General features: G+C 60.6%; 39 protein-coding genes, 1 tRNA gene and 1 pseudogene (1 of these 41 running past the window's edge). 24 read left to right on the forward strand and 17 right to left on the reverse strand.

The features are described from left to right. Positions 1–205: 205 nt before the first annotated feature. The gene (locus tag Q8K09_RS06940) at positions 206–1,399 is read left to right on the forward strand and encodes an acyl-CoA dehydrogenase family protein (RefSeq protein ID WP_305254238.1); all 1,194 of its coding nucleotides are present in this window, start codon (positions 206–208) and stop codon (positions 1,397–1,399) included. A 38-nt stretch (positions 1,400–1,437) separates the two neighbouring features. Continuing rightward, positions 1,438–2,568, forward strand: a complete 1,131-nt coding sequence (locus tag Q8K09_RS06945) for an acyl-CoA dehydrogenase family protein (RefSeq protein ID WP_305254239.1) — start codon at positions 1,438–1,440, stop codon at positions 2,566–2,568. A gap of 65 nt (positions 2,569–2,633) precedes the next feature. Here the strand turns inward: Q8K09_RS06945 and Q8K09_RS06950 are convergent, their stop codons facing one another. Beyond that, complete coding sequence (locus tag Q8K09_RS06950; protein WP_305254240.1) at positions 2,634–4,139, reverse strand: HAMP domain-containing sensor histidine kinase; 1,506 nt, start codon at positions 4,137–4,139, stop codon at positions 2,634–2,636. A 236-nt stretch (positions 4,140–4,375) separates the two neighbouring features. Between Q8K09_RS06950 and Q8K09_RS06955 the strand changes: the two genes are divergently transcribed. The 3 genes from Q8K09_RS06955 (at position 4,376) to Q8K09_RS06965 (ending at position 6,843) form a co-directional block, all read left to right on the forward strand. Beyond that, positions 4,376–5,176, forward strand: a complete 801-nt coding sequence (locus Q8K09_RS06955) for a crotonase/enoyl-CoA hydratase family protein (RefSeq protein WP_305254241.1) — start codon at positions 4,376–4,378, stop codon at positions 5,174–5,176. A 138-nt stretch (positions 5,177–5,314) separates the two neighbouring features. Further along, positions 5,315–5,611, forward strand: coding sequence for a putative quinol monooxygenase (locus Q8K09_RS06960; RefSeq protein WP_305254242.1), 297 nt, complete (start codon positions 5,315–5,317; stop codon positions 5,609–5,611). 23 nt (positions 5,612–5,634) lie between these two features. Then, the gene (locus tag Q8K09_RS06965) at positions 5,635–6,843 is read left to right on the forward strand and encodes an acyl-CoA dehydrogenase family protein (protein ID WP_305254243.1); all 1,209 of its coding nucleotides are present in this window, start codon (positions 5,635–5,637) and stop codon (positions 6,841–6,843) included. Between the two features lie 68 nt (positions 6,844–6,911). On the opposite strand, the gene Q8K09_RS06970 is transcribed toward Q8K09_RS06965, so the two are convergent. The 3 genes and pseudogenes from Q8K09_RS06970 to Q8K09_RS06980 form a co-directional block, all read right to left on the reverse strand. Beyond that, the gene (locus tag Q8K09_RS06970; RefSeq protein ID WP_305254397.1) at positions 6,912–7,721 is read right to left on the reverse strand and encodes a proline/glycine betaine ABC transporter permease; all 810 of its coding nucleotides are present in this window, start codon (positions 7,719–7,721) and stop codon (positions 6,912–6,914) included. 144 nt (positions 7,722–7,865) lie between these two features. After that, positions 7,866–8,813, reverse strand: a pseudogene (locus Q8K09_RS06975) (ABC transporter substrate-binding protein); the annotation flags it as partial. Positions 8,814–8,889: 76 nt separating this feature from the next. Beyond that, positions 8,890–9,795 (reverse strand): SDR family oxidoreductase, encoded by a 906-nt coding sequence (locus Q8K09_RS06980; RefSeq protein ID WP_305254244.1) that lies wholly within the window; start codon positions 9,793–9,795, stop codon positions 8,890–8,892. Between the two features lie 221 nt (positions 9,796–10,016). On the opposite strand from Q8K09_RS06980, the gene Q8K09_RS06985 reads away from it, so the two are divergent. From Q8K09_RS06985 to Q8K09_RS07010, 6 genes are all read left to right on the forward strand, one after another. Further along, entirely contained in the window at positions 10,017–11,285 is a 1,269-nt protein-coding gene (locus Q8K09_RS06985) for a NupC/NupG family nucleoside CNT transporter (RefSeq protein ID WP_305254245.1), read from the forward strand. 25 nt (positions 11,286–11,310) lie between these two features. Further along, positions 11,311–11,922 carry a glutathione S-transferase family protein gene (locus Q8K09_RS06990; protein WP_305254246.1) on the forward strand — a complete coding sequence of 204 codons (612 nt, stop codon included), beginning with the start codon at positions 11,311–11,313 and terminating at the stop codon, positions 11,920–11,922. Between the two features lie 246 nt (positions 11,923–12,168). Then, complete coding sequence (locus Q8K09_RS06995; protein WP_305254247.1) at positions 12,169–13,584, forward strand: MFS transporter; 1,416 nt, start codon at positions 12,169–12,171, stop codon at positions 13,582–13,584. A 23-nt stretch (positions 13,585–13,607) separates the two neighbouring features. Then, a complete protein-coding gene (locus tag Q8K09_RS07000; protein ID WP_305254248.1) occupies positions 13,608–14,033 on the forward strand; it encodes a helix-turn-helix transcriptional regulator in 426 nt (141 codons plus the stop codon). Between the two features lie 32 nt (positions 14,034–14,065). Then, positions 14,066–14,425 carry a DUF1428 domain-containing protein gene (locus Q8K09_RS07005; RefSeq protein WP_305254249.1) on the forward strand — a complete coding sequence of 120 codons (360 nt, stop codon included), beginning with the start codon at positions 14,066–14,068 and terminating at the stop codon, positions 14,423–14,425. A gap of 69 nt (positions 14,426–14,494) precedes the next feature. Further along, positions 14,495–15,247 (forward strand): thioredoxin family protein, encoded by a 753-nt coding sequence (locus Q8K09_RS07010; protein WP_305254250.1) that lies wholly within the window; start codon positions 14,495–14,497, stop codon positions 15,245–15,247. Between the two features lie 9 nt (positions 15,248–15,256). Here the strand turns inward: Q8K09_RS07010 and Q8K09_RS07015 are convergent, their stop codons facing one another. Continuing rightward, entirely contained in the window at positions 15,257–16,294 is a 1,038-nt protein-coding gene (locus tag Q8K09_RS07015; protein ID WP_305254251.1) for an LLM class flavin-dependent oxidoreductase, read from the reverse strand. 52 nt (positions 16,295–16,346) lie between these two features. Further along, on the reverse strand, positions 16,347–16,790 hold the full coding sequence (locus Q8K09_RS07020) for a PaaI family thioesterase (protein ID WP_305254252.1): 444 nt from the start codon (positions 16,788–16,790) through the stop codon (positions 16,347–16,349). Between the two features lie 161 nt (positions 16,791–16,951). On the opposite strand from Q8K09_RS07020, the gene Q8K09_RS07025 reads away from it, so the two are divergent. The 7 genes from Q8K09_RS07025 to Q8K09_RS07055 all read left to right on the forward strand — a co-directional run bounded on the left by Q8K09_RS07025 (position 16,952) and on the right by Q8K09_RS07055 (position 23,920). Next, positions 16,952–17,464: a PAS domain-containing protein gene (locus Q8K09_RS07025; RefSeq protein ID WP_305254253.1), complete on the forward strand. Its 513-nt coding sequence runs from the start codon at positions 16,952–16,954 to the stop codon at positions 17,462–17,464. 228 nt (positions 17,465–17,692) lie between these two features. Next, positions 17,693–18,232: a PAS domain-containing protein gene (locus Q8K09_RS07030; protein ID WP_305254254.1), complete on the forward strand. Its 540-nt coding sequence runs from the start codon at positions 17,693–17,695 to the stop codon at positions 18,230–18,232. A gap of 82 nt (positions 18,233–18,314) precedes the next feature. After that, entirely contained in the window at positions 18,315–19,466 is a 1,152-nt protein-coding gene (locus Q8K09_RS07035) for an acyl-CoA dehydrogenase family protein (protein WP_305254255.1), read from the forward strand. 49 nt (positions 19,467–19,515) lie between these two features. Further along, complete coding sequence (locus tag Q8K09_RS07040) at positions 19,516–20,115, forward strand: uracil-DNA glycosylase family protein (RefSeq protein WP_305254256.1); 600 nt, start codon at positions 19,516–19,518, stop codon at positions 20,113–20,115. An 88-nt stretch (positions 20,116–20,203) separates the two neighbouring features. Then, positions 20,204–20,650 (forward strand): hypothetical protein, encoded by a 447-nt coding sequence (locus Q8K09_RS07045; RefSeq protein WP_305254257.1) that lies wholly within the window; start codon positions 20,204–20,206, stop codon positions 20,648–20,650. Positions 20,651–20,688: 38 nt separating this feature from the next. Continuing rightward, positions 20,689–22,812: a TonB-dependent receptor domain-containing protein gene (locus Q8K09_RS07050; RefSeq protein ID WP_305254258.1), complete on the forward strand. Its 2,124-nt coding sequence runs from the start codon at positions 20,689–20,691 to the stop codon at positions 22,810–22,812. Between the two features lie 73 nt (positions 22,813–22,885). Further along, a complete protein-coding gene (locus Q8K09_RS07055) occupies positions 22,886–23,920 on the forward strand; it encodes an alpha/beta hydrolase (protein WP_305254259.1) in 1,035 nt (344 codons plus the stop codon). Here the strand turns inward: Q8K09_RS07055 and Q8K09_RS07060 are convergent. Beyond that, entirely contained in the window at positions 23,906–26,389 is a 2,484-nt protein-coding gene (locus Q8K09_RS07060) for a patatin-like protein (RefSeq protein ID WP_305254260.1), read from the reverse strand. The genes Q8K09_RS07055 and Q8K09_RS07060 overlap by 15 nt on opposite strands. 547 nt (positions 26,390–26,936) lie before the next feature. Here Q8K09_RS07060 and Q8K09_RS07065 point away from each other — a divergent pair. The 3 genes from Q8K09_RS07065 (at position 26,937) to Q8K09_RS07075 (ending at position 34,614) form a co-directional block, all read left to right on the forward strand. After that, positions 26,937–30,701, forward strand: coding sequence for an ATP-dependent RecD-like DNA helicase (locus tag Q8K09_RS07065; RefSeq protein ID WP_305254261.1), 3,765 nt, complete (start codon positions 26,937–26,939; stop codon positions 30,699–30,701). Between the two features lie 387 nt (positions 30,702–31,088). Beyond that, a complete protein-coding gene (locus Q8K09_RS07070) occupies positions 31,089–34,217 on the forward strand; it encodes a hypothetical protein (protein WP_305254262.1) in 3,129 nt (1,042 codons plus the stop codon). 7 nt (positions 34,218–34,224) lie between these two features. Then, complete coding sequence (locus tag Q8K09_RS07075; RefSeq protein WP_305254263.1) at positions 34,225–34,614, forward strand: hypothetical protein; 390 nt, start codon at positions 34,225–34,227, stop codon at positions 34,612–34,614. A gap of 739 nt (positions 34,615–35,353) precedes the next feature. Here the strand turns inward: Q8K09_RS07075 and Q8K09_RS07080 are convergent. The 8 genes from Q8K09_RS07080 to Q8K09_RS07115 all read right to left on the reverse strand — a co-directional run bounded on the left by Q8K09_RS07080 (position 35,354) and on the right by Q8K09_RS07115 (position 53,327). Next, a complete protein-coding gene (locus Q8K09_RS07080; protein WP_305254264.1) occupies positions 35,354–36,115 on the reverse strand; it encodes an HNH endonuclease in 762 nt (253 codons plus the stop codon). After that, positions 36,115–38,076 carry a hypothetical protein gene (locus Q8K09_RS07085; protein WP_305254265.1) on the reverse strand — a complete coding sequence of 654 codons (1,962 nt, stop codon included), beginning with the start codon at positions 38,074–38,076 and terminating at the stop codon, positions 36,115–36,117. Before Q8K09_RS07085 ends, Q8K09_RS07080 begins: the two co-directional genes overlap by 1 nt. After that, positions 38,066–42,580, reverse strand: coding sequence for an N-6 DNA methylase (locus Q8K09_RS07090; RefSeq protein WP_305254266.1), 4,515 nt, complete (start codon positions 42,578–42,580; stop codon positions 38,066–38,068). The genes Q8K09_RS07085 and Q8K09_RS07090 overlap by 11 nt, the downstream gene beginning before the upstream one ends. A 2-nt stretch (positions 42,581–42,582) precedes the next feature. Continuing rightward, entirely contained in the window at positions 42,583–45,351 is a 2,769-nt protein-coding gene (locus Q8K09_RS07095) for a DEAD/DEAH box helicase (protein ID WP_305254267.1), read from the reverse strand. A gap of 4 nt (positions 45,352–45,355) precedes the next feature. Continuing rightward, positions 45,356–50,527 carry a DEAD/DEAH box helicase gene (locus Q8K09_RS07100; protein ID WP_305254268.1) on the reverse strand — a complete coding sequence of 1,724 codons (5,172 nt, stop codon included), beginning with the start codon at positions 50,525–50,527 and terminating at the stop codon, positions 45,356–45,358. 532 nt (positions 50,528–51,059) lie between these two features. Continuing rightward, complete coding sequence (locus Q8K09_RS07105; protein ID WP_305254269.1) at positions 51,060–51,761, reverse strand: hypothetical protein; 702 nt, start codon at positions 51,759–51,761, stop codon at positions 51,060–51,062. Positions 51,762–52,090: 329 nt separating this feature from the next. Continuing rightward, complete coding sequence (locus Q8K09_RS07110) at positions 52,091–53,149, reverse strand: site-specific integrase (protein ID WP_305254270.1); 1,059 nt, start codon at positions 53,147–53,149, stop codon at positions 52,091–52,093. 102 nt (positions 53,150–53,251) lie between these two features. Continuing rightward, positions 53,252–53,327: transfer RNA gene (locus Q8K09_RS07115), tRNA-Val, on the reverse strand. Positions 53,328–53,472: 145 nt separating this feature from the next. On the opposite strand from Q8K09_RS07115, the gene Q8K09_RS07120 reads away from it, so the two are divergent. Beyond that, entirely contained in the window at positions 53,473–54,645 is a 1,173-nt protein-coding gene (locus tag Q8K09_RS07120) for a DUF3047 domain-containing protein (RefSeq protein ID WP_305254271.1), read from the forward strand. Here Q8K09_RS07120 and Q8K09_RS07125 read toward each other — a convergent pair. Then, the gene (locus tag Q8K09_RS07125; protein ID WP_305254272.1) at positions 54,642–55,334 is read right to left on the reverse strand and encodes an HAD family hydrolase; all 693 of its coding nucleotides are present in this window, start codon (positions 55,332–55,334) and stop codon (positions 54,642–54,644) included. The two genes, Q8K09_RS07120 and Q8K09_RS07125, sit on opposite strands and share 4 nt — an antisense overlap. Before the next feature lie 116 nt (positions 55,335–55,450). Here Q8K09_RS07125 and Q8K09_RS07130 point away from each other — a divergent pair, with 116 nt between their 5' ends. Further along, entirely contained in the window at positions 55,451–55,942 is a 492-nt protein-coding gene (locus tag Q8K09_RS07130) for a GNAT family N-acetyltransferase (protein WP_305254273.1), read from the forward strand. Positions 55,943–55,957: 15 nt separating this feature from the next. On the opposite strand, the gene Q8K09_RS07135 is transcribed toward Q8K09_RS07130, so the two are convergent. Further along, a complete protein-coding gene (locus Q8K09_RS07135; protein ID WP_305254274.1) occupies positions 55,958–57,100 on the reverse strand; it encodes a M14 family metallopeptidase in 1,143 nt (380 codons plus the stop codon). A 152-nt stretch (positions 57,101–57,252) separates the two neighbouring features. Here Q8K09_RS07135 and Q8K09_RS07140 point away from each other — a divergent pair, with 152 nt between their 5' ends. Beyond that, positions 57,253–57,671: the 5' portion of an NAD-dependent succinate-semialdehyde dehydrogenase gene (locus tag Q8K09_RS07140; RefSeq protein ID WP_305254275.1), read on the forward strand. Its footprint extends 1,042 nt past the window's final position; 419 of the gene's 1,461 nt are visible here — the first part of the coding sequence; its start codon is at positions 57,253–57,255; its stop codon lies off the right edge, out of view.

Consider the following 57,671-nt stretch of genomic DNA (forward strand, 5'->3'; position numbering starts at 1 on the left):
GCCCCGTTCGCGGCATAGGAGGCCGTGCCCTTGCAACAGGGGCCTTTGAGACTATTATCACCGCCAAAATAGCGTCTCGGCACGCGGGATCGACGGGGGGCCGAACCCTCCGGACGGGCGGCACCGGACCATGAAAACGAATAAGCCGGCGTGAAGCGCGGGAGGCGAAGGCCGCCCGTGCGCCGCCACTATGGAGGTCGACCCTATGGATATGAGCTTCTCCCCCGAAGAGCTTGCCTTTCGCGACGAGGTTCGCACGTTTATCGCCGACAACTACCCGCAGGAGCTGAAGGGCGGCCGCCGCACACGCGGCGAGATGTCGAAGGAAGACATCCTGAAATGGCACCGCATCCTCTACAAGAAGGGTTGGGTCGTGCCGCATTGGCCGGTCGAATATGGCGGCACGGGCTGGACGATCACCCAGCGCTATATCTGGAACGAAGAAAACGCGCGCGCCGAAACCTCGCCGCTGCTGCCCTTCGGTCTGTCGATGGTCGGCCCGGTGATCTACACCTTCGGCAATGAGGAGCAGAAGAAGCGTTTCATTCCGGGCATCCTGTCGGCCGATGACTGGTGGTGTCAGGGCTATTCCGAGCCGGGTTCGGGTTCCGATCTTGCCAGCCTGCGCACCAAGGCGGTGCGTGAGGGCGACCACTACATCGTCAATGGTGGCAAGACATGGACAACACTGGCGCAATTCGCCGACTGGATGTTCTGTCTCGTCCGCACCGACGCCAATGTGAAGGCGCAGGAAGGCATTTCCTTTCTGCTGATCGACATGAAGACGCCGGGCATCACCGTGCGTCCGATCATCACCATGGACGGCGCGCATGAAGTCAACGAGGTCTTCCTCGAAGACGTCAAGGTGCCGGTCGAAAACCTGATCGGCGAAGAAAACAAGGGCTGGACCTACGCCAAGTTCCTGCTCGGCAACGAGCGCTCCGGCATCGCCGGCGTCGCCCGCTCCAAGAAGGCCATCGAACGGCTGAAGAAGATTGCCGCTGCCGAACTCGTCGACGGCGAGCCGCTGATGAAGACGGACGAGTTCGCCCGCAAGGTCGCCGAACTCGAGATCGACCTCTCCGCCCTCGAAGTGACCGAGCTTCGCACGCTGGCCGCCGAGAGCAGGGGGCGCGGTCCCGGCCCCGAAGCCTCGATCCTCAAGATCAAGGGCACGGAAATCCAGCAGCGCATCACCGAGCTGACCATGGAAGCCGTGGGCAACTACGCCTTCGTGCAGGCGCCGCGCATGGAAGTCACCGGCAACGAATTCACGCCGGGTCCCGACTACGCGCCGGGCGTCTCGCAGGATTACTTCAACATGCGCAAGACCTCGATCTATGGCGGGTCGAACGAGATCCAGCACAACATCATCGCAAAAATGGTGCTCGGCCTCTAAGCCGCGGCGCCGCAGAAACATCAAGGGGAAGGTCAGAGATGGATTTTTCGTTCACCGAGGAGCAGACGCTGCTCCGCAATACCGTACAGAGCCTGCTCGCCGACAAATATGATTTCGACACGCGCCGCAAGGTCGTGAAGACGGCCGATGGCTGGCGTCCCGAGATGTGGGCGCAGTTCGCCGAACTCGGCCTCCTCGCCGCGCCGTTCTCCGAAGAGCTCGGCGGCCTCGGCGGCGGTGCCATCGAAAACATGATCGTCATGGAAGAGTTCGGCCGTCATCTGGTGGTCGAGCCCTACATCGAAACGGTCGTGATCGCCGGCGGGTTCCTGCGCGAGGGCGGCTCGAAAGAGCAGCAGGAAGCGCATATCCCCGGCATCGTCGGCGGCGAAACGGTCTGGGCCTTCGCCTATGCCGAGCCGCAGGGCCGCTACAACCTCGCCGACCTCAAGACGACGGCGAAGAAGGACGGCGCGGGCTACACGATCAACGGCTACAAGGCCGTGGTTCTCGGCGCACCCTGGGCGCAGAAGCTTATCGTGACGGCGCGCAGTGCCGGCGGTCAGCGTGACCGCGACGGCGTTTCCGTGTTCATCGTCGACAAGTCGGCGGCGGGTGTCTCGACCCGCGACTATCCGACGGTCGACGGCCGCCGCGCTTCGGAGATCACCTTTGAAAACGTCAAGGTTGGCGCGGATGCGCTGATCGGCGTGGAAGGCAAGGGCCTGCCCCTCGTCGAGAAGATCACGGACGAGGCGATTGCCGCCCTCTCCGCCGAAGCCATCGGCTGCATGAAGGAACTCAACGCCGCCACCGTCGAATACTGCAAGACGCGCAAGCAGTTCGGCGTGCCGATCGGCAAGTTCCAGGTCCTGCAGCACCGCATGGTCGACATGTTCATGGCGTATGAGCAGTCCGTCTCCATGACCTACATGGTGAACCTCAAGCTCGGCGAGAGCGATGTGGAGCGCACCAAGGCCGCCGCCGGCGCCAAGGTGCAGATCGGCAAGGCCGGGCGCTTCGTGGGCCAGCAGGCCGTGCAGCTTCACGGCGGCATGGGCATGACCGACGAACTCAATGTCGGCCACTACTTCAAGCGTCTCACCATGATCGACACGCAGTTCGGCAATGTCGACCACCAGTTGAAGCGCTACTCCGAAGCCGCCTGAGTGGCACCGGACCGGATAGACGAAGGGGCCGCGCGAGCGGCCCCTTTTTTATACGACGGTATGGATCAGGCGCGGCGCGGGATCGGGGCCGGTGCCCGCAGGCGCTGGGGCGGCAGCGTGCATTCGGCCTGCGTTCCGACACCGAGCTTGCTCTTCAGTTCGAAGCGTCCGCCGTGAACCGCGAGCAGGCCCTTGACGATGGAAAGGCCGAGGCCGGAGCCCTTGCCCGGCTGCGCAAGCCCCGTTGCGCCTTGCGTGAAGGCGTGCAGCACCTTGTCGATTTCCGATTCCGCAATGCCGGGTCCGTTGTCGTGGACGCCGAAGCGCATCTCGCCCGAAGCCTCCATGCGCGCGAACATCTTGACCTCGGAGTCGGGCGGCGAAAACTTGATCGCATTGGTCAGCAGGTTGATCCAGGTCTGCCGCAGGGCACGGGCATCGCCATAGACGATCGGCAGGCCGGCCGCGAAGTCCTCGGTGATCGAAACGCGTTGCGCCTGCGCGCGGATTTCGAGGATGCGACGGCAATCGGCTGCCAGTTGAACGATGTCGACCTCTTCTTCGGTGATCTGGAAGCGGCCGGCCTCGATGCGGGAGAGGTCGAGCACGTCGTTGATGAGGCCGAGCAGATGTTGCCCCGACCGGTTGATGTCGTTCGCATACTCCTTGTAGGTCGGCACGGAATGCTTGCCGAAAATCTCCGACGCCATGACCTCCGAGAAGCCGATGATCGCGTTGAGCGGCGTACGAAGTTCGTGGCTCATATTCGCGAGAAAGTGCGATTTGGCGCGATTGGCCTCTTCGGCGCGGGCCCGGGCGGCGTCGGAATCGCGTTTCGCCTTGAAGAGCTGCTCGATGAGGCCGTTTTTATCCTCGCGCAGCGTAATGGCGCGCAGCATGACCCCGTTCACCTGCGCGGCGAGGCGGATGAGGAGCGCGGTAAAGACGATCAGCACCGCCACCATGGCGAAATGCTGGACTCCGCCGAACAGGATCAGCCGCAGCGCCAACGCGAGGGTGGTCGGCAGCACCGTCCAGTAGAACACCGGAAAGTAGAAGATCGTCACCAGCGTCATCGGCACCAGCGCGATGGTGACGGAGGAAATCAGGTAGGTCTGATGAATAAGGTCGTCCGGCACCCAGAACAGGAAGAGCAGCGAGGAAAAGCTGATCGAGAAGAGGGCCGTAAGGCCCTCGAAGCGCCACCGCCAGCGATCGACATCCTCCGGCTCGACGTCCGTCGCGAGAAATCTCTTGGCGTTGACATAGGTGAGCAGGTGCAGTGCCAGCATTGCACCGAGCCACACCGCGATATTCTGCCAAGCTACGATTCCGTGATGGCTGAAGGCATAAACAGTCATCAGCAGGGGGAAGGCGAGGGGAACGCTCGTCTGCGATTCCGCGAGCGTGCGCATTTGTTCGATCCGCGCGGCAGGCGTAAGCGGAGGCCCCCCCGCTTTCAGGGCATCGATATAGACGTGCAGCGCCCTGCGCCAGCGCGCCGGAGCACCAAAAAGGCTCTCGCGTGCGCCAACCCTGGCGGCGCCATGAGGCGCATCTTCCCACGTCATGCCGGTGCCCTTTTGCCCACTGTCGAAACGAAGTCGCCCGCGCCACTTTCCGATCGCAGGCGATTCCTGATTTTCGAGCTCCAGCCTCCGCTAAAAGTCTTAATAAGGTTTTCCGAGGCATGGTTAAGACGGCATAATCCGGCCGAGCGCCGCGCCCTTTTTGATTGGAAGAATGGGCTCGTCAGCAGAATCTGTCTCACAGGCAGACACAATGAACAGGAAAGAGGCAGTCCGCGATGAGCGATCCCCTGATTTTCGAAAAAGCCGGCCCCGTCGTCACCTTGACCATCAATCGGCCCGAGAGCCGTAACCCGCTCGGCGCCCCTGAGGATGCAGAGAACTTCTCCAGCGCCGCCGCGCGGATCAACGCCGACCGGGAAGTTCGTTGCGTGATCCTGACGGGAGCCGGCAAGGCTTTCTCCGCGGGCGGCAACGTGAAGGCGATGCGCGAGGGCGGCGACGGCTTCGGCGGTCCCGGCGTTCATATCCGCGAGCGCTACCGGAACGGCATCCACCGCATCGTGAAATCCGTCTGGGGCATCGAGGTGCCGGTCATCGCCGCCGTGAACGGTCCCGCCATCGGCCTCGGCAACGACGTCGCCTGCCTGGCGGATACGCGCATCGCGGCCGACAGCGCAATCTTCGGCGCGACCTTCCTCAAGATCGGCCTCATCCCGGGCGACGGCGGTGCCTGGCTGCTCCCGCGCATTATCGGCATGGCCCGCGCCTCCGAGCTTCTCTACACCGGCGACACCATCGACGCGGCGACGGCGATGGACTGGGGCCTCGTCTCCGAAGTGGTTCCCGCCGACAAGCTGATGGACCGGGCCCGGGAGGTCGCCGGAAAGATCTGCAACCAGGCGCCGGACGTCCTTCGCATGACCAAGCAGCTCCTGCGCCAGGGCATGCTCACCTCCTTCGACAATGTGATGGAGCTTTCGGCCTCCATGCAGGCGTTGGCCCACCACACCAGCGACCACAAGGAAGCGCTGGACGCCTTCTTCGAAAAGCGCGCGCCGAACTACAAGGGCGCCTGAGAACCGTTCGAAACTGAACAGGGCCGCCGCAGCGGGCGAACAGCCCGCGGCGGCCCGCGCATTGAAGCGGGGGAGCTTTGCCCCTAAAGTCCCCGGCAACAGAACACGGGCGTCAGGCCCAGCAAACGGGAGCGAAACATGAGTGTCATCGGTGTAGTGGCGACCCTTAAGGTCCAGCCGGGCAAGGAAGCGGAATTCGAGAAGGTCTTCGGCGAACTGCGCTCGAAGGTGAAGGCGAACGAGAAGGGCTGCCTCCAGTACGATTTCTTCAAGTCGAAGTCGGAACCCTCCACCTTCGTCGTCATGGAGCAATATGCCTCGCAGGCCGACCTCGACGCGCATGGCAAGACGGAATATTTCCGTGCGGCCGGCCCCGCCCTCGGCGCGGTCCTCGGCGGAGCGCCGACACTTCTTTTCCTCGACAAGGTCGAATGAACGGCTAACCGGGAAAGCGCATCATGGATCTCGCATTCAGCAAGGAAGACGAAGCCTTCCGTCAGGAAGTTCGTCAGTTTATCGAAGAGAGCTACACGCCGGAGATGCGCGCGAAGCACGCGCGCTCGAAGCACGGCTACATGGACAAGGAAAACCATGTGAAGTGGCAGAAGGCACTGGCGAAGAAGGGCTGGCTTGCGCCCAACTGGCCGACGGAATATGGCGGGCCGGGTTTCACCGCCTCGCAGAAATATATCTTCGACGTGGAGATGGGCCGCGCCGGCGTGCCGCACACCATTCCCTTCGGCCCGACCATGGTGGCCCCCGTCATCATGAAGTTTGGCACACCCGAACAGAAGAAGCGCTTCCTGCCGGACATTCTCGAAACCAACGTCCTCTGGTGTCAGGGCTATTCGGAGCCGGGCGCCGGTTCCGACCTCGCCTCGCTGCAGACCAAGGCCGAGAACAAGGGCGACCACTACCTCGTCAACGGTTCCAAGATCTGGACCTCGGTGGCGCAGTGGGCTGACTGGATTTTCTGCCTCGTCCGCACTTCGAAAGAAGGGAAGCCCCAGGAAGGCATTTCCTTCCTTCTGATCGACATGAAGACGCCGGGCGTGAAGGTGGAGCCGCTGGTGCTGCTCGACGGCACGCCGGGCCCCCACCAGGAAGTGAACCAGGTCTTCTTCACCGACGTGAAGGTGCCGATGGAAAATCGTATCGGCGAGGAGAACAAGGGCTGGACCTACGCCAAGTACCTGCTCGAATTCGAACGCGGCAATCCCTACTCGGCCGGCCTCTACCGCGCCGTCGCCAAGACGAAAAAGATGGCGAAGGAAACCATGGTCGATGGCGGCACGCTCGCCGACGACCCGGAATTCAAGGCCCGCGTCGCCGATCTCGAGTCGCAGATACTGGCGATGGAGTTCACGGAATTGCGCATCTTCTCTGCGCTCTCGACCGGCGGAAATGTCGGCCCGGAATCCTCGCTGCTGAAGTGCCGCGGCACGGAAATCCAGCAGGCGGTTTCGCAGCTCGCGGTCGAAGTGCTCGGTCACTACACCATCCCCTTCGTCGAGGATGGCATGATCGAGACCAACGAGCCCGACATCGGCCCCAAGAATGCCTTCACCGTTGCGCCTTATTACTTCTCGCTGCGCAAGGCGTCGATCTATGCCGGCTCCAATGAGGTCCAGCGCAACATCATGGCGAAGGCCGTGCTCGGGCTTTGAGCATCGCCAGATGATTATCTGACAGTCCGGGGGCGGAAGAAATTCCGCCCCCGTTTTCTTCTCGTGAGCTAGCGCGGCAGTGGCGCATCTTTGCGCTTCACGCGTCCATAGGCCTGCGTGATCCGGTCGAACACGATGGCGAGCGCGACGATCGCGATGCCCGCCGCCAGCCCGCGCCCGATATCGAGGCGCTGGATGCCGAGCAGCACTTCCTCGCCGAGCCCGCGCGCCCCGATCATCGAGGCAATGACGACCATGGAGAGCGCCATCATCGTCGTCTGGTTGACCCCCGCCATGATGCTCGGCAGCGACAGCGGCAGTTTGATGTCGATGAGTTGCCGCCACTTGTCGGCGCCGAGATCGGCGGCCATCTCCACCAGCTGCCGGTCCACTGTTCTCAAGCCGAGATCGACCAGCCGGATCAGCGGTGGCGTTGCATAGATGAGCGTCGCAAAGAGCGCAGGCACCTTGCCGAGCCCGAACAGCATCAGCGCCGGAATGAGATAGACGAAGCTCGGCAGCGTCTGCATCGCATCGAGCACGGGCAACACGATCCGCCGTGCGAGGTCGCTGGCCGCGATCGCGATCCCCGAAGGCAGACCTATCAGCACCGCGAAGAAGACCGACACGAGCATCAGCGCCAGCGTCTGTATCGCAAGATCCCAGAGCCCCAGCGCGCCGATCAGGAACAACAGCGCCGCCAGTGCGACGGGCAGCACGATCCGCCGCGAGGCGTGCCAGGCCGCCCCGGCAACCGCGAGGATGATAAGCCACCAGGGCAGGGCGCCGAGGCCCGCCTCGAGCGCCACGATGAGCGCGAGCAACCAGCCACTCGCCGCATGGAAAGCGTTGCCATAGTCCGCGACAAAATTCTTCATCGCGCGATTGACCCATGCCTCGACGGGAAATTCGAGCGCCAACGGAAAGCTTCGCGCTTCCGCCTCCCGTTCGCCGGTCACCCGCGCCGCGATCTCGGGCGTCACCCATTGCCGCCAGATGTCCGGCCGCGTCTCGATGAAGTGCAGCGCCGCATCCCGCGCCGACGCGTCCCTGTTCGCTTGCATATAGGCGAGCGCTTCGCTCACCATCTGCCCCGTCGTCTCGTAGGCGCGCAGAAAGGCCGCGACCTCCGGCGCCCTCTCCGCGAACCTTGCATTCGCGCCGATGATGACCTCGACGGTCGGAAAGGCGACGGGCGGGTTCCGCTTCGGGTCGGCGTTGAAGGCGTTCCACGCCTCTTCCGACCAGGCCGGCTCTTCGAGCTTCACGAGGTCGAATGCGCCGAGAACCCATGTCGGTCCCCAGTAATAGGCGACGACGGGTTCGCCGCGCTCATAGGCGGAAGCGATGGCGGCGGCGAGTGCCGCTCCGGTTCCGGGCCGGAAGTTCGTATAGAAGCGGTCGAGCCCATACCCTTCGAGCTTGCGTGTGCTCTGCTCCTCGCAGCTCCAGCCGAGAATGCAATTGTAGAAGCGTCCCTTGCCCGGCTGCTCAGGATCGCGAAACAGGGCAGCGTACTGTTTGAGATCGGAGACGGACCGGAGATCTGGCGCCATCGGCTCGATGCCGCGCGCCGCGTCGCCCTCCACCACATAGCGCGGCACATACCAGCCCTGCACCGCATCCGGAAAATTTGTGCCGAGCGAAACCACGGTCCCGGCTTCCAGCGCTTCGTTCCACGGCTCCGTGACATTGTCGCGCCAGATTTCCATCAGCACGTCGATATCGCCCTGTCCGAGCCCCGTCACGAGCGGCAGCGTCGAGCCCGGCAGCACATCCGTCTCGCAGCCATAGCCGCGTTCGAGAATGACGCGCGCGAGTTCGGTGTGGAAGGCGTTGGAATCCCAGTCGAGCCCGCCGAACATCACCGGCCGGTCGACCTCGAATGACGGCGTGGCTGCGGCGCCGGAAGGGAAGCCGCAGATCGAAAGGAAAAGCGCCGCAAGAGCGAAGAGAGCCCGGTTCAGCATCGCAGCACTATAGGCGCCGCCAAAGAAAAAGGGGAACCCGGAAGGTTCCCCTTTGTCGTCCGTCCGGCGGAGAGGCTTACTTGCCGCCCGTCGCCAGCTTGAAGAACTTGCCGGTCTGCTCGCCGCCCATGAAGAAGGGGGTGGCGTTCGAGAAGTCGGAAATCTTGCCCCAGTTCTCGGCGACCTTTTCGGCCGTGAGGCCTTCGCGGCCGAGGAAAATGCCTTCGGCTTCTTCCATGCGCGCGGCGGCGAACACGCCGGCACCCGCGCAGAGGATCATGCCGGTCGGCGCGTCTTCCGAGACGAGGAACATGACACCCGGCGACACGGCGTCTGGCGTCAGCATCTCTTCGGCTTCCGGCGGCATCAGGTCGGAGGTCATCCGCGTATAGGCGACGGGCGCCAGCGCGTTGCAGTGAATGTTGTTCTTCTGGCCTTCCAGCTTCAGCGTGTTGATGAAGCCCACAACCGCGAGCTTTGCCGCGCCGTAGTTTGTCTGGCCGAAATTGCCGTAGAGGCCGGTCGAGGAGGCGGTCACGACGATGCGGCCGTAATTCTGCTCCTTCATGATTTCCCACACCGCCTTGGTCGGCTTTACGGTGCCCATGAGGTGCACATCGACGACGAGCTGGAAGTCTGCGATTTCCATCTTCGAAAACGACTTGTCGCGCAGGATGCCGGCATTGTTGATGAGGATGTCGATGCGGCCGAACTTGTCCATGGTCTGCTTGACCATGTTCTGGACGCCCTCGTCGTCCGTCACCGACGAACCGTTGGCGATCGCCTCGCCGCCCAGCGCCTTGATTTCCTCGACCACCTTGTTGGCCGCGTCGGAAGAGCCGCCGGCGCCGGTCCGGTCGCCGCCGAGGTCGTTCACGACAACCTTGGCGCCGCGCCGCGCGAGTTCCAGCGCGTGGGAACGGCCGAGGCCGCCGCCTGCGCCCGTCACGATGGCGACCTTGCCGTCAAAACGAATGCTCATGGGTCTTTTCTCCAGTTGAACAGGTGGGGCGGGGCCGCCGGAATGCCCGCTTTCGGGGCTTGGGGCGTGGCCCATGGGAAACTTGCGGGGACTTTGTGCATGAGAGCCGTGCGAGGGTCAAGGGAAGCCCTGCCGGGCGGTTCCATTGCGCTCTGCGACCGGCCCCCTATGATGTCGGCACCCGCCAAAAGCCGCGAATCCCTGCCGGAAAGCTCCCTTTTATGACCCTTTTGTCTCTCCAGAGCGCCCTCGGGCTCGCGGCCATTATCGGCCTTGCCTGGGTGCTGAGCGAGAACCGCCGCGCCTCCCGCCGCTACCTGGCGGTCGATGTCGCCATCGCTCTCGCTCTCCAGATCGGCGTGGCGCTGATCCTGCTGAAGCTGCCGCTGGCGCGCGACGCGCTGGTCGGCCTCAACGGCGTCGTGGAAGCGCTGATGGCGGCGACCTCCGCCGGCACCGGCTTCGTCTTCGGCTATGTCGGCGGCGGTGCCGCGCCCTTCGAGGTTGCGCACCCGCAAAACAGCTTCGTCCTCGCCTTCCAGGCCTTGCCTCTCGTCCTCTTCATGTCGGCGCTCTCCGCGCTCCTCTGGTACTGGCGGGTCCTGCCGGTCGTCACGCGGGGCTTCGCGGTTCTGCTGCGCAAGACCATGGGCATCGGCGGCGCGGTCGGCCTTGCCTCTGCCGCCAATGTCTTTGTCGGCATGGTGGAAGCGCCGCTCCTCATCAAGCCCTATCTGGAGCGTCTCTCCCGTTCCGAACTCTTTGCCGTCATGACGGTCGGCCTTGCCACCGTCGCGGGCACCGTTCTCTTCCTCTATGCCAGCATCATCGCGCCCGTCGTGCCGGGATCGCTCGGCCAGATCGTCACGGCCTCGCTCATCTCGCTCCCCGCCGCCCTGCTGATCGCACGCCTGATGGTGCCGGAGGAGGCGGGACGCACGCCCACCGGCGTCGGCGACGATGTGCCCGTGGTCGACTATGAAAACAGCATGGACGCCCTCACGCGCGGCACCTTCGAGGGGCTTCATCTGCTGCTCAACATTATCGCCATGCTGCTGGTGATGGTCGCCTTCGTCGCGCTCCTCAATGTTCTGCTGGCACTGCTGCCCGATGTCGGCGAGGCGCCGCTCACGCTCCAGCGCCTCTTCGGCTGGGCCTTCGCACCGCTCGTCTGGCTGATGGGCGTACCGTGGACGGAGGCGCCCGCAGCCGGGCAGATCATGGGCGTCAAGACGATCCTGAACGAACTTCTCGCCTATATCGCGCTGGCGGGAGAAGCCGGCGCGGGCCTGAGCGAACGCTCGCGCCTCATCATAGTCTACGCGCTGTGCGGCTTCGCCAATCCGGCAAGCGTCGGCATCATGATCGGCGGCCTCACTGCCATCGCGCCCTCGCGCCGCTCCGAGATCGTGGCGCTTGCGCCGCGTGCCCTCATCTCCGGCACCCTCGCGACCTCGATGACCGGCGCGGTGATCGGCCTCATCGTTTAACAGAAAAACAAGGGGAGGAACTGTCGTGAAGCTTTACAACTCGGCCATGCCCGCGCCCAATCCGCGCCGCGTCCGCATATTCGCCGCCGAAAAAGGCATCGACCTGCCGCTTGAGGAGGTCGCGCTGGCAAAGCGTGAGCACAAGTCGGACGCCTTTCGCGAGAAAAATTCGCTCGGCCAGACGCCGGTCCTTGAACTCGATGACGGCACGACCATTTCCGAAAGCGTCTCGATCTGCCGCTACCTGGAGGAGACGTACCCGGAGAAACCTCTCTTCGGCCGTACTGCCCTCGAACGCGCGCAGGTCGACATGTGGCTCCGCCGCGTCGAATTCGCGCTGATGGGGCCGATAGGGAATTTCTGGCGCCACGCGCACCCTTACACGGCGAAGGTTGTGAAGCAGTTCAACGACTTCGGCGAGTCGAACCGCGAAGCCGCCACTGCGGCCTTCCGCTGGCTCGACCGCGAGCTTGCGGGGCGCGAATTTCTCGCCGGAGACTATTTCTCCGCCGCTGACATCACTGCGCTCTGTACGGTCGACTTTGCGGATTTTGCAGGGCTGAAAATGCCGGAAGACGCGCCGAACCTGCGGGCCTGGCACGCGCGGGTCTCGCAAAGGCCCAGCGCTGCGGCGTAAAAATAAAGGCGGCGTCCACGGGGTACGGAATGGACGCCGCCAATACGTTCCCATCCGCACCCGATTAAAGTCCCGGCTGGAAACATCACCGATGAACTCTCGACCCATCGGTTGATGCGATAATCGCGTTTTGAAGCTGAACGCAGCCTGAACCGAAATAGGTCGCAATATGGCGGACGGACATTGCGTCCTGCGGCAGAGATAGTAAGCTATCTTTATTAGTTGCGCTTTGGGAGGAGTGGCACGATGACGGAGGAGAAGGGCCAAGCGCGCCTGACGACATGGCAGCTCATCGCCTATGGCCAGCTCGTCGTACCGCTCGCGGTCATCGGCTTGCCCGTTGCGGTCTATCTCCCGCCTTTCTATTCGAGCACGCTCGGTCTCGACCTCGCCGCCGTGGGCATCATCCTGATGCTGGCGCGTATTTCCGACGTGGTGACGGATCCGCTGATCGGCCGTCTTTCCGATCGCACCCGCTCGCGCTTTGGGCGCAGGCGCCCTTGGATTATCGCGGGCGTGCCCGTCATGGTCGTCTCCGCCCTGATGCTCTTCGTACCGCAGGGCGAAGTATCGAACCTCTATCTGCTCATCTGGATATCGGCGATCTATCTCGGCTACACGCTGATCACAATTCCCTATGGCGCGTGGGGCGCCGAACTTTCGGGCGACTACAGCGAGCGCAACCGCATCACCGGCAGCCGCGAGATGTTTCTGCTGGCCGGCCTTCTGATCGCCATCACCGCGCCCATCGTCGGCGCTTATTGGAGCGGTACCTCGGCGGAGGAGGGCGCGGCCAGCCGTTCGGCAGTCGGTGTGCTCGGCTGGCTGACGGCCTTCATGCTGCCGATCTGTGCCCTGATCGTCTTCGCGTCGGTGCCTGAGCCGCGCATCCACGAGACGAAAACAATTCCCTTCCGCCGCGGCCTTCGCGTCGCGATGAAGAACGGCCCGTTCCGTATCATCCTGCTTAGCTCGATCTTCGGCGCGCTTGCCGGCTCCATCAATATCGGTGTCGTGATCTTCTTCTACGATCACGTCGCTGAAATAGGACAGGCGGGCACCGTTCTGATCTTCGTGCTTTTCGTTGCCGGCGTCATCGGCTCGCCCTTCTGGGTCTGGCTCGGCAGCCGCATGGGCAAGCACAAGGCGATTGCTTCCGCGGGCATCGCCTCCATGTTCGTCTTCGCCCTCGTTCCGGCCGTCATCTATCTGGTGAAGCCGGTGGCGCCTGAAGCCGTCATATGGTGCCTCCTCTTCATCACGGTGATCCAGGGGCTTGCGCTCGGCGCGGCCCCTATCCTCGGCCCCTCCATCATGGCGGACGTCGTCGATCTCGACACGATCAAGAGCGGAGAGCCGCGCGCGGCTTTCATGTTTGCGTTCCTCGGTATGGTCCGCAAGATTTTCGAGGCGGTCGGCGTCGGTCTCGCCCTGCCGATCCTTGCCTGGGCGGGTTTCAGCGCCCAGTCCCGCGAGAATTCGCCCGAGGCGCTTTTCGCGCTCCTCGCCATGTATTGCATGGTGCCGCTGGTCCTCTGGCTCATTTCCATCGCAATCATCCTCCGCTACCCGATCACGCGGGAGCGTCAGACAAGGCTGCGCGCGGCGCTGGAACGCCGGATCGCACGCCACACGGCGCTCCGCCGCATGATGGCGGACTGACGGCCGGTCCATGACGGCAAGCCTTGACAGGGCCGCCGCTTGCCTTCAAACTTTACCACATGGTTAAGTATCAAGACCGGCATCTCGACCGGACCTTCGCCGCCCTTGCCGATCCGACGCGGCGCGCCTTGCTGGCGCGGCTCGAAGCGGGCGAAGACCTTTCCGTCAGCGAACTGGCGCGGCCTTTCGCCATGTCGCTGCCTGCGGTGATGAAGCATCTCGATGTGCTGAGCGACGCCGGCCTCATCGAAAAGCGAAAGACCGGCCGCACCGTTTCCTGCTCGCTCAACGCCGAACCCATGAGGGAAGCGATGGAGTGGCTGAACCGCTATCGCCGTTTCTGGGCCGCCAATCTGGACCGGCTCGCGGCCTTTCTGGAAACGGATGACAAAAGAAAAGCCGCGCGCCGGAAAGATACAGCCAAGCCGAAGCCGGACAGGAAGAAATAGCGTCGACAAAGATCAATCGGAGGAGAGTTCAAATGGCATATGTAGACGGATTTGTGTTGCCGGTTCCGAAGAAGAATATCGACGCCTACAAGCGCATGGCGCGCAAGGCCGGGAAAATCTGGATGGAATATGGCGCGCTCGATTTCAAGGAATGCGTCGGCGACGATCTCAACATCAAGGGCATGTTGAGCTTCACGAAAGGCATCAAGGTGAAGCCGGGCGAAACCGTCATGTTCTCCTGGATCACCTACAAGTCGCGCGCTCACCGCGACAAGGTGAACGCAAAAGTGATGGCCGACCCGCGCCTCGGCAAGATGCCTTCCTCCATGCCCTTCGATCCGAAGCGCATGATGTATGGCGGCTTCAAGACGCTGGTCGATCTCGGAAAATAACCGGAGAGGCGAGGGCGGAACCTGTTGTGCGGCTCGCTCTCGAACCCTGTCGAACGGAAGGAGGCTGCCATGAGCAATCTCGCTGAAAAGAAGCAATTCGCGCAGAAGCGCGTCGTTTCGCGCGATGAATGGTTGAAGGCGCGCAAGGCGCTGCTGGCGGAAGAAAAAGCGCTGACCCGCGCGCGCGACCGGCTCTCCGCCGCGCGCCGCGAGTTGCCTTGGGTGAAACTCGAAAAGGACTATGTCTTTGAAGGCTCTGGGGGCAGCGTGACGCTCGCCGATCTTTTCGACGGCCGCAGCCAGCTCATCGTCCAGCATTTCATGCTGACGCCCGGCTCCGATCACATTTGCCCCGGGTGTGCCTTCGGTGCAGATCATGTCGATGCCGCGCGAATGCATTTCGAAAACGCGGACCTCTCCTTCGCGGCGATTTCACGCGCACCGCTCTCGCAGATCGAGCCGGTCAGGAAGCGCATGGGCTGGAAGTTCAACTGGGTCTCGTCGCGCGGCAACAGCTTCAATTACGATTTCGGCGTCTCTTTCACGCCGGAACAGGTGGCGAGCGGCGATGTCGGCTACAATTTTGGAACCACACCCTATGCCGCGGAAGAGCTGCACGGCATGAGCGTCTTCGCGAAAGATGAGGCAGGCGACATCTTCCACACCTATTCGACTTACGCGCGCGGCACGGAGATGACCGTCGCCGCCTTCGCATTTCTCGACATGGCGCCGAAAGGCCGCAACGAGAACGGCATCATGAACTGGGTAAGGCTGCACGACGAATACGAGCGGAAAGGGCAGGAAGGATCCTGCTGCCACTGACGCAGGGCGTCAGGCGCCCTTCAGCCCCATCGCCTCGGCCAGAAGTTCGTAGGACCGAACGCGGTCCTTCTGGTCGTAGGTGATGGTAAGAATGACGAAGTCGTCCACGCCATGAGCCTCACCCAGGGCAAGGAGCCGTCCGCGTACCTGCTCCGGCGAACCCGTGATGCCGCGCTTTTCGATGGTACGCAGCATTATGCGGTCTTCATCCGTATAGGGATAGTCGAGCGCCTCCTCGATTGAGGGAAAGGCGCCCGCGCGGTTTTGCAGGAGATGCATCACCCAGAGATTGCGCGATGCGGAAATGCGCTTCGCTTCTTCTTCCGTCTCCGCGACAGTCACGGAGACGGCAAGCGATCCTCGCGGGCTGGGAAGCCCACGCGACGGACGGAAATTCCGCCGGTAAAGCTCCAGCGGCTGCGTACCCGCATCCTGGTTGATGAAATGGGCGAAGCAATAGGCCATGCCGAATTGCGCCGCGATGACCGCGCCGTCGCCACCCGAACCCAGCATCCACAAATCCGGCATGCCCGGTCCGCGCGGCGTCGCATGGAGGCCCTGATAGGGATGACCGGCTGGAAAGCCGCCTGCCTCGCCGGCAAGGCCCTGCGCGTCCTCGAGAAATTGAGTGAGCAGTTCGACCTGCTGCGGAAAGACGCCCACATCGTAAGCCTGTGGCCCCGGTTGCAGCGCGCGCGACGTTCTCATGTCGCCGCCGGGCGCGCGGCCGAGCCCGAGGTCGATCCGTCCCGGATAGAGCGTTTCGAGCACGCGGAAACACTCCGCCACCTTGAGTGGACTGTAATGCGGCAACATCACGCCGCCCGAGCCGACGCGAATGTGCGATGTCGCCGCCGCCACCGCGCCGATCAGAACTTCCGGCGCCGAACCCGCGAAGGACGAGGTGTTGTGATGTTCCGCAAGCCAGTAGCGGCTGTAACCGAAACCTTCGGCCCGCCGCGCGAGGTCGATCGTGTTGGCGATGGCTTCCGCCGAGGTGCCGCCCTTGTGGATCGGTGACTGGTCGAGAACGCTCAATGTGACCATGGGGCTCCGGCTTTCCTGGGCTGCGGTTCCGTCCGATATGTGGCCTCGTCCCTTACTTTTCGAGAGGCCTCTTCTTCACGCGCTTCACGATGCCCGAAAAGTTGAGCAGGATGCGCTCCGCCTCGCCCTGGCCGGTAAAAACCTGGCCGCGCAGGAACACCATGCTGCCGGTATTCCGCACGATTTCACCCCGCGATTCGATGAACTCGCCGGCGCCCGCCGCCGCCGTGAACTCGCCCGTCAGCGACACCGTCACGGATGGGCCTTGCAGCACGTCCCGGCCGATGGCGAAGAGCGAATAATCCGCGAAGCTCATCAGCATGCCGCCGTGGAGGAACCCGCCGCCGTTGCAGTGAAAGGCCTTCGCCTCGAAGGCGCAGGTAACGTGCCCGTCCTCATGCTGGCGGAAAAAGAAAGGCCCGGCATGATCCTCGAAGGGGTCGTGACCGGTCCAGCTCTGGTAGCCGGCAAGCCGGCCGCTCAAACTCGTATTCATGTGCGGAACCTGTTGTGTCGATGGCGGTTGCCGAGCTTTTAGCAGGAAGCCGCCATGTCCCAAAGCCCCTCCCGGCCGGCGTGGAGCTTAAGCTATTGGTTATCTTGACGAGGCAGACTGCCCCGGTCGCCAGTTCCGCCGATAGACGGGTAATAGCGGATATGAACGCCGCCAAAAACAAAAATGGACGTGTCGAGGAGAGTGCGCGCCTGATCGCGATCGAGGAGCTGTCCGAGGCCCCGCTCGTGGAAATGGCGCAATACTGGGAAACGAAGCGGGCGGGGCGGAAGACGCCCCTGCGCAGCGACATGAACCCGGCAGATTTCGTGCGCCTGATGCCCCGGATTTTCATGCTTCGTGTCGGCCCCGACCCTCTGACCTTCACCTACAGCCTCATCGGCGACGACAATGTCCAGGCGCATGGCCGCAACTTCACCGGCTGGAACGTCCGCGACCTCGACAATATCTGGCCGGGCTACGGCACTTCCATGCACGATTTTTATGCACTGATCCTTCGGCGTGCAAAGCCGCAAGCGGCATGTGGAGAGATGAGCTTTGTCGATCGCGGTTTCTGCAGGTTCGAGGCGGTCTATCTGCCGCTCGCTGTAGCCGACGGAACCATCGGCCACATCATGGGCGCCGCCGTTTACAAGTTCGAGAAGAATACGGTCTGACGGCAATGGGCGGCGACATCGTCACAGGCCTCTTCGTTGTATGATTGCCGGGTGCCATTTGGGACGCGAACCATGACGGGCGGACCTCGGGTTATCGGGCGTTTCCGCAACGACAAAATTGAAAAACGCTTCAATTCCTAGTGATCCGATTCACACTACGTTAGGAAAATCGGCTCACTGTTGCTGCGGGTGGCGGCTGGCAGGCCGAGTGCGTACAGGGCGTGGGTGATGACGCAACTAGCGGAAAAATACCGGACGGATGAGTATGCCGACGTGATCGCCGAAGCCGATGCGCATGGCATCGACTTTCGGCGTCTGAAGGAACTTCAGGACCCGCTTTGCCGCGACATGCTGGCCTACTGGAACGAAGTGCGCGGCGACCGCGCGATGCCTCGTCCCGATGAGATCGACCCCGTGAAGTTCGCCCGTCACATGCCGAACCTCCTCATGGTTCAGGTGAACTGGGAGCCCTTCGATCTCACCTACCGGCTTCTCGGCGGCGATGTGGTGAACGCGCATGGCGCCAATTTTCGCGGCCGCCGCGTCATCGAAAGCACCTCCCACACCGGCCACTTCAACCAGGTCCTCTTCAATTTCTACAAATTCGTCGCCGAGGCCCGGCGCCCCTACGGCATTGCCGGCACAATGGAATATGTCGCCCGTGGCTTCGTGACGGTGGAGGGGGTCTACCTCCCGCTTTCGCTCGACGGTAACCGTACCGACCGTATCCTCGGCGCTGCTGTGTCCGAACCGCTGCCGCAGCGCTGAAGGCCGCGATTCGGCCTGTTTTGACCCCCGTCGGCCCTTGCCCTAAATTCCCGCTGCCTTTGAACTCAATGCGGGAAAACCCATGGCCCTCGACGCCGAAACACGCGACCAGCTCATCTCCTCCGTCCGCCGCTTTGTCGACGAGCGCCTGCGTCCCATTGAGGACAAGGTCTCCGAAACCGACAAGGTACCGGACGAAATCGTCGAGGAGATGAAGGAACTCGGCCTCTTCGGCATTTCGGTTCCCGTCGAATATGGCGGTCTCGGCCTGACCATGGAGGAGGAATGCCTCCTCATGTTCGAATTGGGCCGCACTTCGCCCGCCTTCCGCTCCGTCATCGGCACCAATGTCGGCATCGGCAGCCAGGGCATCGTCATGCATGGCCGCCAGGACCAGAAGGAATACTGGCTACCCAAAATCGCCAGCGGTGAGGTTATCGTCAGCTTCGCGCTGACGGAGCCTGAAGCAGGTTCCGATGCCGCTTCGCTGAAGGCGACCGCCATTCGCGACGGCGACCACTACATCGTCAACGGTACCAAGCGCTACATCACCAACGCCAACAAGGCCCACGCCTTCACGCTGATGGCGCGCACCGACCCGAAAACGCCGGGCGCGAAGGGTGTCTCCGCCTTTATCGTGCCGCGCGACATTCCGGGCATTCACGTCGGCAAACCCGAAAAGAAGATGGGCCAGCAGGGCGCGCATATCTGCGACGTGATTTTCGAGGACGCGCGCATCCCCGCCTCCTGTCTGCTGGGCGCGGAGGAAGGCAAGGGCTTCGTCACTGCCATGCAGGTGCTGGAGCGCGGCCGTCTCCACATCTCCGCCGTCTGCATCGGCGTCGCCGACCGCCTCGTCGAGGATTCGGTGAAGTATGCCGCAGAGCGCAAGCAGTTCGGCGCGCCCATCGGCAATCTCCAGCTCGTGCAGGCGATGCTGGCGGATTCGAAGATGGAAGCCTATGCCGGCCGCTGCATGGTGCTCGACGCCGCCCGCCGCCGCGATGCGGGCGAGGATGTCGCGACCGAAAGTTCCTGCTGCAAGCTCTTCTGCTCCGAAGCCGTAGGCCGTATCGCCGACCGCGCTGTGCAGGTTCATGGCGGCGCAGGCTATGTCGCCGACTACGGCATTGAGCGCTTCTACCGCGACGTCCGCATCTTCCGCATCTATGAAGGCACGAGCCAGGTGCAGCAGGTCATCATCGCGCGGAACCTGTTGAAGGCGGTGAACTGACGTGCTTTGCCGAGTTTGGCGCGGCCGTGCGGGATGACATAATGCCGGTATGAGAAAGCTCGACCGTCTCGTCTCCGATATCCGCGCCTGCCGCGTCTGCATCGAAAGCCCGCGCAACAAGCCCCTGCCGCATGAGCCGCGCCCGGTCCTGCGTGTGTCGCGTACGGCGCGGATATGCATTGTCGGGCAGGCGCCCGGCACGCGCGTTCATGCCTCGGGGACGCCCTTCACCGATCCGAGCGGCGACCGGCTTCGCGACTGGATGGGCGTCACGTCCGAAGAGTTCTACGATGTGTCGCGCATCGCCATCGTGCCCATGGGATTCTGCTTTCCGGGCCTCGACGCCAAGGGCGGCGATCTGCCACCCCGCCGGGAATGCGCCGAACGCTGGCGGCACGATCTCTTCGAATTGCTACCGCAAATGGAACTGACATTACTCGTCGGCCAGTATGCGCAAGCATGGCATCTGGGCACCACGCGCAAGGAAAGCCTCACCGCAACCGTCTCGGCATGGAAAGAATATTATCCCCGCTTCCTGCCTCTGCCGCACCCGTCATGGCGCAACAATGCATGGATCAAGAAGAACCCCTGGTTCGAGGAAGACCTCCTGCCCGTCCTGAAGCGCGAGGTACGCCGCCTGATCGGCTAGGCCTGCGTCATCGCGCCACAGCGATTGCCGCCTCTCGGTTTTGACAGGCCAGACCCTTCTCCGGATACTGCGGCAAAAGGGGAAACGGTTGAGCATTCTGCAACGCACAAGGCGGGTAAGGGGCAATCCGCGCCGCGGCGGTTCTGCGCCGTCGCTTGTCTCGCGGCTGCTTTTCGCACTCGTTGCGCTTTCGATCCTCTTTCCCGCACTGGCCGGCAGCCTCGCCGCCCGTCCGCTGCAGACGACAGGCGTCTTCGAAGACCGCATCGTCATCTGTACCGGCAGCGGCCTGAAGGTCATTCGCCTCGACAATAGCGGCGAGGTGCTCCCCGACGGCGAAGAACAGTATGATATCGCGCCCGGCCTCTGCGCCCCGATGGTGACGGCGGCGCTTGGGGAGTTCCGCGACGGCCTCTTCATCCAGTTGCGGCGTCCGGCCTTGCCCGATCTGCTGCGCCCCGCCGCCGCGATCCTTGTTCTGCATGGTACGGAACATCCTCCCGCGCTCACGCGAGGCCCACCTGTCCACGTCTGAACCCGGTTCGCAGTTTCAGACAAGACAGGAAAAATTCGATGTTGTTTCAGCGCTCTATTGCGGCGCGGCGGGCCATGCTGCTCGCTGCCACCGCTTCCGCCGCCCTCATGCCGGTGTTCTGGCCGCTTTCCGCCAAGGCCGCGGATGAGAAACGGTCCCCCATTTTGATACCCGAACTCGTCATCTCCGCGCCGGAAGAGGAAGGCGACGTTTCCGAAACGGTGAAGGTCGACGAAATTGCGGGCCCGCCCGCACGCGACGCTGGCGAGCTTCTCTCGCGCTTGCCGGGCGTGACGGCGGGCCGTATGGGCGGCCATGGTTCGGACATCAGCATTCGCGGCATGTCGGAAGACAGGATAGCCGTCCTCAGCGACGGCGCCTATGTCTTCGGCGCCTGCCCGAACCGCATGGACCCGCCCACCTCCTCCATGATGCCTATGTCCGGCGACAGCATCACCGTGCGGCGCGGCTATCAGTCCGTGCTCGACGGCCCGCCTGCACCCGCGGGTACGGTTTCGCTCGAACGCGCCGATCCCGCGGATTTCCCGGAAGGACTCTCGGGCAATATCGAGGCCGGTGTCGAGTCGAACGGCTCGCAGCGTTACGTGAGCGCGCAGGCACGCGCCGTCGAACGTGGCAGTTATATTCGTGGTTTCGTGACGGACCGCCGCGCGGACAACTACGAAGACGGTTCGGGCCGGGAGGTCCGCTCTGCCTTCGAGCAATATGGTGGCGGCGGAGAAGTCGGCCTTCGTTATGGATCGAACTCGCTTCTTTCCTTCTCGGCGGAACAGAACCGCGCCGTCGACGTCTATTTCGCGGGGGCGGGCATGGACGCGCCCTGGACCGCCACAGACACATACCGCCTCGCCATCGAACACAATTTCGAGGAAGGCGGTGCATTCAAAGGCGTCGAGGCGAGCGTCTACGGTTCCTTCGTCGATCACGTCATGGACAACTACTCGCTGCGCACGCCAGGCACGATGACCATGCGCACCGATGCGACGTCCGACACGCGCGGCGCGCGGCTCGCGGGTGTTCTCGAATTCGGCAATCTGGATGTGACGATCGGCGGCGACTACCGCCGCAACGATCGCGATGCGATAAGCTATTCGTCCATGATGGCGGCCATTCCGCCGGCCACGATTTCCAACTACACATGGCCGGGCATGGAAATCGAGGATGCCGGCTTGTTCGTCGAGGCGAGCGCGCCTCTGACGGCCAGAACGGACATCACCGCCGGTATCCGCACCGACTTCGTCTCCGTCAAGGCGACGAAAGCCGACCTCCTGCCGGGCGGCATGGGCGCGGTCTCGGCCCGCACGCTCTACAACACTTTCTATGGCGTCGTGCAGACGGACCGGGATGAGACCAATGTTAGCGGCCTCGTTCGAGTGACGCATGACTTCGGCGGCTTCTCCGGCTGGGCAGGCGCGAGCCGCGCGGTACGCACGGCGGATGCGACCGAGCGAGGCATTGCCCGTGCGCCCGCGATGGGCGGCGGCGGCTGGGTCGGCAATCCCGGTATCGATCCCGAACAGCATCATCAGGTCGATATGGGTATCGAGACGGCAGGGTCCGCTTGGAAGGCTTCCACCGGGATCTGGTACGACAATGTGAAGGACTTCATCTCACGGGACATTGCACGCGGCCAGTCCGGCGTCCTTGTGAACGACGGCATCTCGAGTATCTTCCGCAATGTCGATGCGGAACTCGCGGGAGTCGACGTCGCCGGGCAATGGGCGTTCGCGCCGTCATGGCATGTCGGCGGCAACCTCGCCTATACCTATGGCGAGAACACGACCGACAACCGGGCCCTCTACCAGATATCGCCAATCAGCGGCAGCGTTGAACTGGTCTACGACGTAACGGAATGGAGTGCCGGCACGCGCATGCGCTGGGCCGGGAAACAGACAAGGGCCGACACAAGCACCGCGACAGGGTCGGGCCTCGATGTTCGTGAGACCCCGGGCTACGCGGTCTTCGATCTCTTCGGTACATGGCAGCTCGCCAGCGCGGTCGAGCTGCGGGGCGGCGTCGCCAACCTTCTCGACACCACCTATGCGTCTCATCTGAGCCGCGGGAATGGTTTCGATCCGGCGGTGGTTCAGGTAAACGAGCCGGGGCGTTCGGCTTATCTTCAGATGAATCTGACATTCTGATCGACGGGGAGGCGGCCGCGTGCCGCCTCCCTAGCTTCTCGCCTGGGCTGTGCCGATGCGCTAGCCTCCGTGCATGTCACGCATCTTCCCGCTCCTTCTTCTTCTCGTTTCCGCCTTCGCCTGCGCGCCGCAGATGATGGCGGTCGGCGATCCGGTCTACGATGCGCGCCTCGACACGACGGCGGCGTCGACGGTGGCGGTCATGGCCGACGGCGCCACGTTGCCCATGTTGGTCTTTCAGGCAAAGGAACCGCGCGCGGTCGTCGTCGCGCTGCACGGCTTCAACGACTACTCGAATGCCTTTTCGGACCCCGGCCCCGGTCCATGGTTCGCCGCACGGGGCATCTCGCTTTACGCGATCGACCAGCGCGGCTTCGGCCGGGCGCCGGGGCAGGGGCTCTGGGCGGGCGACACCCGCATGGCGGAAGATGCTGCGAGCGTTGTGAGGATGGTGCGCGGACGCCATCCGGACCTGCCGGTCTATCTCCTCGGCGAAAGCATGGGCGGCGCGGTCGCCATGCGCGCGATGACCTTGCCGGAACCGCCGGAGATCGACGGTCTCATCCTGTCGGCGCCCGCCGTCTGGGGCTGGCGCGCCATGAACGATTTTTACAGGATCGTCCTCTGGGCCTCGGCCCGCCTCGCGCCGTCCTACACCTTGACGGGGCGCGGCCTCGGGATCAGGCCGTCGGACAACATCGAAATGCTCCGCGCTCTCGGCCGCGACCCTCTCGTCATCAAGGGAACGCGCATCGATACGATCTACGGCCTCGTCGATCTGATGGACAGCGCCCATGCCGCTTCGGCCCGTCTCGGTGTGCCGGTTCTGCTGCTCTATGGCGCGAAGGATGAAATCGTACCGGCACCTCCCGTCGGCGATGCGCTCACGGCGATGAAGGAAGCGGAGGTCGACGTCGCCGCCATCTGCTACCCCGACGGCTACCACATGCTGCTGCGCGATCTTCAGCGCGAAACCGTATGGCGCGACATTGCCGCGTGGATCGCCGCGTCCGGGGCGTCTCCGCCATCCGGCGACACGGATATGAAACCGTGCGGAGCGCTCGCGGAAGCGTTGCGGCCGAACGAAACCGGTTCAGGCGCTCTGTGAAACGGCTGCGTCCTCTTCGTCTTCCAGTGGCTCGGCTAGGATGGGCGCGTTCTCTTCGCCGAAACGGATTTTGATTTCCCTTTCGATGTCGGCCAGGAGTTCCGGCACATTCGCAAGATGCGGCCGCTCCGCCTTGATGATGGCACGGAAAAGGCGCGCCTTCAGTTGCGCAAGGTCGATGCCCGACTCGGCGACGGCGCGGCGCGCGCTGCTCGCGACGATGTCCACCAGCCTGTCCGCCGCGTGAAGCCGGCCCCACAGGTAATCGTTCTCCCGCGCGCGACGGCTGAAGAAGGCCGCGAAATAGCCGAGATCGCGTCCCATCAGGGTCGCGGGCGCGCCACCCTCGCGGATCGCTCTCGCATCCTCGGGGCTGATCCGGTCTACCTGCACCGTGTCCACGTCGTCGAGGTCCTGCCACTTGTTGAGCGGCAGCGTCAGCACGTCGAAGAAGGGAAAACCGACATAGGCCTGCAGCAGTTCGACGCGGACTTCCGGCGGAAGCGGCGTCTGGGACATCTGCGCGAAGGCGTCGTCCACCTCGCGGTCGAGGCCCACAAGATTGAGCTTCGGAGCGATATGCGCCGTGAAGGCGTCGATCTCATGCGGCTCGGCGACGCCGTCGTCGTAGATCGCCTTGCAGATGCGGCTCGTTTCCTCGGTGCGAAGCCGCGCCGCCGTTTCCGACTGGAGCCGTTCGAGGCTTTTGTAAAGCTGTGCCTTGAAATCGTCGAGCGTGTCCGGATTGTAGTAGATGTTCTCGCCGGCGCCGATGCCTTCGTAAAGTTCGTTGAGCCGCCGGATGACGAAGCGCAGCCGCCGCACGCGGAACCCGACATCGAAATCGCGCAGGAACCGCACCCATGAATCTTCCTTGCTGGGCTGCATCCCCTGCGCCGCATGCGTGAACCAGCGGACGGGAAAAATCTCCCCCTCTTTCGCCCATGCTTCGACGGCGCGCGAAAGTGCGAGCCGGTCGCTCGGGTGATGCACGGCTTCGCTGAGGTCGGCGACGATGCCGGTGATCTGGTCCAGCACCGATGAAACCTTGAGCTGGATATAGGCGTCGTAGGCATAGCCGGCTTCGAGCGCGGCCTGCGCGTTTGCGTCGTTGCGGAGTGACGCGAGCAGCTCCGGCGTCGGGTTCGTCATTGCCGTGCCGTCGAAGAGCCGGCCGATACGCTGGCGGACGTGAGGCCGCGTCGCGGCCACGATCTGCCTGTAGCGGCGCACGCGCTCCGAAAAATCGTGCAGGGCCTCGAGTTCGTCGCGCACGGGCTGGTTGCGCGGAATGTCGGAAAGCGCGCCGCGTATTGTGTGGAAGAAGCCCGGCGCCGCGCCGCCGCCTTCCACGCGTCCGCCCTTCGGGTCGGGATCGATATAGACGACGCGCCTGTCCACTTCGCGGTAGGCGGGCCTGCCGCGAATGGCTCCGATCGCTTCCGCGAAAGGCTTGTTGTTGAGCACGCTGCCGTCGATGAACGATGCCTTCGCCGGGTCGGAACCCGCCGCGATCAGCGGCTTGAAATTTCCGCGCAGGAAAATATCCCGCGTCGGCCAGTCGAGGCCTCTTTCCTCCAGCACCTTTTCGAGTTCGCCGATCCGTGCGGGCGGAAAGGCACCGGGGAACGACGACGTCGCGCGCGCGGCGAACACGAGGCCCGGCACGTGATCGAGATCGAAATCGCTCTCGATGGCGCCGCTGGGATGCTGGAAATAGGAAAACTTCAGGATATGCCGGTGCTCCCGCTCGCGGATCGACACAGGATCGTGCAGCGGAATGTTCTGGCTGTAGCCGTGGAAATCGGTCACCGAGACGATGAGGTCGAGCCGGTGCCCCGTCGGCAGCAGCGACGCATTCGCCGGTTCCGCCTCGCCCATCGACGTGCAGGCGTCGAGCAGCATTCCGCTCATGATCTCGCCGGAAAAAGGCGGCTGGAACCAGCGCGAGCGTGTGAATATCTGCAGCTTCTGGCGCATCTCGATGTCGGGCGCATAGCGCGCCAGCCACTTGTCGGTCAGCCCCCAGAAGATCGGCTTCATGAAGAGCTTGTCCCACCGGCCGGCGAGATGTTTCTCGTCCATCAGCGCCACGATGTCGGCCTGTTCGAGCCACATCTTGCGGTGCGAATCCATCGGCAGGTCGTGCGCCAGCGCGCGCGCCAGCAACACGCCGTTGATGCCGCCGGCGGAAGCGCCCGCGATCGTATCCACAAAGACGCGCAACTCGAGCGTCTGTCCGATCGCCTGGATCAGCTCGAAGTAGAGCGCCTCCGTATCCGTCTCGCGGTCGTCGTGATCGATATCCAGATAGGTGGCCGAAGCCTGATGCGAACGTCCGAGATCCTGGTGATAGACGCGCGACGCGCGCACCAGCTTCAGGATCTCTTTCGACACGCCATGCATATAGACGGCGAGCGAAACGCCGCCATAGCAAACCAGCGCGAGCCTGAGTTCCTTTTCCTTCATATCCCGGTCACCGCCCAGAGTGCTGCCCCCGCAGCCTGGCCGCGGGATCGGATCGCCCCAGTCTAAAGGACCAGACTTTCATGACCAATTAACGTTAGCGCGGCGATTTGCACGCGCACGACGCAAGGTCCCCGGACCATGAGGCGCCTATCATCCTGATTTCAAAGGATTTTCAATGGTGGACGGTACTGGACTCGAACCAGTGACCCCTGCGATGTGAACACCAAGCTAAGCCACAAGAGCATACCAAGCGTCAGATCACAGAATTCCGAAAAGCGCTGTAACGCCAACATGTTAGGAGTCTGACGTGTGCTGACCAAGTTGTCAAGAAAAGGCGCTCGAAAGCCCGAAAAAGTGGACCGAGCGTGACAGAATTGTGTCAAGAAGCTTATAGGCTTCAAGCAATGCGGAATCGGTCAATTGAGGTTGCTTCATGCGAAGGCGACACGTTGTTGGTGAGTGACAATGAGATGCTAGTGTCAGAGTTATCGGTATTTGGGGATAGTCCGATAGAGCACTACGCAAGCGCGAGCAATGGGGGAAATTCATGATGGAGGGTGCACGCAAGCTGCCGCCTCAGCACATCTCGATCCGTGTGCCGTGGCACGATTCTGGTTGGTCTGGCCGTATCTGCCAAAATCCACTCGGGAACACTCATTGCGTTGCCTTGCCGCGCATCGGCGATAACCGAGACGACACGTGGGAGGCATCTGTCAGAGGAGAGTTGTTCGATACTGAAGGGGGGCCTCTGCCTGCCTGCGCATCCGAGCGCGGTGCCTTCATGGCAGATTTTTCATATGAACGCCGCATTCAACACCCCTACGGGCACAATGAGCTCTACGCGCATTTTCGTCGAACCACATACATTCACGCACCTCGATCTGCGTCGGCGGTTCCCTTCGCCTGGATGATGAAAGCTGATGATGGCCTACCTGAGATCGCCAACCGGTTGGCGCTTGGTTTCCGTCCTGAATTAGAGCCGGAACTCGGCTTCGACAGCATTTGGGTGCAAGAACGCCGCAACCAGCTTGTAATGCTAGATACTTTCTTCGGTGCCATAGAACCTACGACGTCACTCGTATTCTTCTATGCCAAGAAAACTCCTCTCACTGAAGACCCTCGTCGCGTCATAGTGGGAATAGGACGGGTGATCGGAGTCAGTGGTGCCACGGAATATGCGTACGAGAATGCTGCCGAAGATGCTCTTCGCTCAATGATGTGGGAACGCAACGTCAGCCACTCGATTAAGCCCGAGATTGGAGATGGTTTTTTGCTGCCTTACGGGGAGCTATTAGAGCTCTCAAAAAATGATGCGGACTTTGATCTTCAGCAATTCGTGTTGCACGCGCCAGATGAGAATTTTGCTGCCTTCTCTATGGGCTCTGAGCACGTCAGCCATGACCAAGCAGTGTCGGTGCTATTGTCGGCGGTTGCAGTCGTGGGGCGCTATGAGGCACTACTGCCTGGCGACTGGAGCGCTGCGCGATCTTGGATCGACACAGAACTGAATCGCCTTTGGCGATTACGTGGCGCCTATCCAGGGCTTGGTTCAGCTTTGAGCGCCATGGGGCTCCCGAACGGCACGCTGCTTGCGCACGCTGTCGGCGGCAAGCTGTACGCGGACGGCGGAGAGGATATTCGTGATCCATGGCCAGTTGTTGAGTCCGTGCTCCACGACCCGAAGCAACTGCCGCAAGACCTGGCTGGCTCGGTCGGCCCGGCCGCCGCAAAACTATGGGACACCTTGCGCCCTGAACGCAGAGATCTTCTCAAGTTGCTCGCACGTTTCGAGTTATCGGCTGATCAGGCACAGAGGTGGTGGGTCCAGGAGAAGCGAGCGCAAGCGGGAATAGACCTCGCCGATCGGGCAATCCTCACCAACCCATACCTCTGTTTCGAGGCAGATCGCGGACGAGTGGACAGCATCCCGCTGCCGGTTATCGACAGGGGATTGTTTCCAGATCCGCATGTTCTCGCAGCCATACCGATTCCCGCGCCCTCCGCGTGTGCCGAAGCGATTGATCCGCGCCGGGGGCGGGCGCTCATTATCCAGGCGCTTGAAGACGCTGCTCAGGACGGCCACACGCTACTTCCGCAAGATTGGTTGGTGGAGCGCGTACGTGATGCCGAAGTCTCTCCACCTTGTGCCATAACCGGAGATTGGATTGCCGCGTTTGAGGAGAGTTTTGCGCCTGAGCTCGAAGAAGTCGAAACCGCAACCGGAGCATCCGGGTGGCAGCTTAATCGCTACGCTGCGACGCGTACGCTGATCGGTACACGCATCAAGCGCCGCCTTGGCGGCGCTCGCCATGCAGGTGAATATGACTGGCCGAAGCTGATCGACGACGCGCTCGGCGGGCCCGCCAAGAAGGGCGATGCAACGGAGGAGATGGCGCGGAAGGAGAAAGCGTCCGCGCTCGAAGAGCTCTTTCGCTCCCGCTCTTCGGTGCTGATCGGTCCCGCCGGAACCGGAAAGACCACACTCCTTCTCGCCCTTCTGTCGCTTGATCAGGTTCACAAAGGCGGCGTGCTATTACTGGCTCCGACGGGCAAGGCGCGGGTTCAGATGCAAAAGAAGGCCGGTGATGTGAAGGCGTTCACGCTGGCTCAATTTCTGCTGGGCCTCGACCGCTACGATGCCCAGACCGGAGCCTACCTGGTTACCGGCGCATCAGACCGCGAGAATGGCTTTGCCACAGTTGTGATCGACGAGGCCTCGATGCTAACCGAGGATCAGCTTGCAGCGACACTTGACGCGCTGGACCCATCAAGTGTCCAGCGCCTCATCCTTGTTGGCGATCCCCGCCAGCTTCCGCCCATTGGCGCAGGACGCCCGTTCGTCGACGTAATCCGGCTTTTGCGAGATCAGGATACCAATCCCGTACGCGGATTGGCTGAGCTCACTGTCGTACGCAGGCAGTCCGGCGGTTCGGACGATCACGAATCTCCTCGCGACGATGTACTTCTCTCGCGCTGGTTCAGCGGCGAAGCTCCCGATGCAGGCGCGGATGAGATTTGGGATCGCTTGGCAGCGGGCTCAGCGCGTGGTGTCCGTGCGATCCGTTGGGAAGGTGACGCCGACTTGCAAGCGAAGCTGCTGGAAGAGTTGACGACCCATATACGTTCGGGGGCGGACGCGTCGCTTAAAGACGACACCGCCTTCGAAGTCAGCCTCGGTGGCACTGAGTTTAACGGCCGGGGTTATTTTCACCCATCTAAGCCAGACGACGATGGTCGACGTCAGGGAGGTGGCGCGGGCGTCGAGGCTTGGCAGATCCTCGCACCTATCCGCGATGGAGAGACCGGTGTCGTCGGGCTCAATCGCTGGATCAAGAGACTGTTTCGGGTTTCCGTTCGCGGTTGGGCAGAAGTTGAGACGTATTGGCATCGTAAGATTACGAAACCGATGGGAAGTCAGGCGATCCTCTACGGCGACAAGGTGATCAATCTTTCGAACGGCCGCCGCCACGATGTCTATCCAAAACCGGACAAAGCGTATCTTGCGAACGGCGAGATCGGACTCGTCGTCGGACAATATAAGGGGAGGAATTGGAAGCCGAAGAGACTGCCTTGGAAGTTGGAAGTCGAATTCTCGACCCAGCTCGGTTTCAAGTTTGGGTTTGGCAGCTCGGACTTCGGCGAAGACGGCAACGAACGCTTGGAACTCGCCTATGCGCTGACGATCCACAAGGCCCAAGGCAGCGAGTTCGGCACCACGTTCGTAATCGTGCCGAACCCTTGCCGACTGCTCTCACGCGAATTGCTTTATACGGCACTGACGAGGCAGCAGCGCAGTGTAATTCTGTTTCATCAGGGTGATTTGCGCGACTTGAAGAAGCTGTCGGGCGCAGACCATTCCGAGACAGCGCGCCGACTGACGAATCTGTTCACCAAACCGAAGCTGGTAGCCTATAGCCGCACCTTCCTGGAAGAAGGTCTCATTCATCGCACCACTCGTGGTGAACTCGTCCGATCAAAATCCGAAGTCATCATTGCCGATCTGCTCAATAGCCTGGAGCTCCCCTATTCCTATGAGCAACCATTCACCGCCCCCGATGGATCAGTGCGGTACCCCGACTTCACGGTCGACGATGCAGAAACCGGCCGGCGGCTATTGATTGAGCATCTCGGCATGATGGATCGCCCGGACTATGTTTGGCGCTGGAAAGCTAAGGAGAAGTGGTATCGGGACGCTGGAGTTATGCCAGTCGCGGACGGTGAGGCTGAAGTTGGATTGCTGACGACGACGGAAGTCGGCGGTCTCGACGCAGCGGCGATCAAGGCGCAGATTGTTGCGGCTCTTGGACTCTGACCGACTCGCAAGCCTATGCACATGCTCGTGTGGCAATCGACGGTGACTAGATAATACACCTTAGAAAATTGAACGATTGGTAGCAAAGAACAGACCGCGATGGCTCGAACTGCCATCTTGATACGATTTCATCGTGCAGACATCTGTTCATCCAACTGAAGAAGCGATTCAATTACGAGGATTGAGCGATCTCTTTTGGATGCATAGCGGTCATTCGCCAATAAGCTGTACAGGCCAGAAAATGCGTCAATATCGACATTCAGCCACTTCCTTGTGGATCGTGAGTTCCTGGATCTCTAACTAGACCACGCGGTCAAGGTCGATCGCGTCCGGGGTCAGGCACAGGCACCAGAGAACGCTTGGTCCCGTGAGGTACGGAAAAGCGATTTGGCGTCTAAGATAACAGTCCTCACCAGCCCGAATGGCATAGCTGCCAAGACGATCTCACAAGACGATATTCAATCGTTCGACACGAGAGCACTGCGTCTCAATTTCTTCGAAGAGCGGGACGTGGGCTCGATCTTTGATCTGGCTGTACTTCTCAGAACAATCGAACGTGACAGACGATCCTATATCATCCGAGGAGAGCCGACGACGAATGCTATTCCGGGGCAGCTGGTTCGGCGGCTGAAGTTCGCGCACGCGGATGGAACGCCACCTATGTTCCGGGAGGTCGACCGTCCCTACGTGATGATCGACATCGACAAACTCGAAGCGCCGCATGGCGTCGACCCGGCTTCACTGGAGGCTGTCGAACATGCCATTCGTCAGCTCCCTTCGGAGTTTCACGACGCGAGTCTGTTTTATCAGTTCTCCGCCAATGCAGGATTTAAAGGCCAGCTGATCAAGCTGCACTTGTGGTATTGGCTTGACCGCCCGATCAGTGATGCCGCGCTGAAGCTCTGGGCTACTGATTACAAAGAACACTATGGCTCCGAGCTCATTGACTCGTCTTTGTTTCAATGTGTGCAGCCTCATTTCGTCGCCGCTCCGATCCTTGATGGTGTTGCTGACCCTGTTGAGTGCCGCTCCGGTCTCATCAAGAAGCGTGTCCATGAGGTGCCCATTGTTTTGCCGAAAGCGCCTCTCGAGCGAACTCGCAAGCGTGTTGCGGGTTACTTGGCGCCCAATCGCTCCATTGAGGAGCTGCTGGGCTCGGTAGGGGACCATCCTGGTGGTGAGGGGTTCAATGGTCCTCTGCTTAGGGCGAGCTGGGCCATGGTCCGTCAGCACGGAACTGAAGCTCACGAAGAGATCAAGGCGGCTCTTAGGAAGGCCATCGTGGCAGCGGAAAAGGCGCCGGGTCGAGAATCCGATATCGCGCGATACACCAGCGATAGGTATCTCGATGATCTCATCAAGGGTGCTTCGGACAAGCAGAAGCTGTCTGGACGCATCGTGCCGGACGTCGAACCGCATTTCACGATCAATGAGGTCAGCGCAGAAGAGGGCACTACTGCATTGCGCGACACAATCGCACGTTACCTTGATGATCCGAATGACATGGTTGTGAGGATTACGACAGGTGCCGGCAAAACATCGACTTTCGTATCTGAGTTGGTAAGGCGTGGGCGATCAGCTGGCCGTGGCTTTATCTTTGTGCCCAACCATAAGCTGGCAACAGAGGTCGCAGGCAGATTTTCTGAAGCGAAAGCGGACCTGAAAGTTGAGGTCATCAAAGGCCGCACGCCGGAGAACTGCCGTGCCCATGAAAAGGTCGAAGCTATTGCAAAGGCGGGTATGCCGGTTCGCAAAACGGCTTGTATCAAAACCACTAAGCTGGCGGATGGGTCGGTCGAAGAGATCAAGTGCCCGTTCTATGAATCGTGCAAAACGGACGGCTATCAGGCGCAGTTTGAGCGAGAGGCGGACATCCACATCCTCGCGAGTTCCTATCTCAGCGTAAATCTGCCTGAAGAATTGCCCGTACCGCGCTGGATCATGATCGACGAAGCCTTCTATAACCATCTGATCGACGTCGTCGAAGTGACGGTCCCTGAACTTTTCGGAGGGCCGATGAGGCGGTTTGGTCCTGCAATCTTCGCGGCGCTCCAAGAGCGCAAGGATGCGCTGTCAGCTTTCGTTGATACCGGCGGGACTGAGGACGATCTGAGTGATTTACTGCGCTACTTCTATGGTCAGTGGCAGCGCCAGTTCAACGGCGTTGATCCGAGCGTGGAAGATACGAAAGTTTTTGCGCATCTCAAGCCTCTGAATCCTGCTTTTCATCTGGTCAACGCTCTGCTCAGGGCGATCAAGGCAGGGCAGACGAGTTGCCCGCAGATCATGCTCAAGACACGAGAAGAGAACGTCAGCGTGACGGTGTCGACCAAACAGATTCTTTTGAGACAAGCGCCGATTCTGAATCTGGATGCGACCGCCGACAAGGAAATTATGTCCCGCATCCTGCCGGATCACGAATTCATTCGCATTGATGTGAAGCAGAATATGTATGTGACACAGGTTGTCGACCATCGCCTTTCAAAGGCGTCAATGACGCTTGATCAACGAGCTGAACAAACACTGGCTCGTTGCCAAAGCGTAATTGATCGGCACGCATCAATGTACCAGAACGCCCTTATTGTCACCTACAAGGCTACCAGGGGACGTTTCAAGGTGCCGGAGGGGTGGCATATCGAGCATTTCGGCGCGTTGCGTGGTCTTGACCAGTACAAGGAAGTAGAAGCGGTCTTCGTCTTCGGAAATAGTCGGCCCAACGAGCATGCAATCGAGTCCCAAGCCGTCGCTTTGGCGAGCGAGAGCGAAGAGCTCAATCTGACCGGCCGTCTGAGCGAAGTGGTGCGAGGTTATCGGTCAAGATCGGTAAGAAAAGGTGTGCGGACGCCGGTGCACCCCGACCCGTTGGTCCAGGCGTTGCTCGAACAGGTGCGAGAGGGCGAGACTATGCAAGCGATCGGCCGTGCTCGGGCTGTGCACGGGAGGGCCAGTCCCGTGCACATCTATCTTGTGTCGTCGATCCCGGTGGACGTGACGGTGGACCGTTTTCTGACGCTTCACGAGCTTGCGGCTGGGGGGTCTAAGCTCGAAATTCTGGCGGGGCGGTTCAACGGCGTAATCCCCCTGTCCCCCGCCTGGCTTGCGCAGAGAGCCTCCGATCTCTTCCAAAATGAGAGGCAGGCGAAGAATTGGCTCAGTCGCAATTGGACTCATCTCGCTAATAATATCTATAGCGGAGTGAGACTCATTGAAGGCAGTTTCCGAAAGGAGGGCCAGAAAGGAGCAGCCCCGACGCGGTTCGCAGTCCTCGGCCGCCACCCCGCTCCGCGCGCGATGTTGGAAGAGTTGGTAGGAGCGCTCAAGCAGTACCACGGTCCGCAAGACACGCACGCGCTCCACTACATGGAGATCAACGGCACCCGTCACTACTATTACTATAGTGAAGCCGATCAGCTTGAAATTCCCGGGCTGGAAGTCTATCGAGGATCTGAGAAACTTTTCAGCGTTCTCAATGACAACACGCCTAGCGCGGATCGGAAAAGAGGCGGTACTGGCTAACTAGGAAATGACTACCAGGAAACGCGGCGACCCATTCACGATAGACGAAGCCAATACGAAGTTGCAGGCGCTGCGTCAGATCAAATCGCCGCCTTGGCGTCCCACTCCGAGTCGTCAGCTTGCGGATATTCTCGGAGTATCTCTGCAGAGCCTTGCCAACTGGCGAGTACGAGGAACCGGACCGGTGCCCGAGCCTCACAAGAAGGGGCAGGGAAATCGAATGATGTACCGGCCGGATGTCGTGATGTCCTGGTTGTCCGACTTCGCGGGCAAGCATGCCGAGCCTTGGGAATTCAATCAGCTCTGGCTGTTCAATCAACGGCTTGAAAGCATGGTTCCCGATCGGCGCGCGGTGGAACTGTTTATCTTACAAGCCGATGCCAGGCGATACTTCTGAGGCGCGGGTATTTTGGAACGCCTCATGCCGCGAATTGGATAGCTAGACCGGGAAGCCGTTTTTACTCATTTCCCTGCACACATTCAGCCATTCAGTTCCGCCGGAGAGACGCTTGTAGAGTCGTTCTCCTGCAGCTGCCATTTCTACGGGGCGTCGACGGCATCCTAGCGGGATATGAATGCCACGCCAGCTTGCGCTAATGCGCCCTCCTTGGTGACTGTGAAAAACGAGATCAGTATCGGGAATAAAGTCGACCGAACTACTGAACTCGGCCGGAGTCACGCTTCTCATCGTGCCCTCTAGTTCGACGACTGAATAAGGCGTGTATGTGTCATTGTCCGGCTGCCATCCGGAAACAATCCGCCAATCCCTGTTCCTATCGCAAAACTTCAAACAATTCTGGTGACTCACATTGGACCTGTATCCGAACCGCTTCATTTCCCGGATTGAGATGCAGGGTACGCGCAGGCTATTAAGCTGCTCAAGGTGCTCTGTAACGGCTATCTCAATTTCATTGGGAGGGGTGCTCCAGAGCAGAAGCAACTTGAGCAGTCTGTCATACGACCGTCCCTCAATTTCTATTTTCATCCTCAATTCTCCGTACGGGATCAATCTGCTCTGTTGTTACGCTATTGCGAGGATGAGGTCAGCCAAAGATTTTGTTTCAATTTGTTTCATTGACAACGCGTATCGGAGTCAATGCGGCAGATCACGACGTAGAGGACCGATACCGCCATTGTCACGCAATAGCAGTTCGGAACCGATGGGTTCGGTGCCAAGCGAGCCGCGCCCTGTGCTTGGCAGTTAATAAAAGAGGTCCCCTCCAGCGTAGTTCTGCCCGTGCGGGGACGCTGAGGTTGGGCGAGAATTGCGGCTGCCCGTCGTCGCCAAAGGCGACAAGCGCGCGGTCGAATGCGGCATCCCATAGAGCTGACAGGAGGAGTCCGTTATGCACATCAAGTCGTTCGGCATCGCTGTCGCATTCGCTCCACGGAATAATGTGAGAGGCACGTAGCAAGGCGGGGTCCGTTATTCCAGTCAGCGGACAGTGGCCTTGCCAGTAGTCCATGAGACGTGCGCGGAAGATGTCCTGTCCGACCCGTTGTATGATGAGCCGCTCAGCTTCTGTGGTTTGGGGCAGGCCGTTCGTCTTATCCCGGAATTCGCGCAGCGGAGCGTCGGGTAAACTGGCCGCCAACTGATAGATGCGCGACAGTACCGTGTAGAGCAACCCTAGGGAATCAAAGGTATACTGAGCAAGTCCGGGACCCGGCATTTCGGTAGGAGAAACGCCGAGCTCCTCGACCACTCCAGCATGATCGATGGCAAGAAACCATGGACCGGACACGCCAATAGAAGCGAGCCAAATGGTTCCCTGCGCGGTTGTTGATTGGAAAGCGGCCCAACCGTTCTCTTCACCGAGTGCACGGCGAAAACCATGTTGCTCAGCGGCCTTTTGACATTCGGTTGAGACGACGAAGGATTGAGGAGTCTCGATCATCAAAAATCTAGCGTAAACAGGCGCTCTTCTGCTGGAGTCGACGAAAGCTTCAAGCACAACAGGTCATGTTTAAGTGCCGCCTCGGATGGAGCAGTGGTCGTCGTAATTATGTACTGAAATGGAGGTGTGCTCGCCTTGCCTTCCAAGCCCAATGCAAAATCGAACAGGTTGGAATATATCGCAGCGTCCAGATCGGCCTCACGGGGGCTATCATGTATGAGGAAGGGCGGCATTCTGGCCTTACCGTTCACTGCAAGGATCATTGCCGCTATGTCGAAGGCCACGATCTTGAATGATTCCACGGCAGCGGTAGACAGGCCGACCCCCCGCTCCAGAAGGATTTCGGTGTGCAGGCCATTTCCATCTAGGCTGATTCTTCCGGTACACCCTTTGGGCATCAAGCCTGCGACAAGAAGCTGAAAGACGCTTTCCAGGTCTCCGACTGCTGCTGCTACTTTCCCCCGTTCTAACTTGATAGAATCACGTAGGCCTTCGATTTTGCGTTCAGCTGTATCGAGGTTTTTGACTACCGTCTCTCGCTCAACCATCTGACGGTCAAACCAACTCGCTTCTCTGACAAGCTCCCTTGCTTTGCTGGCCTTGCTGTCGGTCTCGGACAACTGTTTTTCGAGACGTTCGAACTCGTCATCTATAGCATCCAAATTGCGGTCGATCTGAGAAAGCTCTGACTCTAACTCTGCAATGGTTGCCGGAAGTGCTTTTTGTTGCTCGGCTAGATCTGTCACTCTCTGTTCCGCAAGTGCAATGCGGTTCTTAACGGCATTGAGATCGCATCGTTCCAGAGATATCCCGCATCCGTTGGCCTTCACCTCATCAATGTCGACCTGACAAATAACGCACCTGACGATGGTTCCGCCTTCCAGACGCGCTTGTTCCGTACCGTGTTCCGCCCGCGCAGCTGATAATTCGGTCGGAAGGGTGTTCAACAGGGCCTGCGTGTTCGCTAGCTTTTTGAGCGCTTCGTCTCTTGTGGCTTGAAGAGCTTTTCTTTTCACCTGCAGGCCAGCACTTGGGGGCTGTCCCTTGGCGTGAGAGAGGTTGATAACCTTCGCCAACTCCTCGTTGGCTCTATCGATCAGCTCTCTTCGCACAACTTCATCAGATGGGTCGCGATCCGCCGGCAATGAAAGTCGCTCACATAAATCCTCGAAGCGGCTTTTTTGAACCCAATCAAGGTGGCTCAAATTCTGTCTGAGGCCATCACGCTCTCTTGTATGGGTTCGTACTTGAGTATTGGCTGATACCTCAGCAGCTGACAATGCGCCAATGGCAAGCCGAACAACAGCGAGCTTTGTTTCGAGGGAAAGTTCTTGCGCTGGAGACCCTGACCCCGAACGTTTGGAGCGCCAGTCGAATACATCGTCCAAGCGGCACTCCTGATCGCGCGAAAGCCATGCGAGCAAAACGTCCCACACTTGGTCCGCTTTCAGATTGTCCGGCACCTGATCGCGGTACTTAACGCAAAACCGATCGGAGATAATCGGCGCTATCGTCGGTGGATCGGTTCCCACGAGTAACTGGTCGAACGTGTCCTCAATTCGGTTGGCTTGCGCAGTGCGAGAGGGAAGCTTCATGCCAATCGGCCGCGTTACCACCCAGCACTCGCCGTCAATTATTATCTCTGCGCCGACGAAACCATCGGGCAGCTTGTGCTGCATCAACGGTCGCTGATCTTCATTGGCAAAATGAGGTTCACCAAGACAATAGCGGATAAGACGGCAGAAAGTAGACTTCCCGCTTCCGTGGGGCGTGGCGCCTTTTTCGTTGGTAGCGAGGTCCGGCGACCAAATGACGTTCACGCCCTCACGTAAGGGAATGTCCCGCAGCTGTGTTGCCGCGTTCTCCCACAATGCAATTCGTCTGATCCAGAGACGCGGGCCTCGACAGTCTTCCGGCAAACTGAATTTGATTTCTTGCGGTTGAAAGAGGTCAGGCTGCAAGGCGACCCTCCCGAATGAATGATATGATGTCCGCAGAAAGCTTCGGGAGTTCGTCATCCAAATTGAGAGACTGTAGCCTTGACCAGGCAAACAACGCGCGCCCCACAGCGGGGTCGTCTACGTGTAAGGTGGACCTATCGAGTTTTGGCCCCGCGCTCCATTGGGCTCCATCCGGAGATTTACTCAGAACGGCCGACGACTCAAGCTCGTTGAAGGCTGCACCCCACGCCGCATTAGTAGGCGGCACCAATCGTGTCACGCCGGGAGGGTGCGCCACGATTCGTCTCCATTCCTTGCGATCTGCGTCAGGGAGGAAGTCGTCGAGCAAGCTTGGTTGCAGGCAGGCCAGTGTCGCGAGACGTACACGGCGGTCCTCGGAGGGATTCGGCAAAATGCCGAGCATCGCCCGAAGCTGGGCGCGAATGCGGTCGCGTTCATCGACACCATGCGGCCATGCCCACACCCCAGCGGGAATACTCTCAAGCGGTGGGAGTCGAATGGAGGGGGGAGCGGGCGTGGCGACAGCTTCGGCCAAGCCAAGTTTGACGAATGTCCCATCAGCTTCCATCCGGTCCCAGGCTTCGAGGACGAGGCGGCGGGTGCGGTATTCGCCGTAGTGGCGGATTTCCTTTTCCTTCAGGACGCGGAAGGTTTCAGAGGGGTAGTCGGGGCCCTTCACGTCGGCGGGGTCGAGGATGTAGCGCAGCTCGTCGCGGGTCAGGCCGTAGGCGCGGGTGTAGAAGGCGTCAAGATCGGCGCGCAGGAGGGCGCGGCGGTCCTCGTTCCAGGCGAAGGGCGGACCGTCATGGCCAAGATCGCGGGCGAAGGGGGCGAGGCTGTGTGAGGTGTAGGTGAGTTCCAGCACCTTCGGGGTGATGAAGGCGAGTCGGGCTTCGGTGTAGGAGTCGGGAGGTAGAACGGGCAGCTGCTTGAAATAACCATATGTCAAATGAAGGCCCGCCACCTTGAGGCGGGCTACATAGTCGAACGGCATCGAGTTTGTATTTGCCATCAGACAGACGAAACGACGCGCCTCCAATCCCGTGAACATCAATGGCATGGAATGGCCAACGGCAACGCGCGGGATCACGGAGAAGATGGCTGTGCGTTCGTTTGTCGCTGAGGTCACGTCCTTCCAGCCGATCAACCATTCACGGCTGGTACGATCAAACAATCGTTGCTCGACTGCCAGTTGATCCACCCAGTAGAACGGTTCGGTCTCAAAAGACGGGTCACAATGTTCTTCATGTGTGGTTTCGGGAAGCACGCGATAACCACGGTCATCGCCCCGTGCGCCGTATCCTGCGGCACGGTGGTCGAAGAGGGAAGTCATCTTGCCCTCGTAGAGGGGCACGAACGCGACAGGTCTATTTTCGTTGACCTCGTAGGCTTCCGGGCCGAGCTTTCGCACCAGTTTGAGCCACTTCTGGCGATCTTCGCTGCCGGAATCGTCGACCCACATTGTGCCATCGCGAATAAGGCCCATTTCGCTTAGTTCGACAGCTGTCTTAAAGTCACCGGAGGACGCGCTCATCATGAACATCAGTTGGAAACTGATATTCCAAGGATTGCCATCCTTCGCATCCTCTTCCCAAAGCACAGGGCATCGTGAATAGATTTTGGCGGCGAGTTCTGCATCCGCCCGTGCTCGAAAAACAGGAGCGGTTCTACTATTTGGATTGAGCTTGCCGATTTGGTCCGGGGTGAGGGTGTATTGTCGCTCAGGATCGGTAAGTTGCGATGTATTCGTAAGGAAGCTTGCAAAGCGAGCCAAACCTTGTTCGCGCCCAAGAGAAAGTAGGCTAAACTTTGCTCTTGAATCGACAGCGGGGAAGATGCCTTCGCGGTTCTCAAAATCCACGAGTGCGGACAACCGCTTCTCATCAAACATTCGATTGAACAGCTTTTGATTGAAGGAGTCGTTTGCGATTCCGGATGGCACGACAAGTCCGACCCGGCCGGCAAGGCCCGAAAGATCCATCGATAGCTCAACGAACAAAGGAGCGGTGTTCAGCCTGCCAAAGCTGGAAGTCGGAAAACGCCCAGATTCATGAATGAACTGCTGTGTGGCCCAGATCGCCTGTGCCGCTCTTTCGTAAGTCTCATAAAGCTGCGGCTGCGACTTCTTCAGGCGATCAAGTGTCTTGTCTTTCTGTGCTTTGTTCTTCGCCTCAGCTATTTCAGGTGCTGAATTTGCAAAGAACCCTTCCGGATCAAGCTCGATCTGGTCCCACGGCGGGTTGCCCAGCACAACGTCAAACCCGCCACGCTGCATCACATCCGGGAACTCCAGCGGCCAGTGAAAGGCGCGGGCGTGGCGGGCGGCCTTGGGCGCGTCCATCATCGCCTGCCGGATCTTGCCCTGATTGAGGGCGAGCCACAGTTCTTCGGTCGTCGGCACGGTGCGGGTTGACCTCCCGGCAGGTGCGCCACCTACTTTGGGCAACAAGAAGGCTGCGACATAAAGGTTCGCCGCCGCTGCCGCCCGCACAAAGGCCTGCCCCTTGCGCAGTGCCTCGAATCGCGCCGCCTTGGTTCCGATCTGCTCCACCGTATCTTCGGGCAGTTCTCGGAAGCCCGAGAAATCCAGCGCCAGCGGCTTCATCTCGGGCATGGCAACTTGCCCCGTGCCGAAATCGAACCCGCCCTGACCTGAGGTCGCGGCGCGGTTGGCCTGCAGGTAGTATTTCGCGGTGTCCTTGTCGTCACCCGTCAACGGCTTGTAGGCGGCATCGGGGATGCCGTCCCGCAGCACCTTGAGGTCGAACACCCCCAGCAGCGCATCGCCGCAGCGGATCTGCGCGTCGAAAAAGCCGAGGGGAAGGCCGGGGTCCACCGTCTCGATCCAGAGCGCGACCTTGGTCAGCTCCACCGCCATCGGGTTGCGGTCCACTCCGTGCAGGCAGGACCGCGCGACATCGCGCAGGGCATGGCGGAAATCGGCGAGCGAGGGCGTGCCATCGGCGCGGATGCGGGCCAGTCGCGTGGCGATGCGGCGGGCAGCGGCCAGCAGGAAGTGGCCCGAACCGCAAGCGGGATCGATGACCGACAGTTTCAGCAGCGCCTTGGCCGGATCGTCCGCCTCGGCCTCGGTCTTGTCGAGCACGGTGTCGAGCGCGGCGTCGAGCAGTGCCTGGACCAGGCGGTCGGGCGTGTAGTATGAGCCGGTGGTCTTGCGCTGATTGCCCTTCTGCTCAGCGGCCTCGGAGGCGAAGAGCAGGGTCTTGCCGTCGTCTCCCAGCTGCGGCTGCAGTTCAAGGAGGGATTCGTAGACGGAGCCCAATTCCTCGGTCTCCATCGCGCGCCAGTTGACGGGGACCATGCCGGTCTTCTGGTCAAGCCAGGAGAGGCGGTAGAGCGACTCCATGAAGGCGCGATTGCGCAGGCGGGCGGTTTCGAGGTGGGGCAGTTTGTCGTCTAAGAAAAGGCCGCCAAGGGCCGGCAGAGCAAGTCGCTCTTCGCCATGCGCAAGGGCGCGGAAGACAATCTTGATACCTTCGAAGCGGTCAAAGTGTTTGTCCCATGTCGGGGCGCGGAAGCTCTGAGCTCGCAGCGCCGCGAGGCTGTAGCCGTCGGCATACAGTTTGCGGGCGTCAACGTTGGCTTTGTCCGGATGCAGGAGGTTCCGATCCTCCGCCACCATGAGGAAGATCAAGCGATAGACGAGGCGCAGCAGCTCGTTGAACCATTCGATAAGGTTGACTTCACCGGACTTGAGTTTAACGGCGAGATCCGGATTTGCTTCGAGGAAACCGGAGCCGAGGATCTTGAGCGCGATCTGGACTTGACCTGCCAAGCGGTCACGGGCGGCTTCTCCCTCGCGCGACCCAACCTCACGCCAGCGTTCAAGAGCGCAGTCCGTTGCGGGCGTGCCCGACGCGCCAAACCGGCTGCGGTGGATCAGCAGCCACAGGGTTGTGAAAGAGGCTACATCCTCATTCGTGAAAATCTGTGCCAAGTCGGCTTCTATGTAAGCCGGTCGGGTGAACGAAGCGTTGTCTCGCATCAAGCGAAGCAGGGTGCCGTTGGTGACAAGACCCCATAGTGCTTCGTCGTGTTCGTTCAGATAATCCTGGAGAGCAAAGGCCGGCGAGCGGGAGCGATCCGTCGAAAGCGTTGGACTGCGACGATCGAGCTTTTCTTCGACCGGCGGAACGACCACGATAGGTATTCGACCTCCCCCGATGAATGATGTGGCGCCGTCACTTGGCGTAAGGTCGGTGAAGCCGAATGTCTCTTTCAGAAAGTCGCGCATAAAGCGTCGCGTTGTTTCGGCCGATGGGTCTTCCAGCTTGGCGAAAGCATCGAAATGTGACTGTCCAACGCGGAAGGCGGTGGAAATCTCTTCGCGGATCGTCAAGCCCTTGCGGATACCGTAACTCTCCCGCGTTTCGGTATCGTCCTTCGGATCGGAAATCTGGGCGACCATAGCCGGCGCGATGAGGTTGCCCTCGAGCGTGAGCGACGGCCATGCGGTCATGTCGGTGATGGGCTTGCGCGCCATGCTCAGACCTCGCTCGGCATTAGGACGAAGAGGCCAATCACGTCCGGGGGCATGACGGCTTCGATAGTGACGCGTGATGCGGAACCGGCTGCGGCGCGTAAGCGGGCATGGTCCTCAGCGAGTTCGTCGGCACGTGACTGCACGAACCCGGCCAATGGCCCCTCCAATAAGGCAGGCAACTCCTCTTTCGCCCTAATTGTGAACCGTTCACGGGCTGAGGGGGCCAAGTCGGCTGCAGCGGGCGAGTTGAGCAGGTACCGGGCTGTGTCGCCTGTGGCGACGATCCGGTTACCCTCCATCGCGACAAGCGCTGCCTCTTCCGCCAAAAGAAGCTGCTCTTTCCTGGCATGGATTGTCAGTTTGTAGCGAATGCGGAGAAGGATGAGGCGTGTCATCCGCTCGACGGCTGTTGTCGGCCATGCGCCGACTCGCCCGATGCCAAGACCCGATAGCGACTCGGGGTCGAGGGACGCCTCCACCAGCGCTTCGGCCAACGTTGACGTGAAAGGATGTGTCCGGGTCAGTATCGCGGTTCCCGACGGAGCAGGCTCGTTGATCGCGAAGCGGACGGAACCCGCGATGTTTCTTTGCTGCAGTCGCTCCCTCAGCGCGCCATCGAGAGCGTGGACATGCGCTACCAAAACAGACTTTCGGCCTTCCAGTGGAACACCGAAACGAGACATCGCGGTCTCGACAAAGAGTTTAACATCAGCGGGAGAACCCAGGAGCGATTGTGCCTTCTCCCATTCAGGGGCCACCTCCTTAGGCTTCATCGCATTCTGTGCAAAACGGGTACGCGACTTCTTCTCGTTTTCGGAAGCGTCGCGCCAGCGCGCCTCCATCGCCTTTGTTCCATCGTCCAGTCGGAGGTCAAGCGCCAGCTGTGCCCTGTCGCCTCCGGACCGCAACATCATCGACGCCATAAGCGCATCCGTCACGGGTCCACGCTCGTCCGGAAGTGGTACGGTTACACCCGTCGCTTCCCGAATTTCTTTTGCCTTGCGGAGGATGACCTCCAGAACGGCTCCATCGATCGCGCTGTCGGGCGAGAACATCATAATGGATCGCACCAGCTCAGCGGGTTGGCCAAATCGGTCCACTCGGCCTTCCCTCTGCTGGTGGCGCGTTGGGTTCCAAGATAGGTCGTAATGGACGACTGAATCGAAAAGCTGCTGGAGGTTGATGCCCTCAGAAAGGCAGTCGGTTGCGACAAGGATGCGCTGGATCTGCTTCTCGTCGTCGGGAGAGGCCATATCCGCTACGCGCTCGCGCCGTTCGTCAGGCGTCAGAACGCCCGTCACTGCTTCAATTTTCAGCTTCGGAAAGGCTTTGCGAAGTCCATTGCGGACATGCTCGGCGGTCGCAATGTAACGGCAGAAGACAACCGGATTGGCCCCCTTTTTGATCAGCGGGGTCAGCGCTTCGATCAACGCCGATAATTTTGGATCAGGCCTACCGACTAGCTCTTCGGCGCGTTGGACCAGCGCAAGAAGTCCGGGGTCAGTCTCGAAGTTTGAGCTTGGCTCAATGTCCACTGCATCTTCATCATCCCCGTCCTCATCGTAAATCTGAGGTTCGAGGCGTTCGCTTTCGTTGGTGGCGCGGTTCCGGATAGCGCTGAGAGCTGCTGCCGGTGAAGACCCGACACACCTCATCAAGGCGAGAGTACCCCAGAACGCTAGGCGTTGTTCCCGCAGGTCAGTGCCTGCTTTTGAGACGACGCCAAAACAGTAATCCAGCACCGCTTGATGGAAATCACGGTGATCTTGTGAAAGTCGATAAGAATACTCTCTCGTCTCGTGTTTCGGAAACGCCCGGCTCTCTCCCCAGTCGCCGGATATAAGATCAATGCGACGGCGTTGGACAAAATGTCGAGAAAGGCGCTCCCGAAATCTGGCATCCTCGAAATTCATCGATGCAAAAGAAGGGTCGATTAGAGATAGAAGACGCGCGAAAGCCTCCTCATCGCCGGAATGCGGCGTGGCAGTCAGCATAATGATCCGCCGCTCCGGATCTCGTGCGAGTCCTGAAAGCAGCCCGAAACGCTGTTGCTTCCCCTTGTGGGTGCCAACGCAAGCGTGAGCCTCATCAACGATCACAAAGTTGGGGCAGGCGCGAGCGAAGCCCTCTCGACGTTTTTCTGCTTTGATATAGTCGAGACTGACTACCGTGTAGGGATAGGCGTCGAACAACGTTTGGGCGAGCGGCAAGCTACGTTCGAGACGGGCTGCGGTACCAGAAGTGACAGCAGCCGCGTCGATCCCAAAACGCGACTTGAGTTCGGTCACCCATTGTTCGACCAGGTGCGGCGGGCAGAGGACCGAGAAGGCATCAACCTCACCTCGATCCATTAATTCGCGCAGGATCAGCCCGGCCTCGATCGTCTTCCCGATGCCAACGTCATCGGCAATCAGAAGCCGTGGCACCTGTAGCCGAAGCGCCATCAGGAGAGGGACTAGCTGATATGTGCGCGGTTCGAACGCAAGCTGAGCGGCGGAGCGGAAGGGACCAGCACCCCGGCGCAAGGTCAACCGCATGGCGTCTGCCAAGAGCGCGGCCTTGGACTGAACTGTCGGCGCAGCATTCTCGGGAAGGTCAAACCGCGCGGCTTCGACTGACATAAACTCCAGCGCGGGATCCAGAATGACGGCATCATTCTCGCTTCCGGAGAGAGGACGCAACGCGAGGACGTCGTCGCGGGGTGATGGCAGTGCGACCCACTCGCGCCCCCGTGCACGGACCAAGTCACCAGGAGCAAAGTTCGCAGTCATCAGATCATTCCTTGAACATCGAAGACAGTTCTGGTGGCAGGCCGTCTTCGATCGCGACAGGAAGCTCGAAAAGCGTCCAACCTTTGGCAACTGCTACCTCTCGGGTGGCACTGGAGAGTTTGCCAACTAGCGCTGCGACGAAGTAAGGGCGCCAGACAAACGGCAATTCTTGCTCCGCGAGGGTGATCGGTGTGTCATCAGGCTCAGGGATGCCCGCCGCCTTGAACACCGCCGACCAAGGTTCGCCTTCTTCAGTCTGGGTGCGTCCCGCGACAGGGACAATTTCGCCGCGAGCGAGATCGACAAGAAATTGCTGGGCTTCGAGCCTGGTGCGGTCGATCATTTCATGATCGGGTTGGTTGAAATAAGATAGAAGGCACCGGTAGCAGCCACGAACACAGGCCTCACCTTCGCGACTAGTGAGGAGCCCTGCATCCCCAGCGACTATTGCTTCATCGACCTTGTCGAAGTGCATCAGATCCAGCGCCGCGCGCGCAACTTTGCCCAGAGCGGCAGGGTCCTCAACCAGACGATTGAGAACCCCGGCCCCGCCTTCTGTGGCTTCATAGGCAAGGATTGCTCGCCGATTGTCGCGTGCGGGAAGCGGCTCGCCGAGAACCTCGCCCTCCTCAAGCTGGAAGACAACCTCGACCCCCCGCATCAACGCATGCTGAACCGTGGTGATTGACTCGGGCGCATAGACATGGGGCTCTGTGAACCGAAAGAGGAGTGCGTTTTTATTATCACGCACGATCGGGACAATCCGAACTGGCTTGACAACATCAGGCGGAACATCGACTTCCGGATCCTCGTCCACCGACTTGGCCCAGTAGCCGCTGCGAGGATCGATATGGAATCCAAAGACGGTCTGATCCTTGCGCCGCCTCAACCCCTTGTTGATACGACTAATTTCAGCGCTATTGGCGTATTGCAAACTGAGGATGGACTTGTCGTCGCATCGAAATTCTGCCTCTGTGATTTGTAGGCACCCGTCTCGCTTAGGCCAGGAAAAGACGGTCTGAATGTCAAAACCTTGGCGTACACGCTCTTCGTCATTGGCCGTAATTCGCTCTGCGGGGGCGGCTTCGACGTTGTCAATTCGAAGCGTGTGTTTGACCGGGACCTCTCCTGCCATGGGAGCACCGCACGCATGGCACCGCTCGACCTCTCCTTCGTGGCACGCACCACAGTTCGAACATATGTAAATGTCCTTGGTGGCAAGCTCCGAACCATCTCCGGAACGGGCTTGCGGCGGTAGCTTGGCCTTCATCACACGGTAGGCACGTCCCTCGTGATAGATCAGGCTGCGCGGTCCGAACTCCGAAATAGCCAAAAAACGAGCACGCTGGAGGAAGGAGCCGGATTTTCCTTCTCCGGGCACGAAGGCATAGAGTGGAAGACGCGGAAAATTGTACCCGGGTAGAAACCCCTCGGTTGCGAGGTACCGATAGGAATAGAAATCCGAGCCATTCGACGCTTTGCCCTGCTCCAGAATTGCAATCTGATCGCTCGCCTGCATCTGCGCGGCTTTGATCTTGCGCCGGTCGGCACCTGATAGACCGGTGATCTCAGAGCGGATATTTGCTTCCATCAACTGGGTCCTCGCCGAGTCGTAGAGCTCCCGCCAGCGTTCAAAGGCGCGATCGAACTCTTGCGGAGCGCGCATAGCGACCTCAAGCACGAAATCATCCGGATCGCCCATCCAGACAGGTTTCAGATCGTTCACCGAAGACAGTATTTGGTCGAGCACCTGTTTCATGGGTGCTCGCGCAGTCGTCACCAGACCGGGCTGTCGAATGACCTGGAGGATCTCTTCTTTCAGCGGGTATTTCGTCTGCTTGAGGTCAAGAATTTCTGGAATGTCGGGTGATAGAGCCAGACGCGCCTCGGCCAGCCAAACGGCGTGCAAGTGCGATCGAACAAGTTCCTCGTTCGTGATGTCGAGGGCGGGCGGACGGACTATCCCCGCAACCATGTCGTTACGCCGCTCAAAGAAATATTGGTCGTGAGGTGACTGAGCGGCGCAATAGGTCACGATAACCGCAGCTTGTCCGGATCGTCCGGCCCGACCCGCGCGCTGGGCATAATTCGCAGGCGTTGGGGGTACGTTTCGCAGATAGACGGCGTTCAGCGCTGAGATATCAACACCAAGCTCCATGGTTGGAGAGCAAAACAACACAGGCAAAAACTGATTTGACTCGCCGGTGGCCTTTATCTCAGCACTGTTCTCTATGAGTTTCTCGCGATCGTCAGCCTCGAAGCGAAATCGCCACTCGCGCCATTCACGTTGCTTCTGCGAAACCTGCGCTGTGTGTTCGCGTCCCTCTTGACCCCAATAGGTGCTGTACCCGCTCTTTAAATCGGCGGCAATCGTGTTGTAAAGATCGTGGAAATATCGATTGCCTTTGGCAGCGCCTTCCAGCACAGCTTGTCCGGGAACCAACCGGACGGCCGACGGAGACAGTCGCCAGCCATGGAGGTCAGTGTCGACCTCAACTGGCGACACAAGTCCTTCTCGAGCAAAGAGCTCCATGAAATTCGTCATGAGAGTCAAGTATTCTGCCTTGCCGAGTTTCTTCCCGATAGCGCTCTTTCGGTTGATCCTACGCGCGATGCGTGAGTTATGACCTGCACGGATGATCGTCTGTTCCTCCCGAAGGCCTACTCGGTCTTTTCCGGGCGCTTGCAAGAAAAGGGTCGTCCGTCCTCGCGGCATTTCTTTCTGGTCTATTGCCCACGGGCTACGCAGAAGAGATCGCGATTTCTGAGCAACCGTATCGAGGATCGCCAAATCAAGCGCTTCCGTGCCGACGGCCAGTCCTTCAAGCATCGATCCGAGAATGTCGGAAAGCACCTTTTGACGTCTGCTCACTTCCAGAGCGGCGAGTTCCGGGAGAATAGCGGCAAGGCTATCGCCATCTTCGGCGATATCCTTGAGGCCGACGAAGTCGACGTCCAAAAGCTCCAAGACGGAAAGGCTCGGATTAGTGTAGCGCCAACCGCGACGCAAATCCGTCCAGACCCGGTGCGCCAGCACTTTAGCTAGTGCGCGCTGTGCGTCTTCTCGGACCACGGCCCCTACATCTGGGTCTAGCATCCAATGGATACGCGCGTCTTTGTTCGATGCGGTAAACCCGAGTGCCTTGACAACGCGGAGACCGAATTCGTCCTCTGCCAGGCCGTCCTTACCAGCATCGAGGACCGCCCGTAGAATTGCACCGCGCAGAAGACTTACGAAGAGAAAATCGTTGAAGTGCCCAGCCTGTAGTGCGGCATCCTGTCTATTGTCAGTGAATCCAAGCAGTTTGCGTTTCTCGGCGGGAACGCCGCTTTGACTCCCATTCATCCATTCAAGTGCTGTCGACACAAGGTGGGTCGTCGCGGAACTACGACCTTCGCCTGAAAGCCCAGCGAGCTTGCTTCGTTCGCGCATGCTCGGGTGCGGCTGGTCGAGGCAGCACGGACAGAAGCCGAGCTTACCCGGGATGAACCAAAACGATCTTCCGGAACTGCTGTATCGACCATCAGGACCGACAGCAACCATACGCGGCAGTCTAGCCTTACGGTTAGCGCGCAGGCGTTCAATGCCGTTTCGCTCTTCGCGCCAGTCTTCCGGGTAGTTCTCAATATCCCCGTTGAAGACATATTCACTGCCCTCCGCAGCCGTGGGCGTGAGATATCCGGCGATGTCGTCTTCTTGATCGTCGATTGGTGTATCGTCGATGCTTCTTGGAGTAAAACGTTCGCCGTCGGCGTCTTCTGTCTTGGTCACTACGTGGAACTCGTGACCACACACGCGGCAAAAACGGGTCGGATACAGGCGATTGCCCGGTGTATCCGGGTCTTCGAGTTGTCCTTCGAACAGGACTTGTCGCGGCTGTGCCGTGAGAGTCGTAAATATCTCGCCGGCGCCAGAAATGAACCTATGGAGTTTGAATGCCAGAAATGCTGCTGTGTCCGTTCCACCGCGTTCGTTTTCCGGCAAGCTCACTTTTGTAAGGAACTTCTCGAAGCTGACCCTGCAGGTTTCCGGATCGACTCCGCTATGTTTTGCCAGCAATGCGACTGCATGACCGAAAGGGACCGGCTTCTGGCGTTTGAGTTCCTTGCCGTCGTCAAGACCAATCGCGAGCTCGGCCCAGACCGCCAGCGGATGCCGCCGCAAAATCTCGTCCGTCAGAACATCCGGGAGATCTTCGGTCAGGACCGCTGCGAGCTTCGGTCGAATATCGTCGAGCTTGAGCAGATCGTCCGTGGCGCGCTGAAGCGATTCGTCAATCACCGCGTCAGGTCCGATCGAGACACCGAATAGGCGCGAAGCGACACTGGAGACTGCCTGTGCCCTGCCGGTATCCGATCCCTCGCTAGCCATCGTGGCTGACGTTCCGATGCAGATCGGTGACCTGTCTGGCGCGCAACGGTTCCTGAGCCGCCGCACAAGGATGGCTACGTCTGCGCCTTGTCGACCGCGATAAGTGTGGAGCTCATCAAGTACGATGAACTCTAGACCGCCAGCATTCTCGATAACCTTGGTGTCCAGATCATCCTGTCGTGTCAGCAACAACTCGGCCATCATAAAGTTGGTAAGCAGGATGTCCGGTGGGTTGTCTGCTATCCGCTGGCGATCTTCTTGGCTTTCCTGGCCTGTGTAGCGCCGTACGATGGGCTTCAGTTCCTGAGGTAGGCCCGATTGAGAGATGAATTTCTCGATCTCCTTGATCTGGCTATTGGCGAGCGCATTCATCGGGTAAACGATAATTGCTCTGGTCTTCCGGGGTTGCCCGCGCTTTCGTGCCTTCACGATGGCATCAACGACCGGGACAAAGAAGCAAAGCGACTTCCCTGAGCCGGTTCCCGTTGTGACCACGTAACTCTGACCTGCCCGAGCTTTGGCTATGGATTGTGCCTGGTGCCGATAAAGCCGGAGTGGTGTCGTGTCGAATCTAAAGATTTTGCCCGTGGCCTCGTCGAGGTCTCCGGACCTGACCAGATCGTCCACGGTCGGCCCGGACAAATAGCGCGGGTTCAACGACAGGAGTGCGTCTGGCCAAAAGCGACCTACAGCATATTGGTGTTCGATCTGAGCACTTAGGTCGTCTGCCTGAATAGTTGTAAAAGACCGTGAAAATCGGGCGTAAGAGTCGATTAGATGATGCTCAAATTCGAAGGCCTTCATTGACTATCCCCAAGCGTGCCGCCGACGATGCATACATAGTCAGGAGCAGGCTCCGACCGTGCAGTACGTTGTTTTTCTGTCTGGGAGACCTCATTGGCGAGATTGAGAGTCTAATAGACTCGCGGCGGAGCAGTCGCCGAACAAGGGTTGGAACGATACGCCCCCAAAGCCTCTTCCCCCAGCACCCTTCGTTCTTAGGAGGTTCCAGGTCCTAAGAATGCAAAAACCTAGCGAGCATAGGAGGAAAGGGCAACGAGATTTGCCGTATTCCGCTCAGAACATCCCGACGCGCGATAAAAACTGTGCAAGCGCTTTCTGCCTGAGCAGACGCCTCGCGACCGTCTCATCAATCCATGCTACGAAGGTATTCAGGGTAGGGTCTCCGGATCGGATGACTGAGCCCGAAGCAGGGACAGGAAAGCTTCATACTGCTGGATCTGCATCATCGTCTCAATGCACGCGTCCATGGCACGGTGGCGTTCATCGTCGAGTTTCTGTGGCGGGCCCTGCCATCCTGCTGTCGTGTTTTAGTTTACTTTAAGTGCCTGTTGTCCTCCGCGCGGTCTTTCTCGGCCGCCGCATAGATCTCAACGCCGACGAGAAAGTCGATCATCTCGTCCTCAATCGCCCGGCGTACGCCATCTTTCCAGTTTCGGCGCAGATCCTTGTGATGGAGATCGTCCAGAGCAAGCGTGAGCTTTCCCGCTATATGCGCATCTTCCTTCAGCGACAGGCAAAGCTCCTGACCGTCAACTATGAGTTTGGCGCCACCGGTATCATATCTCCAAGAGTACCCGCATGCTTCAGTCGCCCGGAAAATGTCATTGACCAAGAGGACCGTCCGGCTGATGGCACTGGGCGAGATGTCGATGCGGAAGCATTCATTGATGCAGATTTTGTAACGCCCCTCAGACGGGAGAGCCTTATCCAGGGCCTCGGCAAGAGCCTTGGCGGAGTGATGGAGTCGGTCATCTGATGCCTCGGCGGTCGTCTCGCTGCCGTAGATGACCACCTGTTCGATAGTCTTCTTCTGCGCCTGCGGCAGAGGTGTTTGCTGGACTTTCTTCCCTGCGTTGATCTTCGCCCAGTGTCCCGCCGGGGGTACAGGGATCTCGTGGTTAACGCAGATTTTCCGGAGACTTGTGCTTGAGATGCCGAAGTCCTTCGCTGCGTGGATCATCGGCTTCTGCCATACGAGGTTGTAGAGAGCTTCTCTGCTGATCTTTTTCGGCATGTCGTTCTTGTTATTGGGATGAATTGGGTATGTGGAGTCTCAGGACTCCCATTCAAGTACTAGTAGTGAGGTGGACGGATGATTTTTGCGCGGAGCTCGCCTCTGCCTTTTGGGCTCACTTCGCTATAGATATTAATAGCGAAGTGAGTCCAATTCAGAGGGGTAGCTGAAGCCCCCCACCCAGGCAGCAATCAAAGCCCCGCGCTAGTCTGCCGCATGAGCTTTTTCCGCCGGTGAAATTGTTCTGAATTTTTTCAATCTCTCCGGACAGTGTTTTGGGGGACCACACGATAATTCCGACTTTCTTCCGTAGAAAAAGGTGTACTCCCCTAAGGGCCACTAGTCGGTCGAGAAAGGCCGGGAGGCAGCGACTGGCGGTGTTCTGAACTTTTTTCGGCGGAGCGGGCCGGATCCAGCTTCAAGGCCACGTTCTCGGCCTTGAGATGCGTGTAGCGGAAGAGCATCCGGCCGTCGCGATGTCCCGTGATGAGCGCCACCTCCGGCACGTTCAGCCCCATCTCGAAGAAGCGGCTGGTCGCTTCATGCCGCAGGTCGTGGAAGCGCAGGTCCACGAGCCCGGCCTTCTTCACGATCCGCTGCCACGAGAGCTTCACGGCCTCCGCCGACATCGGCAGGACCAGATCCTCCTTATTGGGCAGCTCCCACAGTATACGGATGGCTTCGGGCGTCAGCGGGACGGTGCGCGAGAAACCGTTCTTCGTGAGCGGCAGATGCGCCGTCCGGGCTGCGAGGTCGATATGGCGCCACCGAAGGCCGAGCAGCTCGCCTCGCCGCATGGCTGTCTCCACCGCCAGCCTGATGACGGGCTCGATCAGCTTGTTGCGGCAGGTTCTCGCGGCCTCGATCAGCGCTTCGAATTCGCCATCCTTCAGCCGCCGGTCCCGTCCCGGCGGACGGACGAGCTTCCTGACCATCGTCACGGGGTTGTGCGGGATCGGCAGGCCCCATTCCTGCTGACCGATCTTGATCGCGTGCTGGATGAGGTTGAGGTCCTTGTTGACGGTTGCCGGGCCGACTTCCTCACGCCTCACATCCCGGTACGCCGCCAGATGCTTCGCCGAGAGCTGCTCCAGCGTGTAGGCGCAGATCGGCCGTCTGAGTAACGCCACAAGTACGGCCGTTTCAGGATCGCGCCCCCGCTTCCTGGGCGTGATTTCGTCTTTGTACCGATGAAGAAGGTCGCCCAGCGTCAGCTGCGCGAGAATGCGCGGATCATCGCGCAAGCATCCGGTATCGGCCTGATGCTCGAGCTGTCGCGCCCAGAGCGAAGCGTCGGCCTTGGTCGGGAAGCTCTTCGAGAGAGGAGGGAGCCCTTTGCGGCGGACGACAACCTGCCATGTGGTGCCGCGCTTACGAAACGTCGCCATCGATTTCATCCAGTGTGACAAAAGTGTGCCAAACCGGCGTTTCAGCGATTTTTCGTGGAATGGTCCGAGGAGCTAACCCATTGAATTTTCTTTGGAATTCAATGGTGGACGGTACTGGACTCGAACCAGTGACCCCTGCGATGTGAACACAGTGCTCTACCAACTGAGCTAACCGTCCGTCCGAGGTGCCCGTCTATAGGCTTTGCTCCCGCGCCAAGTCAAGCCGTTCAGGCCGTTGCGGCCGTGGCTTTCGCGACCGGCCGTCTGCGTTATGCTGAGGGCCAATAAGGCGCCAAACGGTGCCGCGAAGCGGGAGGATCGTCATGGCGGAAAAACCCGGCCTCAGGGCCTTGATGACACTCGGCCGCGTGGCCGTCCGGGCGCTGGGGCGCTCGCTGAAGCCACGCCCGCTCGGTCCGGCGGCGGGGCAGCCGTTCGAGCGGACAATGAGTTCGCTTATCGCCGATCCCGGCGTTGCCGCCTCCATTCGTGAGGCGCGCATCGTTGTGCTCCGGCCGGAGCAAGGCTGGCTCCCGGCCGGCATCGAAATCGCGCCGGGCGATGAGGTGACCGTGCTCGCGGCGGGCGGCTTCTGGGCCTCGAAACCGCTCGATCTCGGTTTCGGCGCGCGGATCGGCGTTTGGCTTCGGGCCGGCGAGGCGGGCGCGATCCTGAAGACCCCTTCCAGCGCCGCGACCGTCCGCATGGAGGGTGGTGGCCCGCTCCGGATCGTTGCGAAGCCGCCCGGCGAATGGGCGGACGAACGGGGCACATTCGATCCCGCTTTCCCGCGCGGCGGCGTTACCGGCGAAATCGGCGCCTGCGTCATCGTCTGGAAGGGCTCCGCTCTTGAAGGGCTCGAAGCCATGGCGCGTGCCGGCGATTATGAAGGTCTCGTCGCCGATGCTCTTTCCCGCGCGCGCAACCCCGTCGCCGCCCCCGTCGGCTGGCGCTATCTGTGGCGTCTTGGCGACGGCGAAATTTTCCGAGACGCCGCGAGCGAGCATGGCCACGCCATCTGCTGCCACACGGCGGGCGATGTCGGCATCCTTCAGTTCCCGGCGGACTTTCCGCTGACGGAGAAGACGCGCCTGCGCTGGCGCTGGAAGGTGGACAAGCTGCCCTGCAGCCTCCCGGAAGACATCCAGCCGACGCATGACTATCTCTCCATCGCCGTCGAGTTCGACAATGGCCAGGACCTCACCTACATGTGGTCGTCCTCGCTCGCCGAAGGCACGATCTTCCGCTGCCCGCTGCCATATTGGGATCAGGTCGAAACCCATTGGGTGCTGCGCTCGAACCCCGGCCATCTCGGCCGCTGGCTCAACGAGGAACAGCCGCTCCAGGCCGACTACGTGAAGGCCGTCGGTGCGGCGCCGCGGCGCATCGTGAAAGTCTGGCTGATCGCCGTCAGCGTCTTCCAGCGCAACGAGGGCATCTGCGAATATGCCGACATCGAACTCGTCGACGGCGACAAGGTGCTGAAAATTCTCTAGCCGAAATGCGCCGGCATCAGCTTCGCCAGCGCCGCGCCGAATTCGTCGAAATGATCGATCACGACATCGGCGCCAAGCTCCGGCACCGGCACGCGCGTATAGCCGAAGCTGACGCAGATCGACGGCAGCCCCGCATTCTTCGCCGCATCGATGTCCGTCTCAGAGTCGCCCACCATCACGGCGTGGGCCTTGTCGCCGCCGAGCAGCCGGATCGCCTCGAAGAGATGTTCGGGATCTGGTTTCTTCACGGGCAATGTGTCGCCGCCGATCACCACCGGAAAATAATGGTCGATCGCCAGCATCTCCAGCAGGCTCCGCGACAGATGCTCCACCTTGTTGGTGCAGACCGCCATCAGCGCGCCACGCGCCTCCAGCATGTCGAGTTGAGCGCGCACTCCCGGCCAGAGCTTAGTGTGGTCGGCGATATGCTTGCCGTAATAGGAGATGAATTCCTCGAAGCTCCGGTCCAGAAGCTCTTCGCTCGCCGGCTCCCCCGTCTCGCGGAAGCCGCGGTCCAGCAGCAGCCGCGCACCCCCGCCGACGAGATGCCGCACGCGCTCTTCCGGAACGCGGGCCCGGTCATGCATCTCCAGGATGATGTTCATGGTCTCGCAGAGATCGGCCGCCGTATCGGCGAGCGTGCCGTCGAGATCGAAGAGCAGGGTAGGGCGTGGCGTGGCGCGTGACATGGCGGTACCGGCAAAATGAACCCGCGCCTGTCTCGCACGGGGCCTTGTGCGCTGGCAAGCGCGGAAAATCCATTTTCTGCTTCGGAGGAGGGGTGGTTTTCGGTCATACTTTCCCCATGTCGGTTCTCACTCGATACCAGACGCGAATGGCGGTGCCCGGCCGGGATGAGCCGAAGCTCGGCCGCCTGATCGTCGCCTGCTGGCGCGAGGCCTATCCCGGCATCCTGCCCCAGCCGCTCCTCGACGGCATGAATGCCGACCGCGAAACGGCGAAATGGCGCCACAGTCTTCGCAACGGCATCGCCTGGATCGCGGAGCAGTCAGGCGAGCCGGTGGGCGTCGGCCATATCGATGGCGCGGAGGTGACGACGCTCTACACCCGCCGTGCCGATCAGGGCATGGGGCTGGGCGCCGAACTCCTGTTCCGTCTCTTCGATGAAATAACCTGCCTCGGCCGCCGCGAGGCCTTCCTCTGGGCGCTCGAGAAGAACGCCCACGCTCGCGGCTTCTACGAGCGCATGGGCGGCCGTCTCGTCGCGCGCCGTCCTGTCGGCTTCGCGCGCTACCCGGACATCATGGAAGTGCGATACGATTTCGTGCTGGATTGAGCGCGAAGTGAAAGCTCAATCCGCCGCCTTCAGTCCCTCGCGTGCCCACTCGCCCAGCCCCGCGATGGTGCGGTCGTAACAGGCGAGCCCGTTCATCAGCACATTCTCCTGCCACGATTTCCGGCGCGGCGCGTAGTCGTCGCGAATTTCCTCGAAGTAACCGGGGGCCTCCGGCGCGTCGAAGCCGCCGACGAAGCGCAGCCAGCGTTCCAGCATCGGCACGCGCATGGCTTTCGCGGCATTGTTCTTCACCTGCGCCGAACGGAACTCGATCACCGCCCCGCTGAATTGTGCCTGCCGCGCCAGCATATCTTCGATGCCCCAGAACATGATGCCGCGCCGCGTTGGCCGCTTCGATCCCCACATCGCATCGACCGTCTTCGGGTCGAGCGCCTCGCGGCCCCACCAATGTGCCGCCCGCGCGAAGCCGGGGCCCTTCGGATCGGAGAAGCAGAGATAGATGAGTTCGCCGTCGCCCGCAGGCCCCGAATGCCAGTCGATGAAGCCCACGCGATGCGCGCGCGAAAGCTCGCGGGCGACGATTTCACGCATGGTAAGGTTCGACCATTCGGGCGCCGTCCCGCCGAAATGATAGCCGTCGGGATGCGTGTATTGGCCGCGGCTGATCGCATCCTCCAGCGCCCACTGCCCGTGCCGCTCGATGAAGCGCGCGCCGCCTGTCAGCATTTTCTGGATCGCGGCCTCGTCCATCGTGTCGGGACAGAGAACGGGATGAAGTTCGTCGTAAAGCGGGTTCTCCGGATGCGGCTTCGAATGATCGAGAAAATTGCGGTTCACATCGACGTTGTTTTCCGTGCCCCTGAGGCCCCACGCGAAGCCAAACGGGTTCACCGCATGAACCAGCAGCACGGCGACGCCTTGCGGCAGCGAAGCGGGCCCGCCCTCGCGGATCCACGCCGTCTGCACCGCCGAGCCGCCATAGCCTTCCGCGCCATGCGTCCCGCATGTATTCAGCAGCACCGTTTCCGCATTGGCGGGGCCGAACCAGGCCGTATCGGTGAAAAGCCGCGTTTCTCCGGGCCCCTTCGCATGTGGATTCTCGTAGGAGCGGAGCCGCCCTCCGGCCGCTTCGGCCGCAGCGAGAAAAAGGGCTCTCGCTTCCGCATAGGTTTCGGAAAATAGGGCGCTGGCCTTCATGCGTTTCCGTCTTTATCTGCGGGCTCTTTCCGCGACCCGTCCGGGGATGCTAACAAGGATATATCCATTCTCGCCCCCGCTGCCTATATGACGCGTGCAGGCAAGGAAACGCAAGAAAGCTTGCCAGGCTCCCACATTTCCGAGGATTTCCCATGCCGCTCGCCTCGCGCCTAAAGGACAAGACATTGCTCAAGACCCGCTGCTACATCGGCGGCAAATGGGTGGGGGAAGGCGCGAAGCAGATCGACGTGCTGGATCCGGCGACGGGCGGCGTGATCGCCACCGTGCCCTCGCTCGGTGCTGCGGAAACGAAGGCCGCCATCGAGGCCGCGGAGATCGCGCAAAAATCATGGGCCGCCCGTCCCGCAAAGGAACGCGGTGCGATCTTGCGCCGCTGGTTCGACCTCATGATGGCGAACCAGGACGATCTCGCGGCGATCCTCACGGCGGAGCAGGGCAAGCCGCTCGCCGAGGCGAAAGGCGAAATCGCCTACGCCGCCGCCTTCATCGAATTCTACGCCGAGGAGGCGAAGCGCGTTTACGGCTCCATCGTCCCCGCGCCGACGGCAGA

It is taken from the genome of Pseudomonas sp. (assembly GCF_030683065.1).
Taxonomy (GTDB): Bacteria; Pseudomonadota; Gammaproteobacteria; order Pseudomonadales; family Pseudomonadaceae; genus Aquipseudomonas.

What these genes read in the sequence shown, in the direction of transcription:
- Q8K09_RS06940 (WP_305254238.1), top strand. Translation starts at nt 206, where the DNA reads ATGGATATGAGCTTCTCCCCCGAAGAGCTTGCCTTTCGCGACGAGGTT.
- Q8K09_RS06945 (WP_305254239.1), top strand. Translation starts at nt 1,438, where the DNA reads ATGGATTTTTCGTTCACCGAGGAGCAGACGCTGCTCCGCAATACCGTA.
- Q8K09_RS06950 (WP_305254240.1), bottom strand. Translation starts at nt 4,139, where the DNA reads ATGACGTGGGAAGATGCGCCTCATGGCGCCGCCAGGGTTGGCGCACGC.
- Q8K09_RS06955 (WP_305254241.1), top strand. Translation starts at nt 4,376, where the DNA reads ATGAGCGATCCCCTGATTTTCGAAAAAGCCGGCCCCGTCGTCACCTTG.
- Q8K09_RS06960 (WP_305254242.1), top strand. Translation starts at nt 5,315, where the DNA reads ATGAGTGTCATCGGTGTAGTGGCGACCCTTAAGGTCCAGCCGGGCAAG.
- Q8K09_RS06965 (WP_305254243.1), top strand. Translation starts at nt 5,635, where the DNA reads ATGGATCTCGCATTCAGCAAGGAAGACGAAGCCTTCCGTCAGGAAGTT.
- Q8K09_RS06970 (WP_305254397.1), bottom strand. Translation starts at nt 7,721, where the DNA reads ATGAAGAATTTTGTCGCGGACTATGGCAACGCTTTCCATGCGGCGAGT.
- Q8K09_RS06980 (WP_305254244.1), bottom strand. Translation starts at nt 9,795, where the DNA reads ATGAGCATTCGTTTTGACGGCAAGGTCGCCATCGTGACGGGCGCAGGC.
- Q8K09_RS06985 (WP_305254245.1), top strand. Translation starts at nt 10,017, where the DNA reads ATGACCCTTTTGTCTCTCCAGAGCGCCCTCGGGCTCGCGGCCATTATC.
- Q8K09_RS06995 (WP_305254247.1), top strand. Translation starts at nt 12,169, where the DNA reads ATGACGGAGGAGAAGGGCCAAGCGCGCCTGACGACATGGCAGCTCATC.
- Q8K09_RS07005 (WP_305254249.1), top strand. Translation starts at nt 14,066, where the DNA reads ATGGCATATGTAGACGGATTTGTGTTGCCGGTTCCGAAGAAGAATATC.
- Q8K09_RS07010 (WP_305254250.1), top strand. Translation starts at nt 14,495, where the DNA reads ATGAGCAATCTCGCTGAAAAGAAGCAATTCGCGCAGAAGCGCGTCGTT.
- Q8K09_RS07015 (WP_305254251.1), bottom strand. Translation starts at nt 16,294, where the DNA reads ATGGTCACATTGAGCGTTCTCGACCAGTCACCGATCCACAAGGGCGGC.
- Q8K09_RS07020 (WP_305254252.1), bottom strand. Translation starts at nt 16,790, where the DNA reads ATGAATACGAGTTTGAGCGGCCGGCTTGCCGGCTACCAGAGCTGGACC.
- Q8K09_RS07025 (WP_305254253.1), top strand. Translation starts at nt 16,952, where the DNA reads ATGAACGCCGCCAAAAACAAAAATGGACGTGTCGAGGAGAGTGCGCGC.
- Q8K09_RS07030 (WP_305254254.1), top strand. Translation starts at nt 17,693, where the DNA reads ATGACGCAACTAGCGGAAAAATACCGGACGGATGAGTATGCCGACGTG.
- Q8K09_RS07035 (WP_305254255.1), top strand. Translation starts at nt 18,315, where the DNA reads ATGGCCCTCGACGCCGAAACACGCGACCAGCTCATCTCCTCCGTCCGC.
- Q8K09_RS07040 (WP_305254256.1), top strand. Translation starts at nt 19,516, where the DNA reads ATGAGAAAGCTCGACCGTCTCGTCTCCGATATCCGCGCCTGCCGCGTC.
- Q8K09_RS07050 (WP_305254258.1), top strand. Translation starts at nt 20,689, where the DNA reads ATGTTGTTTCAGCGCTCTATTGCGGCGCGGCGGGCCATGCTGCTCGCT.
- Q8K09_RS07055 (WP_305254259.1), top strand. Translation starts at nt 22,886, where the DNA reads ATGTCACGCATCTTCCCGCTCCTTCTTCTTCTCGTTTCCGCCTTCGCC.
- Q8K09_RS07060 (WP_305254260.1), bottom strand. Translation starts at nt 26,389, where the DNA reads ATGAAGGAAAAGGAACTCAGGCTCGCGCTGGTTTGCTATGGCGGCGTT.
- Q8K09_RS07065 (WP_305254261.1), top strand. Translation starts at nt 26,937, where the DNA reads ATGATGGAGGGTGCACGCAAGCTGCCGCCTCAGCACATCTCGATCCGT.
- Q8K09_RS07075 (WP_305254263.1), top strand. Translation starts at nt 34,225, where the DNA reads ATGACTACCAGGAAACGCGGCGACCCATTCACGATAGACGAAGCCAAT.
- Q8K09_RS07080 (WP_305254264.1), bottom strand. Translation starts at nt 36,115, where the DNA reads ATGATCGAGACTCCTCAATCCTTCGTCGTCTCAACCGAATGTCAAAAG.
- Q8K09_RS07090 (WP_305254266.1), bottom strand. Translation starts at nt 42,580, where the DNA reads ATGGCGCGCAAGCCCATCACCGACATGACCGCATGGCCGTCGCTCACG.
- Q8K09_RS07095 (WP_305254267.1), bottom strand. Translation starts at nt 45,351, where the DNA reads ATGACTGCGAACTTTGCTCCTGGTGACTTGGTCCGTGCACGGGGGCGC.
- Q8K09_RS07100 (WP_305254268.1), bottom strand. Translation starts at nt 50,527, where the DNA reads ATGAAGGCCTTCGAATTTGAGCATCATCTAATCGACTCTTACGCCCGA.
- Q8K09_RS07105 (WP_305254269.1), bottom strand. Translation starts at nt 51,761, where the DNA reads ATGCCGAAAAAGATCAGCAGAGAAGCTCTCTACAACCTCGTATGGCAG.
- Q8K09_RS07110 (WP_305254270.1), bottom strand. Translation starts at nt 53,149, where the DNA reads ATGGCGACGTTTCGTAAGCGCGGCACCACATGGCAGGTTGTCGTCCGC.
- Q8K09_RS07120 (WP_305254271.1), top strand. Translation starts at nt 53,473, where the DNA reads ATGGCGGAAAAACCCGGCCTCAGGGCCTTGATGACACTCGGCCGCGTG.
- Q8K09_RS07125 (WP_305254272.1), bottom strand. Translation starts at nt 55,334, where the DNA reads ATGTCACGCGCCACGCCACGCCCTACCCTGCTCTTCGATCTCGACGGC.
- Q8K09_RS07130 (WP_305254273.1), top strand. Translation starts at nt 55,451, where the DNA reads ATGTCGGTTCTCACTCGATACCAGACGCGAATGGCGGTGCCCGGCCGG.
- Q8K09_RS07135 (WP_305254274.1), bottom strand. Translation starts at nt 57,100, where the DNA reads ATGAAGGCCAGCGCCCTATTTTCCGAAACCTATGCGGAAGCGAGAGCC.